The sequence below is a fragment of the Pseudomonas sp. AP19 genome, assembly GCF_001728855.1.
In the GTDB taxonomy this organism is placed as follows: Bacteria; Pseudomonadota; Gammaproteobacteria; order Pseudomonadales; family Pseudomonadaceae; genus Aquipseudomonas; species Aquipseudomonas fluorescens.
In genome coordinates this window covers 1-44,137 of the sequence record NZ_LXJP01000055.1, presented here as the reverse complement: position 1 = coordinate 44,137, position 44,137 = coordinate 1, and the positions used below count along the sequence as shown (strand labels likewise).

The 44,137-nt window shown below is 60.1% G+C and carries 31 protein-coding genes; 19 read left to right on the top strand and 12 right to left on the bottom strand.

The annotated features are described in order from the left end of the window. Positions 1-85: 85 nt before the first annotated feature. Complete coding sequence (locus A7D21_RS27630) at positions 86-2,380, bottom strand: fatty acid cis/trans isomerase (RefSeq protein WP_069553185.1); 2,295 nt, start codon at positions 2,378-2,380, stop codon at positions 86-88. 163 nt (positions 2,381-2,543) lie between these two features. Between A7D21_RS27630 and metH the strand changes: the two genes are divergently transcribed. The 3 genes from metH to A7D21_RS27615 all read left to right on the top strand — a co-directional run bounded on the left by metH (position 2,544) and on the right by A7D21_RS27615 (position 11,564). Next, positions 2,544-6,254: a methionine synthase gene (gene metH / locus A7D21_RS27625; protein WP_053255716.1), complete on the top strand. Its 3,711-nt coding sequence runs from the start codon at positions 2,544-2,546 to the stop codon at positions 6,252-6,254. A gap of 190 nt (positions 6,255-6,444) precedes the next feature. Continuing rightward, positions 6,445-11,292, top strand: a complete 4,848-nt coding sequence (locus tag A7D21_RS27620; RefSeq protein WP_069553184.1) for a hypothetical protein — start codon at positions 6,445-6,447, stop codon at positions 11,290-11,292. A gap of 53 nt (positions 11,293-11,345) precedes the next feature. Continuing rightward, entirely contained in the window at positions 11,346-11,564 is a 219-nt protein-coding gene (locus A7D21_RS27615; protein WP_053255714.1) for a DUF2970 domain-containing protein, read from the top strand. On the opposite strand, the gene A7D21_RS27610 is transcribed toward A7D21_RS27615, so the two are convergent. Then, the gene (locus tag A7D21_RS27610) at positions 11,561-12,628 is read right to left on the bottom strand and encodes an ABC transporter substrate-binding protein (protein ID WP_069553183.1); all 1,068 of its coding nucleotides are present in this window, start codon (positions 12,626-12,628) and stop codon (positions 11,561-11,563) included. The genes A7D21_RS27615 and A7D21_RS27610 overlap by 4 nt on opposite strands. 423 nt (positions 12,629-13,051) lie before the next feature. Between A7D21_RS27610 and A7D21_RS27605 the strand changes: the two genes are divergently transcribed. After that, complete coding sequence (locus A7D21_RS27605) at positions 13,052-14,710, top strand: nitrite/sulfite reductase (protein WP_017136919.1); 1,659 nt, start codon at positions 13,052-13,054, stop codon at positions 14,708-14,710. Then, positions 14,694-15,188 carry a DUF934 domain-containing protein gene (locus A7D21_RS27600; protein WP_053255711.1) on the top strand — a complete coding sequence of 165 codons (495 nt, stop codon included), beginning with the start codon at positions 14,694-14,696 and terminating at the stop codon, positions 15,186-15,188. The genes A7D21_RS27605 and A7D21_RS27600 overlap by 17 nt, the downstream gene beginning before the upstream one ends. A gap of 41 nt (positions 15,189-15,229) precedes the next feature. Here A7D21_RS27600 and A7D21_RS27595 read toward each other — a convergent pair whose 3' ends face one another. Next, positions 15,230-15,634 (bottom strand): MerR family transcriptional regulator, encoded by a 405-nt coding sequence (locus tag A7D21_RS27595; RefSeq protein ID WP_053255710.1) that lies wholly within the window; start codon positions 15,632-15,634, stop codon positions 15,230-15,232. Positions 15,635-15,706: 72 nt separating this feature from the next. Here A7D21_RS27595 and A7D21_RS27590 point away from each other — a divergent pair, with 72 nt between their 5' ends. Both A7D21_RS27590 and poxB read left to right on the top strand, forming a co-directional pair. Continuing rightward, positions 15,707-16,939: an NADH:flavin oxidoreductase/NADH oxidase family protein gene (locus A7D21_RS27590; RefSeq protein ID WP_069553182.1), complete on the top strand. Its 1,233-nt coding sequence runs from the start codon at positions 15,707-15,709 to the stop codon at positions 16,937-16,939. A 77-nt stretch (positions 16,940-17,016) separates the two neighbouring features. After that, positions 17,017-18,741 (top strand): ubiquinone-dependent pyruvate dehydrogenase, encoded by a 1,725-nt coding sequence (gene poxB / locus A7D21_RS27585; protein ID WP_069553181.1) that lies wholly within the window; start codon positions 17,017-17,019, stop codon positions 18,739-18,741. 3 nt (positions 18,742-18,744) lie between these two features. Here the strand turns inward: poxB and A7D21_RS27580 are convergent, their stop codons facing one another. Continuing rightward, on the bottom strand, positions 18,745-19,599 hold the full coding sequence (locus A7D21_RS27580) for a LysR family transcriptional regulator (RefSeq protein ID WP_069553180.1): 855 nt from the start codon (positions 19,597-19,599) through the stop codon (positions 18,745-18,747). Between the two features lie 95 nt (positions 19,600-19,694). On the opposite strand from A7D21_RS27580, the gene A7D21_RS27575 reads away from it, so the two are divergent. Then, the gene (locus A7D21_RS27575) at positions 19,695-20,324 is read left to right on the top strand and encodes an FMN-dependent NADH-azoreductase (RefSeq protein WP_053255706.1); all 630 of its coding nucleotides are present in this window, start codon (positions 19,695-19,697) and stop codon (positions 20,322-20,324) included. A 45-nt stretch (positions 20,325-20,369) separates the two neighbouring features. On the opposite strand, the gene A7D21_RS27570 is transcribed toward A7D21_RS27575, so the two are convergent. Further along, positions 20,370-20,927 carry an NADPH-dependent FMN reductase gene (locus tag A7D21_RS27570; protein WP_053255705.1) on the bottom strand — a complete coding sequence of 186 codons (558 nt, stop codon included), beginning with the start codon at positions 20,925-20,927 and terminating at the stop codon, positions 20,370-20,372. A 228-nt stretch (positions 20,928-21,155) separates the two neighbouring features. Between A7D21_RS27570 and A7D21_RS27565 the strand changes: the two genes are divergently transcribed. Beyond that, a complete protein-coding gene (locus tag A7D21_RS27565; protein ID WP_053255704.1) occupies positions 21,156-21,392 on the top strand; it encodes a hypothetical protein in 237 nt (78 codons plus the stop codon). Positions 21,393-21,452: 60 nt separating this feature from the next. Here the strand turns inward: A7D21_RS27565 and A7D21_RS27560 are convergent, their stop codons facing one another. Beyond that, entirely contained in the window at positions 21,453-21,797 is a 345-nt protein-coding gene (locus A7D21_RS27560; protein WP_053255703.1) for a hypothetical protein, read from the bottom strand. Between the two features lie 103 nt (positions 21,798-21,900). After that, positions 21,901-22,347, bottom strand: a complete 447-nt coding sequence (gspG, locus tag A7D21_RS27555; protein ID WP_069553179.1) for a type II secretion system major pseudopilin GspG — start codon at positions 22,345-22,347, stop codon at positions 21,901-21,903. Positions 22,348-22,501: 154 nt separating this feature from the next. On the opposite strand from gspG, the gene A7D21_RS27550 reads away from it, so the two are divergent. Both A7D21_RS27550 and A7D21_RS27545 read left to right on the top strand, forming a co-directional pair. After that, a complete protein-coding gene (locus A7D21_RS27550; RefSeq protein WP_069553178.1) occupies positions 22,502-23,419 on the top strand; it encodes a LysR substrate-binding domain-containing protein in 918 nt (305 codons plus the stop codon). 145 nt (positions 23,420-23,564) lie between these two features. After that, the gene (locus A7D21_RS27545) at positions 23,565-27,785 is read left to right on the top strand and encodes a glycosyltransferase (RefSeq protein WP_069553177.1); all 4,221 of its coding nucleotides are present in this window, start codon (positions 23,565-23,567) and stop codon (positions 27,783-27,785) included. Between the two features lie 49 nt (positions 27,786-27,834). Here the strand turns inward: A7D21_RS27545 and A7D21_RS27540 are convergent, their stop codons facing one another. From A7D21_RS27540 to dnaQ, 3 genes are all read right to left on the bottom strand, one after another. Beyond that, positions 27,835-28,416: a GNAT family N-acetyltransferase gene (locus tag A7D21_RS27540; protein WP_073638536.1), complete on the bottom strand. Its 582-nt coding sequence runs from the start codon at positions 28,414-28,416 to the stop codon at positions 27,835-27,837. Between the two features lie 8 nt (positions 28,417-28,424). Next, complete coding sequence (locus tag A7D21_RS27535; protein WP_069553176.1) at positions 28,425-30,680, bottom strand: Orn/Lys/Arg decarboxylase N-terminal domain-containing protein; 2,256 nt, start codon at positions 30,678-30,680, stop codon at positions 28,425-28,427. A gap of 202 nt (positions 30,681-30,882) precedes the next feature. After that, positions 30,883-31,623, bottom strand: a complete 741-nt coding sequence (gene dnaQ / locus A7D21_RS27530) for a DNA polymerase III subunit epsilon (RefSeq protein WP_167422778.1) — start codon at positions 31,621-31,623, stop codon at positions 30,883-30,885. Between the two features lie 130 nt (positions 31,624-31,753). On the opposite strand from dnaQ, the gene A7D21_RS27525 reads away from it, so the two are divergent. Further along, the gene (locus tag A7D21_RS27525) at positions 31,754-32,131 is read left to right on the top strand and encodes a DUF2388 domain-containing protein (protein ID WP_371859235.1); all 378 of its coding nucleotides are present in this window, start codon (positions 31,754-31,756) and stop codon (positions 32,129-32,131) included. A 3-nt stretch (positions 32,132-32,134) separates the two neighbouring features. Here A7D21_RS27525 and rnhA read toward each other — a convergent pair whose 3' ends face one another. Both rnhA and A7D21_RS27515 read right to left on the bottom strand, forming a co-directional pair. Beyond that, complete coding sequence (gene rnhA, locus A7D21_RS27520; protein WP_053255695.1) at positions 32,135-32,587, bottom strand: ribonuclease HI; 453 nt, start codon at positions 32,585-32,587, stop codon at positions 32,135-32,137. An 86-nt stretch (positions 32,588-32,673) separates the two neighbouring features. Next, complete coding sequence (locus tag A7D21_RS27515) at positions 32,674-33,432, bottom strand: class I SAM-dependent methyltransferase (protein WP_053255694.1); 759 nt, start codon at positions 33,430-33,432, stop codon at positions 32,674-32,676. Between the two features lie 65 nt (positions 33,433-33,497). Here A7D21_RS27515 and gloB point away from each other — a divergent pair, with 65 nt between their 5' ends. The 7 genes from gloB (at position 33,498) to A7D21_RS27480 (ending at position 43,362) form a co-directional block, all read left to right on the top strand. Then, positions 33,498-34,265: a hydroxyacylglutathione hydrolase gene (gloB, locus tag A7D21_RS27510; protein WP_053255693.1), complete on the top strand. Its 768-nt coding sequence runs from the start codon at positions 33,498-33,500 to the stop codon at positions 34,263-34,265. Positions 34,266-34,363: 98 nt separating this feature from the next. After that, on the top strand, positions 34,364-35,776 hold the full coding sequence (locus tag A7D21_RS27505; protein WP_053255692.1) for a transglycosylase SLT domain-containing protein: 1,413 nt from the start codon (positions 34,364-34,366) through the stop codon (positions 35,774-35,776). Between the two features lie 211 nt (positions 35,777-35,987). Further along, complete coding sequence (locus A7D21_RS27500) at positions 35,988-37,817, top strand: extracellular solute-binding protein (RefSeq protein ID WP_053255691.1); 1,830 nt, start codon at positions 35,988-35,990, stop codon at positions 37,815-37,817. After that, positions 37,814-39,652: an extracellular solute-binding protein gene (locus A7D21_RS27495; RefSeq protein WP_053255690.1), complete on the top strand. Its 1,839-nt coding sequence runs from the start codon at positions 37,814-37,816 to the stop codon at positions 39,650-39,652. Before A7D21_RS27500 ends, A7D21_RS27495 begins: the two co-directional genes overlap by 4 nt. Beyond that, a complete protein-coding gene (locus A7D21_RS27490; RefSeq protein WP_053255689.1) occupies positions 39,653-40,726 on the top strand; it encodes a microcin C ABC transporter permease YejB in 1,074 nt (357 codons plus the stop codon). Between the two features lies 1 nt (position 40,727). Continuing rightward, entirely contained in the window at positions 40,728-41,747 is a 1,020-nt protein-coding gene (locus A7D21_RS27485) for an ABC transporter permease (RefSeq protein WP_053255688.1), read from the top strand. A gap of 1 nt (position 41,748) precedes the next feature. Beyond that, positions 41,749-43,362 (top strand): ABC transporter ATP-binding protein, encoded by a 1,614-nt coding sequence (locus tag A7D21_RS27480; RefSeq protein WP_069553174.1) that lies wholly within the window; start codon positions 41,749-41,751, stop codon positions 43,360-43,362. Positions 43,363-44,137 lie beyond the last annotated feature (775 nt).

Here is a 44,137-nt window from a genome sequence, read left to right as displayed (position 1 = left end):
ATAGCCGCCGTTACCGCACCAACGGATATGTACCCCACCCAAATCACAAATCAAAAATCAAAAATCAAAAATCAAAAATCAAAAATCAAAAATTCTCATACCGATTCATATCCAACACCCCATCCTCAACCGGCGTAGTCTCAAAAACATACCGCGACAAATCATGAAAATACTGCCAAAACAACGGATGACTACGCCTCACCCCCCACCGATCAACAATCCTCTCAAACCGCTGGGCATCCTTGGCATCCTCCATCGCCGAAACAAACTCCGGCACCTCCCCCGCCGGAATGTTGAACATAAAGTTCGGATAACTGCTCAGCACCCCCGGATAGATGGTCACCGTATCCAGCCCCGGCTGATAGCGATAAGCCTCACCCAGCAAAAACGCCACATTACTGTGCGCACGATTACGCAACATGCTGTAAACCACCCGCTTGCCGCTGGTGGTTTCGACCCGCAGCATCGTGGCCTCAGGCAATTGCTCAATCACCTTGAGCCCCGCCGCCGGCCTCGACGTGAGGCGACTGAGCGCCTGCTCCGCATCCTGCAACGCCGGATCAATCCCATCACGCGAGCAATAGGCACCGGTACACCGGTTGATCGGGTCCGGACTGGCATTCAGGTCACCGTAGCGAGTCAGCAACTGATGGGCAAAGTCGCGCTTCGGGTCCTTCTCATCCAGATGCAGCCCACTCGGCGTGTCATCATCAATCGCCTCGTAGTCCAGCCAGAGCTTGAGTTTGCCGCTGTTCTGGTACCAATCGTCCATAAAGTCGTCGCGGCTATCGGCCGGCATCAGGCGCAGGAAGTTCTGCTCGGCGCCATTGCGGATCAGGTCGAAGTACAGCCGGGTCTGGGCCTGGTGCGAGACATTACCGAACACGTCAAAGTTGACCACCAGTTGGTAGTAGGTGCGCTCCAGCAACGGGTAATCGAACAACCACATCGTCTGCGGGACTTCACCGATCAGGCCTTTATTGACCGAGGCACTGTCAAAGTGGCGGAAGATGCTCAACAGCGCATTGTCATTGCCGGCCCACAGGGTTGACCAGCTTGGCGCCGGCAGGTCGGCGTAACTGTCCCGGCGCAGGGCTTCGTACTGGTTGCGCTTGTCGCGGTACTTGAGCCACAGGCTGAGCACGCTGCCCACGTCATCGTTCTGGCCGGGCATCGCCAGCAACGGCGTGGCCTGGCCACGGTAGCGGGCATCGGTGATGTACAGGTCGTGATCGGGTGCCTGGAACAGCGCCCAGAAGTTGTCGCGGATCACGTCCGTGGCAATCTGCCCGCGGCACACCGGGCCACGGATAAACGTGCGTACAAAGTACTCGGCGTTGTCCAGCATGAACTGGTAACGCGCCTGCGCCGGGATCGCTTCGAAGGTCTCGAACGGGTTGGCACGCCGCCCGGGGCCGTAGCCCGGCGACGCGGTCACCTGCCAGTCGCCGCTGTAGAACAAGGATTTGACCCGTGCCAATTTCTGCGCACTGAGCGGATAAGTGATGTGGGTTTTATGCACAATCACCCCTTGTACCGGCCACAGGCGGTAATACACCCGAGTGCCGGGGTCGTCATTCGGGCGACGGGTGTTGATCAGGTCAATCGGCTGCCCGCTGGGGGTGCGTGAGCGTACCCACTGGAAGAAATGCCCGGGTTCGCCGCCTTCAAAATACAGATGCGCAATAAACAGGTGCTCAAACAGCCAGCGCGCCACCAGGCTTTGCCGGGCGCCGGGGGCGTTGAGCAGGTTTTCCCATTGCAGCACCTGGGCCGCTTCCTGGGCACTCGGCGCCACGCCTTGTTGATCAATCGGCGCACCGGAGGCCAGCCAGCGTTGCAGGGTCTGGTATTGCTGGTCGCTCAAGCCGGTGACGGCCAACGGCATGCCTTCATTGGGGTGCGCGCCGGCGTAGGCGTCGAATTCGCCTGGCGACGGGCACACGTTTTCGCGGTTCAGGCCCAGCACGATGTCATCGGGCAGTTTGCCGTTGGGCTGCAAGGGCGCACGGCGGTGGCCCAGCTCCAACATGCGCGCCATCAGCGCGGCCTGGCTGCCCTGGGCATCAAGTACCGAGCTGAAGCCTTCGCGCTGCCAGGCGGCTTTACCGAACGCGTCATAAAACAGCCGGGTCGGCTTGGTGGCCTGGCTGCGCTCACCGTCATAGACCGGCACTTTGGTCGCGCCGCGTGCCGCGCCTTCGCCGCTGCCCAGGTTCAACTGGCAGGCCGAGTCATAGCAGGCATGGCAGGCCACGCACTTCTCAGTAAAAATCGGTTGAATGTCACGGGTATAGGAAATCGCCGGGGCGGGATCTTGGGCCTGTGTGGTAGTGCCAATCAGCAAAAGTGCAAGGCTGATAATGATGCGATACGGCATGAGCCTGGTCCCAAAATGAAGCCAAAATAAAAAACCCGCGAATTCTACCGGCCTGGAACCCACAGCAACATGAACGATATTCATGCAAAACCTTGGCATGCTCCAAATAGGCACAGGTTTGCTATGATTCGCCCCCTCCGAAATGCCTGACCAGAGTAGTCCCATGTCCGATCGTAGCGCTCGTCTGCACGCCCTTCATCAAGCCCTCAAGGAACGTATCCTGATCCTCGATGGCGGTATGGGCACGATGATCCAGAGCTACAAGCTTGAGGAGCAGGATTATCGTGGCAAGCGCTTCGCCGACTGGCCGAGCGACGTCAAGGGCAACAACGACCTGCTGGTCATCACCCGTCCGGACGTGATCGGCGGCATCGAAAAAGCCTACCTGGATGCCGGCGCCGACATCCTGGAAACCAACACCTTCAACGCCACGCGCATTTCCATGGCCGATTACGGCATGGAAGCCCTGGCCTACGAATTAAACGTAGAGGGCGCGCGCCTGGCACGCAAGATCGCCGACGCCAAGACCCTGGAGAACCCGGCCAAGCCGCGTTTCGTCGCGGGCGTGCTCGGCCCTACCAGCCGTACCTGCTCGCTGTCGCCTGACGTGAACAACCCCGGCTACCGCAACGTGACCTTTGATGAGCTGGTGGAAAACTACACCGAGGCGACCAAAGGTCTGATTGAGGGCGGCGCCGATCTGATCCTGATCGAAACCATTTTCGACACACTCAACGCCAAAGCGGCAATCTTCGCTGTGCAAGGGGTGTTCGAAGCGCTGGGCATCGAGTTGCCGATCATGATTTCCGGCACCATCACCGACGCGTCCGGCCGTACCCTGTCGGGCCAGACCACCGAAGCGTTCTGGAACTCCGTCAGCCACGCCAAGCCGATTTCCGTAGGCCTGAACTGCGCCCTTGGGGCAAGTGAACTGCGCCCGTACCTGGAAGAGCTGTCGAACAAGGCCAACACCCATGTGTCGGCGCACCCGAACGCCGGCCTGCCCAACGAATTCGGCGAATACGATGAACTGCCGTCGCAAACCGCCAAGGTCATCGAAGAATTCGCCCAGAGCGGCTTCCTCAACATCGTCGGCGGCTGCTGCGGCACCACGCCCGGCCACATCGAAGCCATCGCCAAGGCCGTGGCCGGCTATGCGCCACGCGCGATTCCGGATATTCCCAAGGCTTGCCGACTGTCGGGCCTGGAGCCGTTCACCATTGACCGCAGCTCGTTGTTCGTCAACGTCGGCGAGCGCACCAACATTACCGGTTCCGCACGCTTTGCCCGTTTGATCCGTGAAGACAACTACACCGAAGCCCTGGAAGTCGCCCTGCAGCAGGTGGAAGCCGGCGCCCAGGTGATCGACATCAACATGGACGAAGGGATGCTCGATTCGAAGAAGGCCATGGTCACCTTCCTCAATCTGATTGCCGGCGAGCCGGACATCTCCCGCGTGCCGATCATGATCGACTCCTCCAAGTGGGAAGTGATCGAAGCCGGCCTCAAGTGCATCCAGGGCAAGGGCATCGTCAACTCCATCAGCATGAAGGAAGGCGTCGAGCAGTTCATTCACCACGCCAAGCTGTGCAAGCGCTACGGCGCCGCCGTGGTGGTGATGGCCTTCGATGAAGCCGGCCAGGCCGACACCGAAGCGCGCAAGAAAGAAATCTGCAAACGCTCCTACGACATCCTGGTCAATGAAGTCGGCTTCCCGCCGGAAGACATCATCTTTGACCCGAACATCTTCGCGGTCGCCACCGGTATCGAAGAGCACAACAACTACGCCGTCGACTTTATCAACGCCTGCGCCTATATCCGTGACGAGCTGCCGTACGCGCTGACCTCGGGCGGCGTCTCCAACGTGTCGTTCTCGTTCCGCGGCAACAACCCGGTGCGTGAGGCGATCCACTCGGTGTTCCTGCTGTATGCGATCCGCAACGGCCTGAGCATGGGTATCGTCAACGCCGGCCAACTGGAGATCTACGACCAGATCCCGGCCGAGCTGCGCGATGCCGTGGAAGATGTAGTGCTCAACCGCACCCCGGAAGGCACCGACGCCCTCCTCGCCATCGCCGACAAGTACAAGGGCGACGGCAGCGTCAAGGAAGCCGAGACCGAGGAATGGCGTGGCTGGCCGGTGAACAAGCGCCTGGAACACGCGCTGGTCAAGGGTATCACCACCCACATCGTCGAAGACACCGAGGAATCCCGGCAGTCGTTTGCGCGCCCGATCGAAGTGATTGAAGGCCCGCTGATGTCCGGCATGAACATCGTCGGCGACCTGTTTGGCGCCGGCAAAATGTTCCTGCCCCAGGTGGTTAAATCCGCCCGGGTAATGAAGCAGGCCGTGGCCCACTTGATCCCGTTCATCGAGCTGGAAAAAGGCGACAAGCCGGAAGCCAAGGGCAAGATCCTCATGGCCACCGTAAAAGGTGACGTGCATGACATCGGCAAGAACATTGTCGGCGTGGTACTGGGTTGCAACGGCTACGACATTGTCGACCTGGGCGTGATGGTCCCGGCCGAGAAGATCCTGCAAGTGGCCAAGGAACAGAAGTGCGACATTATTGGCCTGTCCGGCTTGATCACGCCGTCCCTGGACGAGATGGTGCACGTGGCCCGCGAGATGCAACGCCAAGACTTCCATCTGCCGCTGATGATCGGTGGCGCCACCACCTCCAAGGCGCACACGGCGGTGAAGATCGAGCCCAAGTACAGCAATGATGCGGTGATCTATGTGACCGACGCCTCCCGTGCGGTGGGCGTGGCCACGCAGTTGCTGTCCAAGGAATTGAAACCGGCCTTTGTCGAGAAAACCCGCCTGGAATACATCGACGTGCGTGAACGCACCTCGAACCGCAGCGCACGTACCGAGCGCCTGAGTTACCCGGCGGCGATCGCCAAGAAGCCACAGTTCGACTGGAGCACCTATACCCCGGTGAAACCGAGCTTTACCGGTGCCAGGGTGCTGGACAACATCGACCTCAAGGTCCTGGCCGCGTACATCGACTGGACGCCGTTCTTTATCTCCTGGGACCTGGCCGGCAAGTTCCCGCGCATCCTCGAAGACGAAGTGGTGGGTGAAGCGGCGACCGCGCTCTACGCCGATGCCCAGGAAATGCTGAACAAGCTGATCGACGAAAAACTCATCAGCGCCCGCGCAGTGTTCGGTTTCTGGCCGACCAACCAGGTGCAGGACGATGACCTGGAAGTCTACGGTGACGACGGCCAGCCGATTGCCAAACTGCATCACCTGCGCCAACAGATCATCAAGACCGACGGCAAGCCGAACTTCTCCCTGGCCGACTTCGTTGCGCCCAAAGACAGCGGCGTGACCGACTACATCGGTGGCTTCATCACCACCGCCGGTATCGGCGCCGAAGAAGTGGCCAAGGCCTATCAGGACGCGGGCGACGACTACAACTCGATCATGGTCAAGGCCCTGGCCGACCGTCTGGCCGAGGCCTGCGCCGAGTGGCTGCACCAGCAGGTGCGTAAAGAACACTGGGGTTATGCCAAGGACGAACAGCTGGATAACGAGGCGTTGATCAAAGAGCAATACAGCGGCATCCGCCCTGCCCCGGGCTACCCGGCGTGCCCGGACCACACCGAGAAAGCTCAGCTGTTCCAACTGCTGGACCCCGAGGCCCACGAAATGCACGCCGGCCGCAGCGGTGTGTTCCTCACCGAACACTACGCGATGTTCCCGGCAGCGGCAGTCAGCGGCTGGTACTTCGCCCACCCGCAGGCGCAGTACTTTGCCGTGGGCAAAGTCGACAAGGACCAAGTGCACAGCTACACCGCGCGTAAGCACCAGGACTTGAGCGTCACCGAACGCTGGCTGGCTCCCAACCTGGGTTACGACAACTAAGAAGCGCGGTATTCACCTGCCCGGACCGCTTGCAGCATCGACCGCTGCAGGCGTTCGAAGCAGGCGGGTACCGGGCCTTGACGCGTGCAAGCTCGGTGTTGAAAGCGGTATCCGGATACCTCACCTGACATGAGCAAAATCGATTTCCTGTGCGTACCGATCATTGGATCACACCGCAAAGGATTTCATCATGCCCACCCCGCACTCCCCTGCCCCCCTGAGCCAACTGCCAGCATCGGCGGTGCATCAACGTTTCTCGACACGCCCGGCGTTGTATTCGGTGGTATTCAATGCACTGCGCAGTCGGATACTGGCGTGTTACCCATCGCTGCCCCTGGATCTGCCGACGCTCAAGCTCGCCATCCCGCAGCCAGAAGGTCACTACATCTACCGGTCGCTGATGGAGGTCGCTCTGGCGCACGTACTCGACCCGCAGTTGCTGGACCTGCACACACGCCGCGAGCTGCCGTATTACCTCACGCAACAAATCCCTACGGTGTTGAAACCCACACCGCCTGCGCTGATCGATATGCAGGTGATCGCGCACATCATCGACCAATTGCGCGTGTCGCTACCGCTGCATTTCCAGCAGGAACTGGCGGACTACTGGAGCGCAAGCGATAGCCACGGCCGCAGTCGCTGGCAATGGCTGAGTGAGTTTCTCAATGGCCAGATGACGGCCGCAGCGGCAGGTCAGTCAAGCCTGACCGACAACCAACGGGCCATGCTGACAGCCGTCGCCGCATGGCCGGGGCGGCTTGACCGTCTCTCCCACGCCTCGCCCACCACCTATGCCTATTTCATTGAAAGCACACTCGTTAAAGGCGCAGAAGAAACACGCCTGCTGAGCCCGGACCTGCTGCTGGTACGCGATCAACAGGTGCTGCTTTACAGCATCGGTGGAAGGGTTGAGGCGTTTACCTCCATCGATGATTTCAGTCACGCCTGGGGCGCCAGGATGCAGCGCCAGTTCGAGTTCGACAGCCTCACCTGGAGGCGTAACGAACCCGACGGCAACGTGTTCGAACAACAAGCCGGCCTGCTCCTCGACCAGGCGTTGGAAGACCTCGCGGCGTTGACCTTTGAGGGCCAGGACGAAACCACGCTGCAGCGGCGCCTGGACACGCTCACCGACCCGGCGGTTTTCTTTACCCAGGTTGCGACGCCTGCCGCACCGCACCTGCAGACGATCCGCGACCAGTTGCCCGAGTGGCTCACGCAAGCCAGCGCCGATGACCGCTTTGCGTTGCACCGCCACCAGCAGGAGATGGCGCAAGTATTGCGACGCAACCAGGGTCAATCGTTCAACGACGGCATTGAGAATATCCATGACTTCAGCCGCGCGGCATTACGCAAGCAGATGCGAGCCGATCATGGTGACTACGACCCCGACGAGGTCCTGCTGGACTTTACCGTGGCCGCCGGCTACCCGGGAGGCGCAGGTATCGTCGAGCACGTGCGCCTGTCATTGACGGAGCTGGCAGTGAAGAACCTGGCCGGCAAGCCTTCAGGACGGCTGACGCTTTCAGCCAAGGGAGGCCTGGCACTGCCAGGCTGGCTGGACGAAGACTACCTGATGGGCAGCAGCGGTTTAATTCAGCGCGTCGACATAGGCAGCACGTACCCGCAAAGAATCAGGGATGTGCTGTTATCCGACACCCGTGACGCACGGCGCCGGGAACAGCTGTTTACCCGCGAACTCAAGGTCAAGCTGCCGATGCAGGCGTTGGAATACAAGATTCGCCAACAGCACGGCCTGACCGTCATGGGTTATCGCTATGTGAAGGCGCTGATGGGCTCGATGCCTTCGGACCGATACGTCGACGGCGAGGAGATCCTCCTGCGCCCATTGGCGTTCTGCCGCAAAACCGGCGCCCAGCCCGATGAGGTCAGCAACGCGTTCATTATTGAACCCAGGGATGTGCGTGTCGGCCCACACCTGCTGTATCAACCACTGTATGCCGACTGCCTGCATGAATACCCGACACGCCAGGCACTGCTCGACGCACTGGCCAAACCCGGCGAACTGCAAAACACGGTGCTGACCTGGCTGACCGACCAGGCACGCCCTATCTACGCCAATGGCGGCATCAAAGAACCTCACATCATCCGCTTCCTGGCGGGGGATGAATTCAGCCCTCCCCAACACCCCGCTCCCGCGACCCTGGCGGTCGATGAAGGTGCCGGCGAGTGGCTGCAATCCCAAGTCAACGGCCAACTGCTCAACCATCTATACGGCAGCACTGCGCGGGCACTGGTCGACCTGGCGGATCGCGAGTCGGTGTCCAACAGCGAAAGCCGCTGGGCCGTTGTGATGGAAGGTGCGTGGCTGCTCTTCAATACCTTACTGTTGCCACTGGTACAGGGGCCAGCCATGTTGGCGGGTTGGTTCATGGTACTGGTCGCCAGCCTGGAGCAGGACCTGGCCGGGCTGGACAGCAGCGACCCGACTGCCCGTGAGCTGGCGTTGATTGACCTATTGCTTAACACCGCGATGGTGCTGCTGCACGCTGCCACACCGGCCAACCGGCCTCGCCAGCCGCTGCTGGAGCCCAGCGCAGAAGACCCGGCACGGCGCCTTGCTCGCTGGCGCCGCCCTGCGGGCCTGCCCCATGCGCCCAGTGCCGCAGTGGTCCATCAGGGCGCTGTGGCGCTGCCAGGCGAACCTCCGGCGACCGGCCACACCGCATTGGACTTCACCCGTTCACTGGCCAGCCCCTGGGCAAGTGCAAGGCTGATGCAGGCGTTTCTTGACCTGCATGTGCCGTGGCCTGCGTCCCTGCCGCCGGCGCAGGCAAGCGGCCCTCTCAAAGGCTTGTACCGGATTGACGGCGCCTGGCACGCCAGCGTCGGCGCGCTGCTGTTCCAGGTCAACGTGGTCCAGGGTTTCAACGAGGTTTACCTGGTTCATCCGCAGCATCCGCAACGTCCCGGTTTCAAACTGACCAGTGACCAACAGGGGCGCTGGGGGCTGGACCGACGAGCCAGGCTGGAGGGCGGCATGCCCAGAGAAAGACTCGCGGGGTTGGCGGAGCGTAATAAACAGCGATTGCAGGCGCTAAACCCAGCGTTGGAAAACCTCACTCGGGAAGCGCAGCAACTGGCAAGCCAGGCCCAGCAATTCAACAGCGCCGTCATCACCGCCCGGGTTCGACTGACCGAGCAACAACGCGCACTGAAAGAGGATTGGGAACGGCTCAACAACCCCCAATTGCTGCCCGCCTTGCGCTCCAGAATCGTCGAGCGCCATGAGCAACGGCAACGCTCGACGTTACGCGCCCTGCATGACTGGAACATCGCGGTGGAGAACTACCGGGAAAACACCCGCACGTTTGTCGATGTGCTGCAACAGAGCGAAGCCACGGCTCGCCAATTGATGGAATTGGACAGGACCGAGGTGAAATACAAAGATGCGCGCGATAACGCCACAACCAACCTGTTCCAACACTCGCTGGTGTCCTATGCGAACCTGCATCAGAAAATCTCACACACGCTGCAAACCCGACGCGGCGAAGACCTGGCTGAACTGCTAAGACGCGTCGACAGAGAACTGCCCGATAACATCACAGATGCCTATGAAGTGTTCATCAGCGGCGCGATGCAACGACTGGAAACGCTCAAAGAGATACTCGAACTCACAGAGAACATCGAAGCCACTCTGCAGCAGGCAACCTCAGCGCTGCGCGCGAACCTGCTGGCAGAACTTCCACCTGACCGCATCATCTCCTCGGCCATTATCAAACATCACCTGCTGCTGGCCCTGTTTGAGCTGTTACCGGATCGCACGCCGGGCCCAAGAAAACCGGAGGAAAGCCCTTTCCTCGCTATTCTCATCGACCGTCAAGCCACTGTCGGCATATTTGCACACACGGAAATGCGCACGACCACCGGTTACTCACCCGCCGAACAAATGGCCGTACTCAAAGATTCCCTCAAGCGTTATGAGCAACTGGAAAACGCCGTCATCTCGCTCTCCGAGATGCATTCGAGCCTGTTACGAGACGAATACCGAGGCCCGTTCCTGGAGCAGCTGGGCGAAGCCCGCGCAAGCCTTGAAGCACAACTGGCGAGCTTAATCCTGGTTGAAGAAAAAATTACCCCGCGCCCCGCGCCCGACAGGGCCAAACGCCCCAAAAAACCCACTCGCCGAGTGATCAAAACCGTCGACAAGACCAGCCTGATCGGCGATTTGCGGCCAAGCAGCGCTGATGCATCGGGCAATTTCGTCGATATCAACGACACCTTCACAGGCACCCTCCTCGCCACGTATCACGAGCACCCCGATGAAGGGGTGTGGAAAGTGGTTGAACCCGCAGACACCACCACACAACTGCCCCCACGGGCCATTCGGCCGCTGAAGACGCTAAGAACGCTGGCGCAAACCCTGACAGCCGATCGCGCGGGTATCGACGCAAGCATTCGTTTTCAACAGCGAAAACTTCAAGAGCCCGGCCGTATAGAGGCAGTCGACCCTTATGAATGGGAGGTGATGCTGACCCAGCACGCGGCGAAATTTGAAGCGCTTGCGGCAGAAATAGACCGCGACCACGCCACTGATAGCAGCGCCACCGCCTTGAGGAATCACGTCCTTGAAGAAGCCGCATCCGCCACGCAGAAGGCCCGCGAGGTGTGCAGTGAAGGCTACAAACTGCAACGCCCGAAAGCCGCCAACATTGCCTATTTATGGAAATACGGCTTCGTTGATATCAATCTGGTGCGCAGTCGCATCAAATTGAAGGCCGGCGATTACCTTACTGAATATGCAATACGCGACAAAAGCCTGATCAAAGCCGGCAAAAAGGCTGACGAGACTGTCTTGTGGTATGCCCACTTCCATTATCCCTCTGAGCATGCGCCCGCATCCCAACCCGCTTTCGGCCATTTGAAAACCCGGGCTGAGCGTCTGTTCACCCGCCGAGAGCTGATCGAACAATCGCGCGCTAACAACCGTGCGGTGGTCAATCTGGACAAAGCCGAGATCAAGCCACCACTGGATCAGACGCTGTTTCTTGGGCTGGAGGTGTTAAAACCTGAGTGACGTTTCCATTCGCTTGTCTATGCTTTGCATAACGTCCGGCCGAAGAGGGATATATGGAAGACCCAAGCGATAACAAACCGCCGACCTTCTGGCAGATGCTGCACAGCGTGTTGGCGGCAGCGTTCGGTGTGCAAAGCGGCAAAAACCGCGCTCGCGACTTTACTCACGGCAAGCCCAGCCACTTTGTGGTCCTGGGCATCCTGTTCACAGCGGTGTTTGCGCTGACCTTGTTCGGCATTGTCAAACTGGTGCTGCACCTGGCGGGCGTTTAACGCAACAGCAGTTGCAGGCTGAACGGGTAACGGTAGGACGGTGGCTTGCCCACCGCTGACAGTGCGCGAAAATCCACTGGCGGCATTGGCCCCAATAAGCGTTGTGCCTGCCTGGCGTCGATCAGCTGGAACAACGCTTGCTGGCGGTCACGCCCGCCGTAGGCGGCGATATCGACGCCCTTGGCGTCATCATTGATCAACACCATGGCCCAGCCACCCAACGTGAAGTGCCCGGCGACGAGGGTTGTGAGCCGGCCGTCGAGGCGTGCCTGCAAGATGCCCGGCGAGCTGTTGACTGCACTGAACAGCGCGTCCTTGCCCGGCACGCGCCCGCTGTCTTGCAGGGCCTGCATGGCGCCGAGCGCCATCTCATCGTTGGCAGACCATACCAACGACGTCTGGGGATAGCGCTTGAACAATTGCGTGGCTTGCTCGAATGCGCGCTGGCGGCTCCATTCGCCATACACCAACTGGCGCAGACGCACTTGCGGGTGCTCGGCCAGGGCGCGGCGCAAGCCCTGCTCACGTCGCTGTGCGGCCGGCGTATTTTTAACCCCAGAAAACGCCAGCAGGTCCAGAGACTCACCGGGTGCAACCGGGCCATGGCTGCGCAGCAGGTCGGTGAGCATCAGGTAACCGGCCTGCTCGTCATCGGCCACCAGGCTGCCGATCCACTGCGCGTCTTTGTGCACGTCGAGCATTTGCAGTTGAGCGGCCGTCAACGCATTGTTCACGATCAACAGCTTGACCCCGCGGCCCAAGGCCATGCGCAAGATCTGCGGAGCAATGTATTGTTCGTTGACGAACACCAGGTAGTCCGGGCGGTTTTCCCCTTGCAGGGCTTCGCGCGCATGGGCGACGGTTGTGTCCGGGTTGCGCTCGGAATAACGCACACGCAAATCCAGGCCGAGGTCCTTGGCGGCGGCCTGCATGAATTGCGCGTAGGTGACCCAGAAAGTTTCGGTCGACGTGCCCGGGTTAAGAAACACCACTGACGTCGCATGGGCCATCGCCCCGTACGCCGAACCCAATAACCACACGCACGCAATCAGAACCTTCAACATGGTCGTTTGAGCCTTGGATGTTGACCGCCATGATAATGGCAAATTGGCAGTCAATCGAGGCTCAATCCTGCTTCATTTACTGGTGGCCAACCCAGAAAACGGCGGTTCCGACCACCAGAATGATCAGAAACAGAATGGCCCAGGCATCAACGGTACTGTCAGGTTTACGGGCTTTAGTCGAATTGCTCATCGCATCGCCTCTTGTCGGTTTTATAGGTGATTGCATTAAGACTCGACGACAGTAAAGTTCATGATTGCCCGCATGACAAATGTGGGTATCGCGATAACCGTTCTCATTAGTCAATTTGGTTATTTACATATACTCAAACATCACTTTTGCGCATAAACGCAAACTGGTATCGTGCGCCGGCTCCGTTGGGAGTGCGCGGCCGTGCGCGCAGATTTGCCGAGAACAGGACCTATATGTACGTATACGACGAATACGATCAGCGCATCATCGAGGACCGCGTCAAGCAGTTCCGTGATCAGACCCGACGCTATCTGGCAGGTGAACTGAGCGAAGAAGAGTTCCGCCCTCTGCGCCTGCAAAATGGCCTTTATGTTCAGCGCTTTGCGCCGATGCTGCGGGTGGCCGTGCCCTATGGCCAACTGACCTCGCGCCAGACGCGGATGATGGCCAAGATTGCCCGCGACTTCGACAAAGGCTACGCCCACATCAGTACCCGCCAGAACGTGCAGTTCAACTGGCCGGCGCTGGAGGACGTGCCGGACATCCTGGCTGAACTGGCGACCGTGCAGATGCACGCCATTCAGACCAGCGGTAACTGCCTGCGCAACGTGACCACCGACCAGTTTGCCGGCGTAGCCGCCGACGAGCTGATCGACCCGCGCCCCTGGTGTGAAATCGTCCGTCAGTGGACCACCTTTCACCCGGAATTCGCCTACCTGCCGCGCAAGTTCAAGATCGCCATCAATGGCTCGACCTCGGACCGCGCCGCCATCGAAGTGCATGACATTGGCCTTGAGCCGGTGCACAACGCCGCTGGCGAGCTGGGTTTCCGTGTGCTGGTCGGTGGCGGCCTCGGTCGTACACCGGTGGTCGGTGCGTTCATCAATGAGTTTCTGCCATGGCAGGACCTGTTGAGCTACCTCGATGCCATTTTGCGGGTCTACAACCGCTACGGCCGTCGTGACAACAAGTACAAGGCCCGGATCAAGATCCTGGTCAAAGCGCTGACCCCTGAGGTGTTTGCGCAGAAGGTCGACGCTGAGATGGAACACCTGCGCGGCGGCCAGACCACCCTGACCGAAGCCGAAGTACACCGTGTGGCCAAGCACTTCGTCGACCCTGAGTACAAGGCCCTGAGCAATCAGGACGCCGAACTGGCCGCCCTTGACCAGCAGCACCCAGGTTTCGCCCGCTGGCGTACCCGCAATACCCTGGCGCACAAAAAACCGGGCTATGTAGCGGTGACCCTGTCGCTGAAACCTACCGGCGTTGCGCCAGGTGACATCACCGACAAACAGCTGGACGCCGTCGCCGATCTGGCCGAGCGCTACAGTTTCGGCCAACTGCGCACCTCCCACGAGCAGAACATCATTCTCGCCGACGTTGAGCAAAGCCAACTGTTCACGCTGTGGGGCGAACTGCGCGAAGGCGGTTTCGCCACGCCGAACATCGGCTTGCTGACCGACATCATCTGCTGCCCGGGCGGCGACTTCTGCTCCCTGGCCAACGCCAAATCGATCCCGATCGCCGAATCGATCCAGCGCCGTTTCGACGACCTGGACTACCTGTTCGACATCGGCGAGCTGGACCTGAACATCTCCGGTTGCATGAACGCCTGTGGTCACCACCATGTCGGCCACATCGGCATCCTGGGCGTGGACAAGAAAGGCGAAGAATTCTACCAAGTGTCCCTGGGTGGCAGCGCCAGCCGCGATGCGAGCCTGGGCAAGATCCTCGGCCCGTCCTTCGCCCAGGAAGCCATGCCCGAGGTGATCGGCAAGCTGATCGACGTGTACATCGAACAGCGCACCGAAGATGAGCGTTTCATCGACACCTACCAGCGCATCGGCATCGACTTGTTCAAGGAGCGCGTCTATGCAGCGAATCATTAAGAACAACGAAGTCCTCGACGAAACCTGGCACCTGCTGCCCAAGGACGCGAGCTTCGACGGTATTTCCAACTGCGACGACCTGATCGTACCGTTGGCCTTGTGGCGCGAACACGCCCATGCGCTCAAGGCCCGCGATGGCGGCCTGGGTGTGTGGCTGGACGCCGATGAAGAGGCCGAAGAAATCGGCGACGACGTGGAGCACTTCCAGGTTATCGCCCTGAACTTCCCGGCCTTCACCGACGGGCGCAACTACTCCAACGCCCGCCTGCTGCGTGACCGCTACGGTTTCAAAGGCGAGTTGCGCGCGATTGGTGATGTGCTGCGCGATCAGCTGTTTTATCTGCACCGCTGCGGGTTCGATGCCTTCGCCTTGCGCGCCGACAAAGACCCGTACGAAGCGCTGGAAAGCCTCAAGGATTTCTCGGTGACCTATCAAGCCGCAACGGATGAACCGCTGCCCTTGTTCCGTCGTCGCTAAGCGTTAGCACCTGAAAAAGCCCTGGCATGCCAGGGCTTTTTTTATGGCGTGAGGTTGATCGACGCCAGCACTTGCTTTTGACCCATCGAACACGGCACATCTGCCGGGTGCGCCCGCACCGCCTCGATCACGCCCAGCAACTGCGCTTTGCTGTGGGCCAACTGCGCCTGCATCCCTTCGATCTGCTGCACCTTGCGCTCCAGCGCCTCAATCAACTCGTCGCGCTTGTGTTCGCCTGGAGCCGGCATCAATGCCTTGAGCTCCTGCAAGGTAAACCCGGCCTGCTGCGCGCTCTGAATCAGTTGCAGGGTTTGCAACGCTTGCGCTGAATAGCGTCGATAGCCATTGGCCTGGCGCCCCACCTGGCTGATCAGCCCTTCGGCCTCATAAAAGCGGATACGCGACGCCGCCAGCCCGCTCTGTTTTGCCAGTTCACCAATATTCATTGCCACGCCCTGCTTGACATTAAAGTTAACTTTAAGCTTAGCCTGAGGCCTCCCCCGCTCAGGAGTCAATCCATGTCGCCCTTTGAAGCTTTGCAACTGCCCAACGGCCAAATCCTCACCAACCGCATCGCCAAGGCAGCGATGGAGGAAAACATGGCCGACGCCCACCAAGCGCCGTCGCGCGAATTGAAACAGCTGTACAAAGCCTGGGCGGACGGTGAGCCCGGTCTGTTACTGACCGGCAACGTGATGATCGACCGCCACGCCATGACCGGGCCCGGCGGCGTGGCCCTGGAAGACGAACAGCACCTGCACAGTTTTCGTGAGTGGGCCGATGTTGCCCGCGCCACGGGCGTGCACTTTTGGGTGCAGCTCAGCCATCCGGGTCGCCAGACCATGGCCAATCTGGGCCAGCAAGCCTTGGCGCCCTCTGCCGTTGCGCTCGACCTGGGCGGTTTTTCGAAGATGTTTGCCAAGCCCAAGGCCATGACCGAACACGACATTCAAGACGTAATCAACCGCTTCGCCACCAGCGCGCGCCTGGCCGAACAAGCCGGGTTTACCGGGGTGCAGATCCACGCAGCGCATGGCTATTTGCTCAGCCAGTTTCTCTCGCCGCTGAGCAATCTGCGCACCGATCGCTGGGGCGGCTCGCTGGAAAACCGTGCGCGCCTGCTGCTGGAGGTGATCAACGCAGTGCGCGCCAACGTCAGCCCATCCTTTTGCGTGGCAGTAAAGCTCAACTCGGCGGACTTCCAGCGCGGCGGCTTCGAAGAGGCCGATGCCCGCGCCGTGGTCGAGATGCTCAACCCGCTGCCGATTGACCTGCTCGAATTATCCGGCGGCAGTTATGAGGCCCCGGCGATGCAAGGGGACGCACGGGACGGCCGCACCCTGGCGCGTGAAGCGTACTTCCTGGAATTTGCCAAGGAACTTGCAACCATCGCCACCATGCCACTGATGGTCACCGGTGGTATTCGTCGCCTGCCGATCGTGCAGCAGGTGCTCGGCAGTGGCATTGCCATGGCCGGCATCGCCACCGCCCTGACGCTGGAACCGCAGTTGATCAAGCATTGGCGCGCAGGGCGCGACCTGAACCCGCAACTCAAACCGATCAACTGGCAGCGCAAGCCGCTGGCCGCCCTCGCCACCCTGGCAGTGGTGCGTTACCAGATGCGCCGCCTGAGCCGCGGCCATCAGCCCAAGCCCAAGGTTGCCCCGTGCATGGCGCTGGTCCGTGACCAGTGGTTTATCGCCCGCCGCACCCGCCAATACCGCGCCGCCATGACGCAATCTTCACATTAAGCGCGGAGCATTCGCCGTGATCGAACTGTCCCCTATTGATCAGCAATTTTTTACCTCACTGACGATTGGAGTTCTTCATGGCGAAAATCAACCTGGCCCAGCAATTGGCGACCACCCTTGAACAGGCGGGCATCAAACGCATCTGGGGCCTGACCGGCGACAGCCTCAACGGCCTGACCGACGCCCTGCGCACCATGGAAAGCATCGAGTGGATGCACGTGCGCCACGAAGAAGTCGCCGCGTTCGCCGCCGGTGCCGAAGCCGCCGCCACCGGCGAACTGACGGTGTGCGCCGGCAGTTGCGGGCCGGGCAACCTGCATTTGATCAATGGCCTGTTCGACTGCCACCGCAACCATGTCCCGGTGCTGGCCATTGCCGCACAAATCCCGTCTTCGGAAATCGGCCTGAACTACTTTCAGGAAACTCACCCCCAGGAACTGTTCAAAGAGTGCAGCCACTTTATCGAGTTGGTGAGCAACCCCGCGCAAATGCCCCACGTACTGCACCGCGCCATGCGCTCGGCGATCCTCAATCGCGGTGTAGCAGTGGTCGTGATTCCTGGCGATGTGTCACTGCTCGAGGTGGAAGACTCGCTCAAGCCGTGGCCAGCCCTGCACGCACCGCGCACCTTGCCGGCGGAACAGGACCTGCAACGCCTCACCGAGATCCTGCAGAGCAGCCAGAAAGTCACCCTGCTGTGCGGCAGCGGCTGTGCCGGCGCGCACGACCAGGTGGTGGCCCTGGCCGACGCCTTGGGCGCGCCGGTGGTGCATGCCTTGCGCGGCAAAGAGTATGTGGAGTGGGACAACCCATTTGATGTGGGCATGACCGGCCTGATCGGTTTCAGCTCCGGCTATCACGCCATGCTCGACTGCGACACGCTGATCATGCTCGGCACCGACTTCCCGTACCGTCAGTTCTACCCTACCGACGCGAAGATCATCCAGGTCGACCGCAACCCCCAGGCCCTCGGGCGTCGGGCCACGTTGGACCTGGGTATCGCTGCTGACGTCAGCGAGACCATCGACGCGCTGTTGCCGCGCCTGAGCCGCAAGACCGACCGCAGCTTCCTCGAGACTTCACTCAAGCATTACCAGAAAGCCCGCCAGGGCCTGGACGACCTGGCGCAGCCATCAAAGGCTGGCCGACCGATCCACCCGCAATATGTCGCGCGTATGCTCAGCGAGCTGGCGGACGATGATGCAATTTTCACCGCTGATGTGGGCTCGCCCACCGTGTGGGCGGCGCGTTACCTGAAGATGAACGGTAAACGCCGCCTGATCGGTTCGTTCAACCACGGTTCGATGGCCAATGCCATGCCCCAGGCCATCGGTGCCCAAGCAGCGTTCCCCGGGCGCCAGGTCATTTCGATGTCCGGCGACGGTGGGTTTGCCATGTTGATGGGCGATTTCATCTCGTTGGCGCAGTTGAATTTGCCGGTCAAAGTCATCGTGTTCGATAACTCGTCACTCGGGTTCGTCGCCATGGAAATGAAAGCCGCCGGCTACCTCGACACCGGCACCGAATTGAAAAACCCGGATTTCGCGGCCATGTCCAATGCCATGGGCATTCTGGGCATCCGCGTGGAACACTCCGAAGACCTCGAACCGGCCTTGCGCCGGGCCCTGGCACATGATGGCCCGGTGCTGGTGGATGTCGTCACCGCCACCCAAGAACTGGTGATGCCTCCCAGCATCAAGTTGGAACAGGCCAAAGGTTTCAGCCTGTATATGCTCAAGGCGGTGATGAGCGGGCGCGGCGATGAAGTCATCGAACTGGCGCGCACCAACTGGTTGCGTTGACACTCAGTAACGCCGGGAAGCGCCGTAACGGACCACGACCTGGGTGATCACCTCGACCAGGCGTGAGTCCGCCTCCGGCGCGCTGAACAGGCGGAACTCGGCGTCCGGCAACGCGGGCAAACCCTGTTCGTTGCCGAGTACCGTCAAGCCCGGCTTCACTTGGCTGAGTGCCATCGGGGCAATTGCAAACCCGGACATCGCGGCAGCGTGCAACGCCGCGTAACTGCTGCACTGCAAGGCGGTGCGCTGGGCGATACCGGCCTGGGCAAGACGGGTCAACGCCGCCTCGCGGTAAGGACAGGGCGCCGGAAACAGGGCCAGCGGCAAAGGCGTCGGTAATGCCACCGTCGGTTGCGCGGACCAGGCCCACACCAGCGGCTCTCGCCACAACGCCAGGCCCGGCTCGCTTGACTCGCATAACGACCCCACGACCATATCCAGCTCACCCTGCTTCATCAAACTCAGCAACGAACCGGGAATGCCCACCTGCACGGTGATCTGGATGCCTGGGTATTCGGCGGCAACGTCTTGCAGCTCACGCAACAGGCGTGCGTCGGCGAACTCCTCCGACACACCCACGCGCAGATCTCCTGCAAACGCCGAACGGGTCAGCTCCGCCCAGGCATCCCGATTCAACGCCAGAATACCGCGCGCGTAGGCCATCAACCGTTGGCCGTCCGGCGTCAACTGTTGGGAACGCGTGGTGCGCGTGAGCAACGGCTTGCCGACCTGTTCTTCCAGGCGCCGCAAATGCCCGCTGACGGCCGACTGCGTAAGGTGCAGACGCTCGCCTGCACGACTGAAACCGCCCTCATCCACCACCGCGACGAAGGTTTTAAGCAGCACGCCATCAAACATATTCTGATATCTAATTAATAGGCCGCCAAAACACGATTTATATTTCATCAAGCGCTATGTTGCAATGCTCGGGTCAACTTTCTTCGAGGCCCACTATGACTACGCTTCTGCACATCGAATGCTCACCCCGCAAACAGCGCTCCGCATCCCTGGAAATCGCTCGCCAATTTATCCAGCGTTATCAGCAGAACGCCCCGGACACCCACGTGGTGACCCTGGATGTGTGGGCTCTCGACCTGCCGGAATTCGATGGGCCGGTGATGGACGCCAAGTATGCGGGCCTCAGCGGCGTGGCATTGAGCGACGAGCAACGCGTCGCCTGGACGGCACTGAAAGCCCTGGCGGCCCAGTTGCATCAGGCGGACGTATTGGTGTTCTCGGTACCGCTGTGGAATTTCGCGATCCCTTACAAGCTCAAACACTTTATCGACGTGGTGTCGCAGAAGGATGTCTTGTTTGAGTTCAGCCCGGAACACGGTTTGCGAGGCCTGCTGCACAACAAGACGGCGGTGAATGTGTACGCGCGAGGGATGGATTTTTCCGCACCCGGCGCGCAGGCGATGGACTTTCAGAAACCCTATCTGGACGCCTGGCTCGGATTTATCGGTGTGACGGATGTGCACACGCTGTCGGTGGAAAAAACCCTGCTGGGGCCGGAGGTCGATCAGACCTCCCGCCAGCAATCCACCGCACACGCGCTGGCACTGGCGGATCGCCTGGCCTGACCGCAAAAACAAAACACCCGGCGCTGGCGGCCGGGTGTTGCGTATTCAACCGTGTTGTTTCTCGACCCAGGTGCCATAGGCATTGATAAACGCCTGCAGGAATGGCTTGGTCTTTTCCGACACATTGCCCGCCTCATCGAACGCGCTGCCCGCGCCCCCCAAGTAGGCTTCCGGCTGCTGCATGCACGGCACATCAAGAAACACCAGCGACTGGCGCAGATGGTGGTTGGCGCCGAAGCCGCCAATCGCGCCCGGCGACACACTGATGATCGCGCCGGGCTTGCCGCTCCAGGCACTTTGCCCGTAAGGGCGAGAGCCCACATCAATGGCATTCTTCAGCGGGGCGGGCACGGAACGGTTGTATTCCGGGGTCACGAACAGCACCGCGTCGGATGAACGTACCTGCTGACGGAAAGTACTGTAGGCTGCGGGCGGTGATGCCCCGTCGATGTCCTCGTTGTAGAGCGGCAAGTCGCCAATTTCAACGATGTTCAATGTGAGGTTGGCTGGGGCCAGTTCGGCCAAAGCCAGGGCGACCTTGCGGTTGATCGACTCTTTTCTCAAGCTGCCAACCAGGACGGCAATCGTATAGACCTTACTCATTGAGGTTTTCCCGACGTCTGACTAATGGAGCTTGTAGTTATAGAGTTTTCGCGACAGGTTCACCAGAAGGTTTTGATGAGGCCCAAGACGTTTGACTCGCCGCTGCCAGCGTAGGAAGCGTCTGAAAACATCAACGAATAGTATTTTTTTTCCATAGGTAAACTACCCCGCTCCATGACGGTCTACAGAACCGCAAATCGAGTGTTTATCTCCAGAGGTTCTAAACAGATGGCTGCAGTACTTGTCGGACAGTTCCATGCCAGAGACGCGGAAGGACGCGTGTATTCGGTGCATGAGTTCCAGGAATCCAACCCGGTGCAAGGCGACCTGGCTGGCTCGGCGCCCACCACTACCTACAAGCTGGCCATTGGCGATCGTGTAGAGAAGCTGGAAGGCGATGAATTCAGACTGATCCAGTCGGACAAAATTATCGTCCGCGAATCCCCAACGTTCCTCGCTTCATAAGATCCCGCCTTATCGACCTGCTCAGTCCTGGCCATTGATGGCGTTGACTGGGCTGGGTGATCAGGGTCGGCGTATCTCCGTCACCTCGACGCCCTGCTCACCGTCCATTTGCCTGAGCGTCACCATCAACCGCCCCCGCTCGCCCTCGACGGCAAACAGCGATCGCTTGTAGCCCGAGGTGCCGTAACCGGGATAGGCGACCACCTGCCTGACCAATGCAATCTCCAGCACCGCGCCGACCTGCTCGCCTACCTGTTCCTGGGAACGGATAAACGCCTCCAGGGCGAGATTTTCCGGGGTGTGTTCATCGTGACTATTGAGGAGATAAGCAGCCACGCTACCAAGGGTCACCAGGACCAGTAGTTGCTTGGCCGTTACCCCGAGGAATGTCGAGGGTATAGGCATGTGAGACCGGACCTGTTTTTGTTTTAAGTGCCGAGTAACCGGCATTGGTCGTTGATGATCAGATGCGCCATTCTAATCAGGTCGATGGGTAATGCCAGATGAATCAGTTGTCGCCGTAGGTAATATCCTTGTTCTCGCCGACACCGCCCAGTGTGCGGTCCTTGCCAAACGAGAACAGGTCGAAGGGCGTTTTCGCTTGCGTGGCCGGATAGTGATACTGATAGGCAATGCCCCAAGGGTCGGCCAGCAGGTCTTCGCTCACGTAAGGCCCCTTCCATTTCACCTCGCCAGCCGGTGCCGAGGTCAGCGCTTCCAGGCCTTCTTCATCAGTGGGGTAACGGCCAATGTCTTGATGAAACTGCTCGACAGCCTTGCCCAGTTCGGCCACTTGGGCTTTCGCCGTGGCAATTTCCTTTACGGTGACCTCACCCAGTAAACGTGGCCCCACCGCAAACGCCAGCACGCCAACGATGATCAACGCCACCAGCACCGCCCAACGCGTAAAGCCACGCTGGCCGGGGATCTTTCCGATTGTGGTACGTCCTGGCATGGTAAGGCTCCCCATTGTCCCTCGGTTGATACGTTCTTATATGACCTGATCATTGCAGTTGTATACATGCTAACGCTGCCCGACACCCGACCACGCCCGTGCTGTTTTTTCCCCAGCCATTGAAACCCCACCGCACTGAACATAGACTCCGGCGATGCGTTTACGTCATATCGAAGTGATTCAGGCCATCTTGCAGACCGGACACCTCGGCACGGCCGCCGAATGGTTGCAACTCCCCGTGGGCGATGTGGACGCCACGCTCAAGGATGCCGAGCGCCAATTGGGCTTCATGCTGTTTGCCAGCGTGCGCGGGCGTTTGCAAGCGACGCGCGAGACCCTGGAGCTGCAGGCTGAAATCGCCCAGCTCTACGAAGCGCTGGAACCGGTGCAACGCCTGGCCAGCCGCTTGAAACACCATCATGCGCCCACCCTGCGTGCAGTGTGCACCCCGCCCCTGGCCAATCAACTGCTGCCGCAAAGCATCGCTGCATTGCGTCGACGCTTCCAGGACACGCCGTGCAACCTGTCGAGCCAGCCGACCCGGGAGATCGTCAGGAGCCTGCTGCTGCGCGAAGCCGATGTGGGCCTGAGCCTCTATGACCCGCAGCACCCACACATTCAAAGCACGGTATTGGCGCAGGGCAAACTGCAATTGCTCGCGCCCCACGGCTGGCTCAAGCCCAAGCAAAAGTACATTGCATTACAGGAGCTGGCCGGGCAATCGATGATCGGGCTCGAAGGGCATGACCCGTTAAGCCGTCTGCTCGACGCCAAGTTGCAGGCTCTGCGCCCATTGCCGGAGGTGCAAACGCGGGTGCAGACCTATCAGATGATGCGCAGCCTGGTGGAGGCAGGGGAAGGTTTGGCGATTGTCGACCCGTTCACCGCATCCGGTGCCCGGGAGATCGGGCTGGATGCTTGCCCGTTATCTCCGCCCATCCCGGTAATCCTTTACGGTTTGACGTTGAAAGAAACTGAATCGACGCCAGCGCTGAATGCCCTACTGGAGATCATCATGCACAAGGCCCAAGCCTTGCTGGCCGGCACACCGCCGAGCGCGCCAGTCGCGTAACGCAGACCTTTGCTCCCCTGCCCCCGACACACCTCCTGACAGTCAAGCGGGAACCCCTTCCGACGTTTTCTTCACCTATTCGCTGCACAAAGCCCCACTGGGGCGCTGTGCCGGACGATATACCACCACTACGGAAGGCTCCTCAATGAACGTGACCCATCACGCCACTACTGCGCGTCTGCCTCTGAGCAACGTCGCCAACCACAACCAACCACAGCTCGCCAGCCCCCTGATCAGCCCCCCAACGGCAGCGGATAATGATGCGCCTGAGGTAGCTGACGCGCTCGACAACCCCACCGCCCTCAAAAAAGCCTTCGGTGAACGCTGCAACTGGAGAGAGCTGGCCAACGCACTGCGCGCGCTGCTTGAGGAACTGAGCCAAACATTCCCCGGTCACTTAACCGGCGACCAGCAAATCCGTGTTGCCGCCGAACTGGCCGTGCGCCTGAGCACGCTTTCAATACCGGTCTGTGAAGACTCCGACTACTACCAACAACACCAACTGACCCCAAGCAATCTTTTCGTCAAGCTCCAAGCGTACCTCGCCGGCAGCGGCCTGAACGTACCGACAACCCTCGACGAGGTGCTCGCGCTGTATCAAACCGCGACCAAGCACGTGCAGACCCACCCCCTGGGTAATTTCAGCGGTGCGTTGTCTTGGCCAAGCCCTATGGCAGGCGTGGATAAACAAGCCATCCTCGACCTGCTGAATGCGCCTGACTCAACCCTGCCTGGGCTGCCATTGGCCGATAAACGCAAGGGCGTGCTGGGCTATCTGTTATCGGCAGCCAGCCTGTCGAACGATGACTTGAAAAAACCCGCCGAAGCGACGCAGATGCTGCTGGGCTCAGCCGCAGCCAAAGCACTGGGCGAGGCCATACAAACCCGGCTGGGTGGTGTCGCGACGAACACCAGCCTCAATGATTACTTGCTGGCGGCCATCCACCTCAGCCTGGACCCGGAAGCCGTGCACGCGCCGGTGCGCAACGGTGTCGCCGGCTTTGACCTTGGGCAACGCCAGCAATGGGGTAAACCGGCCGCAGCGGTTATTGAGGGTTTGAGTCACCACCTGGTGAAAGAAGGCCGTGCCTCTACGCAATCAGCCGACCTTGCCGCCCGGGTATTGCTGGCCCGCACCGCACCTGAATGCTTGGTCAAGGACATCCCGCCCAGTGTGAAGTACGGCAGTATTCCCTGGACACAGCTGGCCATTGCCGCAGCCAAACTGGAAGCCCAAGCGCCGGGGCGCGTGCTCACGATGACCTACAGCGAGGTATTGGCTGGCGCCGAAAATATCGAGATCGACGCAAACCTTACCCAATACATCCAGCGCGAAGCGGTGATCAATTGGGGCGTGGTCAATGGCCTGTGGAACGCCGGCCAGGTGCCCTCGGATACCGAAATGCAAGGTTTGCAGCGCGCCTTCAGCACCCAACAGAGCGCTGTGCAGGCGACAGCAACGGCACTCGCGACACCGCTTCCGAACCGTGAAGACATGGGGCTGGCGTTACTCAGAGAAGCATTTCCGGGGGTCGACGACAGCGTCTTCAAGGCCAAAGACATCGTCAAAGTCTCAAAGATCCCAGGGCGGCCGGGCCGTATCCCCGGCGAGCACTCGATGCTCGATATCGTCATGCAGGGCGACAAGACCAATGCGGACCGCAACGAACATTGGGAAACCCACAACCAACGGATCCCCATTCAGGCGTTTTGCGAGCAGTCAACCAGCGGCAAGCTGAGCGTCGCAGAGACCTTTACGCAGCACTACGCATCTGCCATTGAGGCAATGAAAAAAGGCCATTCGGGCATGGCTCACTACCTGATATCGACCTTGCCGCCGGAGGACAAACAGAATTTCGAGTATGGCGAGCTCGAATTTTTCCAGACCAACGAATACACGCTAGGCACCGACTTCTGGACCCAAACCCTGAGTAAAAGAGGCCATACGCTGGATGTAAAGATCACCCGTGACGGGCAGGTCAACATTTATCGCATTGATACTCACGCCGGCACTATTTCCAAAGAAAACTACAAGATCCATACGTATTCGCCGCCCTACGACAAACTCGAGACGAGGGTCGCCAACGCCTTGCATAAAACCGTGCGGTTTAACCCCTTCCCGGCCGAACACAGCCTGCAGGCGGGGGAAAAAGACACCCTCTTGCAAACGCCACAGGTCTTCGACTCCCCGCGCACCCACTACATCTCCCGGGTGTTCACCCAATCGCTTGACCTAGACAATGACGACCTGCTCCAGCATGCCAGAGGGTCCACCTCTTACGATAAAAGCGCAGCTGCCGACGATGCCATCGGCCAGTTCCTGCTCAACCTGATTCCCTTCAGGTCAGCCGTTGTCAATTTTATGAAGGGCAACGTCGGCGATGGCTTGTTTGACCTGGGCACTGATGTTGTGGGCCTGGTGACCCTCGGCCTGGGCAAAGCCGCCCAAGCGGGCAAAGTGCTTGCCAAGGGGTTGACCAGCCTGAAGGCGGCGACGAAAACCGCACGATTCGTAGGCACCGTTGCCATTGAGGCGCTCAACCCCTTGAGTGGCGCCAGCGACCTGCTCAGGGGCGCGGGCTGGCTGATACGCCGCGGCGCACGCCTGGGCAAGGAAGCGGTGAATGTGCTCAAGGGTGCCAGTGGTAGCTACGATGTGCTCAAGGCAGCAGGCCAGCAGCATGGTTTGGCGGCCGTAGGCACCTACACAGTGGCCGAGCACAGCCTGGAAGGCGGCGCCGTGTTCCGCAACGGTCACTGGTATGCCTACGACATCGGCAAGGGGCAACCCTATGGAGCGCCGCTGAAAAAATTCCAGCCGGCAGTCGTGGCGAACGCGGGCCAAGTCAAGACCCTGAACAAATCTGCGCTGCTGGGTTACGAGGCAACAGTGTCCCCCGAACTGCTCCGGGTGAAGGGCCTGCAGGCCAACGTCTACGTGGGCCCGAACAATATTGAATATGTGAAAGTCGACGGTAAGCTTTATCGGTCCACGCTCAAGGATGGCCAGCGAGTCATCCAGCATCCCGACGCACGCCAAGCCGATATTGCCGTCAGGGACCTGGGCGTCGCCGGCTGGGAGCCTTCCGCCTCGGCCAACCGTTTATTCGGCGGTGCCCCCGACAACTCGCCTGCCTGGAAGCTCGACGAAAACACCTACGTAATGCCGATAGATGACGTACGAGTCAACACATACCCGGGTTCGTTCCCTTACTCCATCAACTATGACGGCATGAACTATCTCGCCACCTTCGATACCCGTGTCGGGGCCTGGAGCCCAGATGCCGCAAACGGTATTTATTTCTGGAGAACGGGAAAGAACAAATGGCAGCGAGGCACACTTGATGAAATGAACAAAGCCAAAAAAATCGACGCGCATAATTTCAAGTTCGTTGATGCGACCCCGCCGGCCATCCTGCAAATGCCGGAAAATATCCGCCCCCTACCCAAAGACATTCACTATTTCTGGGCCGGCGGCGAAATATCGGAGAAGTTGGTCAAGAACATCGCGGCCAATACCGAAAAGATGCCGGGGTTCAACGCCATTGTGCATGTTGACGCCGATACCCCAGCGCTGTTCACGGCCATCAAGGCCAATCTGGAAAACAACGCACCGGGTATCACCGTCATGAACTTGCACGAAGAGGCATTTTTCCAGCCCCTGAAAAATTCGGAAATGTATACCTATTTCCGCCAGGGCCAGGGCAAGAATCTCGCCGCCGCCTCTGACGTGGCACGCTACCCGTTAATGAATAAATATGGCGGCATCTATCTCGACACCGATGACACGATCAAAGGTGCTGTCGGCTCGGCAGGCCTGCACGCGGGAGACTCGGATATCCTGATCGGCGCGCCGGTCGCGCACACACTGACCGACTACAGACTGTTCTTTAACACGAGCAACTTCGCCACCCAGGCAGACAACCCGGTCGTCACTGAAATGATTGCCGAAATGAATCGCCGCTTCAGCAATAATAAAGCCTACTTTCAGGCCAATCGCCCGACCACGGGGCGTGACGCCAATGGCGCGGTCAGCTACACGGCGGATTTCCGCACCTACGAGAGCAGGATTTTCGAGACCGTGGGCCCGAATATGTTTGACGACGTGCTGAAAGCCAGGCGACCGGACATTTACGACGCAGGCTTCGATAAAAAAAGTAAAGAAACCAACTTGGTCAATGGCAGACTGAGGCTTGGCAAGCCGTTCAACCTCGACACCGAAACGCGCCAATATTATGCCGACCGAGGTATATCGGCACCGAGCGACCTGCAATCGAGGGTAGATGAGGCCAAGAAGCACTATGGGGCCTTCCGTGATCAATTGCAGGTAGAGGTCGGCGCCGAACACTCCTGGATCGACTCCTAACCTGCCCCGAGGCCTTTGAGGTGGTGTGAAAAGCTGGCAGACGCAACGTTCAGTCCGTGCCCAACTCGGGCTTGAACAGCCGATACCAGAAAATCGCCACCTCACGGGTCTGCGGATCAATCCCGCGATAACGCAGTTGATCGATCCCACCCATCACGTATCCGCAACGCTCATACAGGCGGCAGGCGCCGAGGTTGTTGTTCTGGGTTTCGAGCATCATGCCCGGCAGGTTTTTCTTGCGCGCCCAGAACTGCGCCACGTCCAGCAATGCCTTGGCCACACCATGCCGCCGTGCAGGCAAGGCCACCGCCAGTTCATCAACGTGGGCAAAACCGTTCCAGTTGGTGCTGACCACGACATGCCCTACCGCACGGTCATCCAGGTAAGCCATAAAAATCGCACTGTCGGGTGCGTCACGAAAACTGGCGAACTCTTCCGGGTCGATGCCATAGCACTTGCGGTACGGCAGGATGCGCTCCACGCCCCATTGCTCGACACGCTTGCCCATTTCCGGCACGGCATAGGCGCTGACCTCAAAGCTGAAATCATTGCCCCACACGTAGGCATCAAAACCTTCGTCGGCGACCCGCACACTGAGCCCTGGGTACTTCGGGTTCATTACAGCTTGCATAAACATCCTTAACCCTTGATGCAATCGACGGTGTAACAACGGCCATTGCCGTCATCTTCGTGTTGCAACCCATGAACATCGGCGACAAAACCGGGGAAGCTGCTATCGAACGTGCGGGCGAACGCCAGGTAGTCGATGATCGACCGCGTCGCCTCGGTAAAACGCTCGCCCGGCATGATCAACGGAATGCCCGGCGGATAAGGCACCAGCATCACGGCGGCGATGCGCCCTGACAAGGCATCGATGGACACAGCTTCGACTTCACCCCTGACCAACTGATCGTATGCGTCAGCCGGTTTCATCGCAATTTCCGGTAACACTGTGTACATGCGCTTGAGGTGCCTGGCCGTGGCATTGCTGCGGTAACAACTGTGCAATTGGTCGCACAGGTCGCGCAAACCCAGGCCTTGATAACGCGCCGGCCCCTGTTTGAACACCGAGGGCAAACAACTGGCCAAGCTGACGTTAGCGTCGTAGTTGCGCTTGAACTCCAGCAACTCGGTGAGCAAGGTACTCCATTTGCCTTTGGTGATCCCCATGGAAAACAGCACGAGGAAAGAATACAGGCCAGTCTTCTCCACCACCAACCCACGCTCCCAGAGGAATTTGCTGACGACCGCCGCAGGAATTCCGCACTCGCTCAACGCGCCTCCGGCATTCAGGCCGGGCATCACCAGCGTCACCTTGATCGGGTCCAGCAACACGTAGTCTTCGGCCACATCGCCAAAGCCATGCCAGTCGTCCTGAGGGTGCAACAGCCAATCCGCAGTGGCCACCCGGTCGATACCGGCGACTGAAGGCGGCTGCCAGATCGAAAACCACCAGTCCTCGGCGGCGATATGCTGGCGCAGGTTAGCCAGGGCGCGCCGGAAGCTCAGCGCCTCATCGAACATCTCTTGCAACAGCGAACGCCCGGCCGGGCCTTCCATCATCGCCGACGCGACGTCCAGCGAGGCGATGATGCTGTATTGCGGCGAGGTGGAGATATGCATCATGAACGCTTCATTGAAACGGTCGCGGTCCAGTTGGCGCGCGCCGCCGTCCTGCACATGGATCATCGACGCCTGGCTGAAGGCTGCCAGCAGTTTGTGCGTCGAGTGTGTGGTAAATACCAGCGGGCTGTCCGCAGTACGCGAGGTGCCCATGCCATAACGGCCGGCGAAAAACTCGTGGAACGCCGCGTAGGCGTACCAGGCCTCGTCGAAGTGCAAGACCTCGACACTGTTGCCCAATTGCTGCTTGATCAGCTCGGCGTTGTAGCACAGGCCGTCATAGGTGGAATTGGTGACCACCGCCAGCTTCACTTTCGGCGGCCGGCCACGGGTCAACGGGCTGGCTTCGATTTTGGCCTGGATCGATTCGGGGCTGAATTCGCTCAGCGGGATCGGGCCGATAATCCCCAGTTCGTTGCGTTCCGGGCACAGGTACAACGGGATCGCGCCGGTCATGATGATCGAGTGCAATACCGACTTGTGGCAGTTGCGATCCACCAGCACCAGGTCGTCGCGACCGACCATGGAATGCCAGACGATCTTGTTGGCCGTCGAGGTTCCGTTGATCACAAAGAACGTGTGATCGGCGCCGAAGTTGCGCGCGGCACGCGCTTCGGCTTCCGCCAACGGGCCCGTGTGATCGAGCAGCGAGCCCAATTCGGGCACGGACACAGACAGGTCCGAACGCAGGGTATTTTCCCCAAAGAACTGATGAAACGCCTGCCCAACCGGGCTTTTGCGGTAGGCCACACCCCCGCCATGGCCGGGTGTGTGCCAGGAGTAGTTGGAATCGGCAGTGTGCTGCACCAGTGCCTTGAAGAACGGCGGTAACAAGCCATCCAGGTAGGTGCGTGCGGCGCGCGCGACTTGCCGGGCAAGAAACGGCACGGTGTCTTCGAACAGATAAAGAATCCCGCGCAACTGGTTGAGCTCGCTCATGGCATCAGCCGGCGCATTCTCCAGGGTAACCTGCTCGCCCAGAGCAAAGATCGGCAGGTTAGGCGCCCTTACCCGTGCCAGGCGAATCAACTCGACCATGTTTTGCAGCAAGTGGGTATTTTCCCCGGCCCCTTCGGCGGCGATCAACATGCACGCCAGGCCGTGATGGGTAGAAGCCACCAGCCGGCCTTCGGCGTAGTCGACAGCGGAGAAGATGCTGAAGCCCTCTTGTTCCAGCTCGTGGGCGATGCCTCGAACCCGGTCACCGGCAACGGTGTCGGCCTTTATGTCTCGGTGTACGATAAGAACAGGGAACTTCAGGTCTTTGTACATGAGCGCTTGTAGTCCTGAGGGCTATGCATTCAGGGTAGAAGCTGGGAGCGGATGACGCGAATGAAGATTTTTCCGGCGATGATGTTCAACAGCGGGAGCGAGCTTGCTCGCGGGTGCGGTGCATCAGCCAGCACCTTGATCCATTGACCCAGCGCTATCGCAGCCCACCCGCGCCGACATTTTTCAACCGTGTTGAATCAGGCTATTGCTGGGTCAGTTGCGACCACAGAGCCGGCGCACCGGCCGACTTGGCAATCGCCTCCAGCCGCGTTGCATGCTCAGCCAAATCCTGCTCGCTGGCACGGATGATGGTGGTCGGCTTGCGATCCGCCGGCAAACGGCGAATTTCCGAAGGGCGGTTGCCCGAGCCCTCCGCCGACCCCGTGCCATCGGAGGCGTTACCGGCCAGGGACAGGCTGGTTTGGCCGCCGGTCATGGTCAGGTAAACGTCGGCGAGAATCTCGGAGTCGAGCAAGGCGCCGTGCAGTTCACGGCCGGAGTTGTCGACGCCATAACGTTTGCACAAGGCATCCAGGCTGTTGCGCTGGCCTGGGTGACGCTCACGGGCCATCATCAAGGTGTCGAGGATCGAGCAGTGCTGGGAGATATCCGCACGATCGCTCTGCCCCATCAGGGCAAATTCGTTATTGATGAAACCGACGTCGAACGCCGCGTTATGGATGATCAGCTGGGCGCCGTTGATGAATTCGAAAAACTCGTCGGCCACTTCGGCGAAGCGCGGCTTGCCTTTGAGGAATTCGTCGGTGATGCCGTGAACGCCGATCGCACCCTCGTCACTGTCCCGATCCGGTTGCAGGTAAACGTGAAAGTGACGGCCGGTAAGGCGGCGCCCCATCAGTTCGACACAGCCGATTTCGATGATCCGGTGGCCATCGGTCACCGGCATGCCGGTGGTTTCGGTATCGAGTACAACAGATCGGATGGCCATCAGGGTTCAGCTCTCAACGGTGGTGTATTTCAAGGGGCGCAATATTAGCACGTCACACCTTACGCAGCCCAAGACCGGCCCAAGGCGCTTGATGCACGACAGTTTTTAACACGCTTTAGCAAAGCTGCAGCAGTTCGCCCTGGACGCGCTTGCCAGCCTGCGCACCCCACTCGAACGCGGACCGTACCGCCCGATAAACCGGTCAAAAACCCTGTATGCCCTGGTGCTGATGGGCAGCGCCTGCACGGCGCACGCCACCCGCTTCGTGATGACGACCGACGTTCTGGTCAGCCTGTCCATGAGTGACACCCAGGGCACGAGTTCTTCCTTCAAGCACGACAAGAGTGTGCAGGCCGCCAGGCAGGACGCCGAATCGTTTGTGGCCAGTGATGGCCAGACCCGTGGCGTGCGCCTGACGTTGGCGCTGATGCCTATCCGCGCGCGTTTGCCGGCGCAAACCTTCAGCGACATGCAGCTGGCCCAGGCCATCGCCGCCCTTTAAACCTTAGCTCTGCTTGTAACCGCGCACGTCATCCACGCCACGGTTGGCCAGTTGGTCGGCGCGTTCGTTGCCCGGATGGCCGATGTGCCCGCGCACCCATTTCCAGGTGATGTTGTGACGGTTGCACTGCTCATCGAGCAGTTGCCACAGGTCGGCATTCTTCACCGGTTCCTTGGCCGCGGTTTTCCAGCCGCGCTTCTTCCAGTTGACCATCCACTCGTTGATGCCTTTCATCACGTATTGCGAGTCGGTCACCAGCAGCACGTCACACCGGCGCTTGAGTTCTTCCAGGCCGCGAATGGCGCCCATCAGCTCCATGCGGTTGTTGGTGGTATTGGCTTCGCCGCCCCACAGTTCCTTCTCCACGCCCTTGCACACCAGCAACGCGCCCCAGCCGCCGGGGCCGGGGTTGCCCTTGCAGGCGCCATCGGTGAAGAGTTCTACGGTATCGGTCATCGGTTGCATCCATCAAAACGGGCTGGCGGTAATCGACCGACAGTATCCCGAGGCCGAACGATTCGGCCGGTCATCAAAAAGGGGGGTTACGGTTCACTCTGCTTGCGATTGACCTTGGCCATCGGCATCGGCACCAGCTTGCCCATGGGTTGGCGTTGCACCTGACGCACCGGCCGCAGCCCGACCACGATCTTGCGCGCCACCAGTAAATAGAAGCCGCCACCCGCCAGTTGCCACGCACCCGCTCGGCGCTCCCAGCCGGCCAGACGGCCTTGCCACTTGGCTGACGCAAGCGGCGGACGATAGCACCCGAAGCGGCGTTTCTCCAGCGCAAAACCCAGCAGGTTCAGCCAGTCGCCTACCCGTGATGGCGCGATGCAGCGCGCCTGGCGCAGGCCATCATGGGCGAACACATGGCGCAGGCCCCAACTGCTCCAGGGGTTGATGCCGATAATCAACAAATGGCCACCAGGGCGCACACTGCTCGCCGCTTCACGCAGCAAACCGTGGGGTGACAGACAGAAATCCAGGCCATGCTGCAACACCACCACATCGGCGGCATGCTCGCTCAACGGCCAGGCCTGCTCCTCGCAGACGATCTCCACCCCCGGCAGCGGCGCGCCCAGGCGCACATTGCGCTGGACCTGCGGCGCAGCGGGCGGCGTCTGCGCCGACGGGCCGTAGTGCACCAGGTAACCACCAAAGAACCGGCCCAGCTCGTCTTCGAGCATGCACCGTTCTTCGTCCAGCAAAAATTGCCCGATCGGCCCGGACAGCCATTCACGGGCCGCGCTGATCAGGGCCAGCCATTCAGGATCGGCCTGGGCGAACGCTTTATCAGTCATTGCATTCTCCAACTCGCCTAGACGTTCTAAGATGCACCAATGTGTTCAGCTTGGCGAATCGAAGAATGATACAGATCAGTGCACTCCCCGCGTTCACCGACAACTACATCTGGTTGTTACAAGACCCGCACACCCAACGCTGCGCCGTGGTCGACCCCGGCGATGCCGAGCCGGTGCTGGCCTGGCTCAGGCAGAACCCGCAGTGGGCCCTCAGCGACATCCTGATCACCCACCATCACCATGATCATGTCGGCGGCGTCGAGCAACTGAAAAGTGTGACCGGCGCCAAGGTTTACGGCCCCGCGAGCGAAAACATCCCGGCGCGCGACGTGGCGTTGATGGATAACGACCGCGTCACGGCTCTGGGCTGGGACTTCGACATTTATAGCGTGCCGGGGCATACCCTGGGCCATATCGCCTTTTACCATCAGGGCGTGCTGTTTTGTGGCGACACCCTGTTTGCCGCCGGTTGCGGCCGCCTGTTCGAAGGCACGCCGGAGCAAATGCACACCTCATTGCAACGCCTGGCCGCGCTGCCCGACGACACCCTGGTGTACTGCACCCACGAGTACACACAAAGTAATCTCAAATTTGCCCAGGCCGTGGAACCGGACAATGCCGATATCGCCGCACGCGTGGAAACCGTCAAGCAGTTACGGGCCCGTGGCGAGATGACGCTGCCGTCCAATTTGGCCCTGGAAAAACGTACTAACCCTTTTCTACGTACCGCAGAAACATCCGTTAAACAAAAAGCGGACGAACGGAACGGTCGCGACAACCGCTCTGGGGCCGAGGTGTTTGCTAGCTTGAGGGCATGGAAAGATAAGTTCTAAGAGGATGCAATCTGATACGGAATTTCTGAATGGTTGACCGGAACCAAAGCGCTTTCTAGAATCGCCCGACATTTTTGCCCGGAACTTACTTCCAGCCAATGTCGTCATCTATTCGTAAATCCATCTCTTCAGACGCATTGACCCGCCTGGCTCAAGCCGTGGCGGTGGCTGTGTCCGCGACTCTGGCGGGCTGCCAATCGACAAATTTCGCTGCACAATCCACCGTGCAACCCAAACCCAATCTTGCCGCCAAGATCAAGCAAAAACCTATTTGGCTCTCAGAGAAGCCCAGCCCCGAAGTCCCCCAGGATGTCTGGGAACGCATGCGACGGGGCTTTCAATTGCAGGACGGCCTGGGCGTCAACCCGCGCATCGAGCAACAGCGTTTGTGGTTCGCCAGTAACCCTTCCTTCCTGGAGAACGCCGGAGAACGCGGCAGCCTCTACATTCATTACATCGTCGAACGCCTTGAAGAACGCAACATGCCCCTGGAGCTGGCGCTGCTGCCAGTGATTGAAAGTGCCTACAACCCAATGGCCTATTCGCGCAGCGATGCGGTCGGCCTGTGGCAGTTCATTCCCTCCACCGGGCGCTACTTCAACCTGCGCCAGACCCGTGCCTACGACGGCCGCCGCGATATCACCGCCTCCACCACCGCCGCCCTGGACTATCTGACACGTCTGCATGACATGTTCAACGGCGATTGGTTGCTCGCCCTGGCGGCGTACAACGCCGGTGAGGGCACGGTCAGCCGGGCCATCGAGCGCAACGAAAAGCTCGGCCTGCCGACCGACTACTGGAACCTGCCCCTGCCCCAGGAAACCAAGGACTACGTGCCCAAGTTCCTGGCGCTGTCCCAGGTGGTACTGGCGCCCGAGGCTTACGGCGTCAACCTGAGCCCGATTGCCAACACGCCCTACTTCGAAGTGGTTGAAGTCAAGCAAAGCATGGACCTGTCCCGGGTCGCCGCGCTGGCTGAGATCGACGAAGACGAACTGTTCCAGCTCAACCCGGCGTTGAAACAACGCACCACCCTCGACGGCCCCCAGCATTTGCTCGTACCCAGCTCCAAGGCGCAGCTGCTGACCAGCACACTGTCGACGATGAAGCCGGAAGAATTGCTGGCGATGCGTCCGAAAAAGCAGGTGTTCGACGAAGTTGAGACCACACGGGTTGCCGGGCGCACGCGCAGCTACAAAGTGCGCACGGGCGACAACCTCACGCTGATCGCCAAGGCGAACAAGGTCGATGTGCATGACCTGCAGCGCTGGAACAAGCTCAATGGGCAGGCCCTCAAGGTCGGCCAGACCCTGGTGATGCAAGACACGCGCAAGCTGGTGGCCAAGGCTGACAGCAAGAAGCCGGTGCAATACAAGGTCAAGAAAGGCGACTCGTTGTACATCGTCGCCAAGCGCTTCAACGTTGAGATGCAACATCTCAAGCGCTGGAACCCGCGTACTGGCCAGGCGCTCAAGCCGGGGCAGATGCTGGTGGTTTCCGGGCCGCGCTAAGGCTTCAAGAATACTGGGGCGCTCATGGGGGAGCGGGCTTGCTTGCGAAAGCGGTGGCACATTCAACATCTCTGTTGACTGACACACTGCCTTCGCGAGCAAGCCCGTTCCCCCATTGCATTCCCAGTGTTTCCAGCCACCTTTTTCCAACCGGAACAAGCTGTTACTGTACCGATCATAAAGCCCAAGCCGCCTGGATCGGATCTCTGACTTGAAGCGTCCCCTCCTTCTACTAATAAGTCTGGCCTTGAGCTTTGCTGCGAACGCGACGATTACCGAGAGCCACGGTTATACGCAGTTCGGCGTGCTCAAGTACCCGGCCAAATTCACCCACTTCGATTGGGTAAACCCTGCAGCGCCTAAAGGCGGGACCTTGCGGGTCATGGCATTTGGCACGTTCGACACGCTCAACCCTTACACCTTCAAGGGCTCAAGCCCGGTTTCCACCCCCAATTTCCTGCAATACGGCGTCAATGAGCTGAACGAGCCGTTGATGGTCGGCACTGGCCAATACGCGCCGTCCGGCGACGAACCGACCTCCAGCTACGGGCTGATTGCACAGTCGGTGGAGTACAGCGAGGACCGCAGCTGGGTGGTGTTCAACCTGCGCCCGGAAGCGCGCTTCCACGATGGCAAACCCATCACCGCCTATGACGTGGCATTTTCCTATCGCACGCTGCTGACCGAAGGCCACCCGCAGTACCGCACCAACCTGCAGGAAGTGGCGCGGGTCGACATCCTCAACCGGCATCGCATCCGTTTCGTGTTCAAGCGCGCCGGCAACCCCTTGCTGATCCTGCGCCTGGGCGAGCTGCCGGTATTGCCCCAGCATTACTGGAAGAACCGCGACTTCAAGGCCACCACGTTCGAACCACCGCTGGGCAGCGGGCCGTATCGCATCAGCAAAGTCACCCCTGGCCGGCAACTGGTGTTTGAACGGGTCAAGGATTACTGGGGCAAGGACCTGCCGGTCAACCAGGGGTTCTACAACTACGACAAGGTCGAAGTGGAGTTCTACCGCGACAGCGACGTGGCCTTCGAAGCCTTCAAGGCCGGCGAATTCGACATCTACATCGAACACCAGGCCAAGAACTGGGCCACCGGCTATAACTTCCCGGCGGTCAACCGTGGCGATGTGATCAAGGCGCAAATCGCCCACCAGATCCCGACCCAGAGCCAGGGCCTGTTCATGAACACGCGGCGTCCGACCTTCGCCCAGGCCAAGGTGCGCGAGGCGCTGGGGCTGATGTTCGACTTTGAGTGGACCAACCGCACCCTGTTCAGCAGCGCCTACAAACGCACCGTGAGCTACTACCCCAACAGCGAATTTTCCGCGACCGGCGTGCCGGTGGGACGCGAGTGGCTGATGCTTTCGCCGTACCGTGACCAGTTGCCGGCCAACCTGTTGACGCAAGCCTTCAGCCTGCCGCAGACCGACGGTCGTGGTATCCCGCGCGACACCCTGCGCCGCGCCCTCGCCCTGCTCGGCGAAGCCGGCTGGAAACTGTCCGGGCAGCGCCTGCTGGACAGCAAAGGGCAGCCGCTGCGTTTGGAGATCCTGCTGGTGAACCCGAACCTGGAGCGCATCCTGCAGCCGTATGTCGAGAACCTGAACAGCATCGGCATCGACGCGCGCTTGCGTACCGTGGACCGGGCGCAATACAAGCAGCGCCTCGATCAGTTCGACTTCGACATGATCCTGGTCACCCTCAACCAGACCCTGAGCCCCGGCCTTGAGCAGTGGCAGTACTTCCACTCCAGCCAAGCGGCGATCAAGGGCAGCAAGAACTATGCAGGCATCGCCAACCCGGTGGTCGATCACCTGCTGGAGCAACTGCTCGCGGCGCAGACCCGCGAAGAACAATTGGCCGCCGGCCGCGCCCTGGACCGGGTGCTGCTGTGGCAGCACTACAGCATCCCCAACTGGTACCTCAACTATCATCGCCTGGCGTACCGCAACCGGTTCGCCTTTGTCACCACGCCGCCCTACAGCCTGGGCCTGAGCGCATGGTGGCTGAAAGCTTCGGAGAAAGCCCAATGATGTCTTTGCGCAACGCATTGCTCACCAGTCTGTTGCTGTGCTCTGCGGCCAACGCCGCGCCGCAACATGCGTTGACCCTTTACAACGAACCGCCGAAGTACCCCGCCGACTTTAAGCATTTCGACTACGTAAACCCCGACGCGCCCAAGGGCGGCACTTTTCGCGAGTCGGCCATGGGCGGCTTCGACAGCCTTAACCCCTACATCAGCAAGGGCGTGCCGGCAGACAATCTGCCGCTGATCTACGACACCCTGGCCATGCAAAGCCTGGACGAGCCCATCACTGAATACGGGCTGGTGGCCGGCAAGATCGAAAAGGCGCCGGACAACAGTTGGGTACGCTTTTACCTGCGCCCCGAAGCGCGCTTTAACGATGGTCACCCGATCCGCGCCGAAGACGTGGTGTTCACCTTCCAGGCCCTGATCAAAGATGGCTCACCGCTCTACCGCACCTATTATGCCGACGTCGACGAAGTGGTGGCCGAAGACCCGCTGCGCGTGCTGTTCAAGTTCAAGCGCACCAATAACCGCGAATTGCCGCTGATCCTTGGGCAACTGCCGGTACTCCCCAAACATTGGTGGGCGACCCGCGACTTTGCCAAGGGCAACCTGGAAATACCGCTCGGCAGCGGGCCGTACAAGATCGCCGAGGTCAAGCCCGGGCGCATGGTGCGCTATGAGCGGGTCAAGGACTACTGGGCCAAGGACTTGCCGATGACCCAGGGCTTCTACAACTTCGACAACCGCATCACTGACTATTACCGTGACGGCACCGTCGCCCTGGAAGCCTTGAAGGCCGGGCAGTTCGACTACTGGCTGGAATTCAGCGCGAAGAACTGGGCCAACGCCTACAACATTCCGGCCGTCGCCCAGGGGCGACTGATCAAGGAAGAAATCCCCAACGGCAACCCCACCGGCATGCAGGGTTTTGTGTTCAACACGCGCAAACCAATGTTCCAGGATGTGCGGGTACGCAAGGCCATCAGCCTGTTGCTGGATTTCGAATGGAGCAACAAGCAGCTGTTCAACGGTGCCTACACCCGCACCCGCAGCTACTTCGAGAACTCGGAAATGGCCGCCACCGGCCTGCCCGGCCCGAGTGAATTGGCAATCCTCGAACCGTTTCGCGACAAGCTCCCCGCCGAAGTCTTCACCCAGGCCTTTGAGCCGGCCAAAACCGACGGCAGCGGCATGATCCGCAACCAGCAGCGCGAGGCCTACCAGTTGTTGCAAGAGGCCGGCTGGAAGATCGTCGACGACAAGATGGTCGACACCACCGGCAAACCTGTGAACATCGAGTTTCTGCTGGCCCAGACCGACTTCGAGCGGGTACTGCTGCCCTTCAAGCGCAACCTGGCCGACCTTGGCATCAACCTGGTGATTCGCCGCGTTGACGTTTCGCAGTACATCAACCGCCTGCGTTCGCGGGACTTCGACATGCTGGTGGGCAGCTTCCCGCAATCGACGTCACCGGGTAACGAACAGCGCGAATTCTGGTCCTCGTCCAGCGCCGACAAGCCTGGCAGTCGCAACTACATGGGCCTCAAGGACCCGGTCATCGACCAACTGGTGGAAGCGTTGATCGACGCCAGCTCACGCCAAAGCCTGGTCGACCACGCCAAAGCGCTGGACCGTGTGTTGCAGTTCGGCTACTACGTGATTCCCAACTGGCACATCAAGACCTACCGCGTCGCGTACTGGGACCACCTCGGCCACCCCAAGACCCCGCCACGCTACGACGTCGGCACAGTCACCTGGTGGGCCAAGCCCGCGGCCAAGCCGGCCATCACCCTGGACACTGCACACAGCGCCGATCCGGCGAGCGGAGGCGATTAAATGCTGGCCTATATTGTTCGCCGCCTGTTGCTGATCATCCCCACGCTGTTCGGGATTTTGCTGATCAACTTCATCATCATCCAGGCCGCTCCCGGTGGCCCGGTTGAGCAGATGATCGCCAAGCTCGAAGGCTTTGACGGCGCCACCAGTCGCATTGCCGGTGGCGGCGCCGAGGTCTCGGTGGCCGGCTCCAGCTACCGCGGCGCGCAAGGCCTGGACCCGGCGCTGATCAAGGAAATCGAGAAGATGTACGGCTTCGACAAATCGGCGCCGGAACGTCTGTGGATCATGGTCAAGAACTACGCGCGGCTGGATTTCGGCGACAGCTTCTTTCGCGATGCCAAGGTCATCGACCTGATCAAGGAAAAGATGCCGGTGTCCATCTCCCTCGGGTTATGGAGCACGCTGATCATGTACCTGGTGTCGATCCCGCTGGGGATCGCCAAGGCCACACGGCACGGCAGCCACTTCGACGTGTGGACCAGCTCGGCGATCATCGTCGGCTATGCGATCCCGGCTTTCCTGTTTGCGATCCTGCTGATCGTGGTGTTTGCCGGCGGCAGTTACCTCGACTGGTTCCCCTTGCGCGGGCTCACCTCGAATAATTTTGACGCGCTGAGCTGGGGCGGCAAGATCCTCGATTACTTCTGGCACCTGGCCTTGCCTGTCACGGCCCTGGTGATCGGCAACTTCGCGACCATGACACTGCTGACCAAAAACAGCTTCCTCGATGAAATCAACAAACAGTATGTGGTCACCGCCAAAGCCAAGGGCCTGACCAACCACCGCGTGCTGTACGGCCATGTGTTTCGCAACGCCATGCTGCTGGTCATTGCCGGGTTCCCTTCGGCGTTTATCGGGATTTTCTTCACCGGCTCGTTGTTGGTGGAAGTGATCTTCTCGCTCGACGGCCTGGGCCTGATGAGTTTTGAAGCGGCGATCAACCGTGACTACCCGGTGGTGTTCGGCACGCTGTTTATCTTCACCCTGCTGGGGCTGGTGGTGAAACTGATCGGTGACCTCACCTACACCCTGGTCGATCCGCGTATCGACTTTGCCAGCCGGGAGCATTGAGATGAACCTGTCCCCCCTCAATCGCCGCCGATTCGAACGTTTCAAAGCCAACAAACGTGGCTGGTGGTCGCTGTGGCTGTTCCTGATTCTGTTCGTGCTGAGCCTGGGCGCGGAATTGATCGCCAACGACAAGCCGTTGGCCGTGCACTTCGACGGCGACTGGTACTTCCCGGCGCTCAAGCGCTACCCGGAAACCACCTTCGGCGGCGAGTTCCCGTTGGAGGCCAACTACAAGAGCCCGTATATCCAGGAATTGCTCAAGGCTAAGGACGCCTGGACGCTGTGGGCGCCGATCCCGTTCAGCTACCAGAGCATCAACTACGACCTGAAGGTGCCGGCGCCCGCGCCGCCCTCGTCGGTCAACCTGCTGGGCACCGACGATCAGGGCCGTGATGTGCTGGCGCGGGTGATCTATGGGTTCCGCGTGTCAGTGCTGTTTGCCCTGACGCTGACGGTGCTCAGCTCGATCATCGGCGTGGTCGCCGGGGCCTTGCAGGGTTTCTATGGCGGCTGGGTCGACCTGGCCGGGCAGCGTTTCCTGGAGATCTGGTCGGGCTTGCCGGTGCTGTACCTGCTGATCATTCTCGCCAGTTTTGTGCAGCCCAATTTCTGGTGGCTGCTGGGGATCATGCTGCTGTTTTCCTGGATGAGCCTGGTCGACGTGGTGCGCGCCGAGTTCCTGCGCGGGCGCAACCTCGAATACGTACGCGCGGCCCGCGCCCTGGGCATGCAGAACGGCGCCATCATGTTCCGGCATATCCTGCCCAATGCCATGGTCTCGACCATGACCTTTATGCCGTTCATCCTCACTGGCGCCATTGGCACCCTCACCGCCCTGGACTTTCTCGGCTTCGGCCTGCCGGCTGGGTCACCGTCGTTGGGTGAACTGGTGGCCCAGGGTAAATCCAACCTGCAAGCGCCGTGGCTGGGCATGAGTGCATTTGCCGTGCTGGCGATCATGCTGAGTTTGCTGGTGTTTATCGGCGAGTCCGCGCGCGATGCCTTCGACCCGAGGAAATGAGATGAATCAGGACAATCTGATCGAAGTCCGCGACCTCTGCGTCGAGTTCGTTACCGGCGACCATCACCACCGTGTGGTCAACAATGTCAGCTTCGATATCAAGCGCGGCGAAACCCTGGCCCTGGTCGGCGAAAGCGGCTCGGGCAAATCGGTGACCGCCCACTCGATCCTGCGGCTGCTGCCTTACCCGCTGGCCCGGCACCCGGCCGGCACCATCAACTATTCCGGGCAAGACCTGCTGACGCTCAAAGAAAAAACCATCCGGCATATCCGCGGCAACCGCATTGCGATGATTTTCCAGGAACCGATGACCTCGTTGAACCCGCTGCATTCCATCGAGAAGCAGATCAACGAAGTGCTCGGCCTGCACAAGGGGCTCACGGGCAAAATCGCGACCCGTCGCACCCTGGAATTGCTCGAACTGGTGGGCATTCCCGAACCGCACAAACGCCTGAAGGCTCTGCCCCACGAACTGTCAGGCGGCCAGCGCCAACGGGTGATGATCGCCATGGCGCTGGCCAACGAGCCTGAGTTGCTGATCGCCGACGAGCCGACCACGGCCCTCGACGTGACGGTGCAGTTGAAGATTCTCGAACTGCTCAAAGCATTGCAGGCGCGGCTGGGCATGGCGTTGCTGCTGATCAGCCACGACCTGAACCTGGTGCGACGCATCGCCCACCGCGTCTGCGTGATGCAACAGGGCTGCATCGTTGAACAGGCCGAGTGCGAGACGCTGTTCCAGTCGCCGGAGCATCCTTACACCCAGGAACTGTTGGCGGCGGAACCCAGCGGCGGGCCGGCCACCAATGCGGTGGGGCCGCCGTTGCTGGAAGTCGCTGACCTGAAGGTGTGGTTTGCGATCAAGAAAGGCTTTTTGCGAAACACTGTCGATTACGTCAAGGCGGTGGACGGCATCAACTTCAGCCTGGCCCAGGGCCAGACCCTGGGCATAGTCGGCGAAAGCGGCTCGGGCAAATCGACCCTCGGCCTGGCGATTTTGCGCCTGATCGCAAGCAAAGGCGGGATCCGCTTTGAGGGCCAGCAACTGGACCGACTGACCCAACAGCAAGTGCGCCCGTTGCGGCGGGAAATGCAGGTGGTGTTTCAGGACCCCTTCGGCAGTTTGAGCCCGCGCATGAGCGTCAGCGAAATTGTTGGCGAAGGCTTGCGCATTCACAAGATGGGGACGCCGGCGGAGCAGGAAACGGCGATTATTGCAGCGCTCAAGGAGGTCGGCCTGGACCCCGACGCGCGGCACCGCTACCCGCACGAATTCTCCGGCGGCCAACGGCAGCGCATCGCCATCGCCCGCGCGCTGGTACTCAAGCCACGCCTGATTTTACTGGATGAGCCAACGTCAGCACTGGACCGCACGGTACAGCGCCAAGTGGTGGAATTGCTGCGCAACTTGCAGGCCAAGTACAACTTGACCTATCTGTTCATCAGCCATGACCTGGCAGTGGTGAAGGCCCTGAGCCACCAACTGATGGTCGTAAAGCATGGGCAAGTGGTGGAACAGGGAGAAGCGTCGGCGATCTTTACTGCCCCACAGCATGCCTACACACGGCAGTTGTTGGAGGCAGCGTTCTTGGTGCCCGCGGGTGTCCGCGGTTGACCTTGGGCATATCCATTATTTGGGTGATGGCTGATAGCAGTTCCACCCTCACGGCGCGGGCCGCCTAGAACCAAAAACACATCAAAAACCGAGCACCGCGGCCTAACAACCGCCCTGGCGATGAAAGCAGATCTCGGTCAAATTGTGGGAGCGGGCTTGCTCGCGAACGCGCTGGGTCAGTTACAAATGAGCTGACTGACCCACCGCATTCGCGAGCAAGCCCGCTCCCACATTTGGAACTGGGTACATCAGGCAGAGGGTGGGCTGCTCTTCAGACTGTATTGGGTCAATCTGGGAGCTGGTATGGGGTCTGCGGCTGGGCATGCCTGATGTATCGAAGCGTCTGCATCGCAGGCAAGCCAGCTCCCACAGAAAAGCAGTGCACTGCGGTGCTGGTAGCTAAACTCGGTCAACATTGTGGGAGCGGGCTTGCTCGGGAATGCGGTGGGGCAGTTACAAATAAGCCGACTGGCACACCGCTTTCGCGAGCAAGCCCGCTCCCACATTTTGAACTGGGTACATCAGGCAGAGGGTGGGCAGTTCTTTAGACTGTATTGGGTCAATCTGGGAGCTGGTATGGGGTCTGCGGCTGGGCATGCCTGATGTATCGAAGTGTCTGTATGGCAGGCAAGCCAGCTCCCACAGAAAAGCAGAGCACTACGGTGCTGGCAGCTGAACTCGGTCAACATTGTGGGAGCGGGCTTGCTCGCGAATGCGCTGGGTCAGTTACAAATGAGCTGACTGACCCACCGCATTCGCGAGCAAGCCCGCCCCC

Coding starts and splice junctions, on each gene's coding strand:
- A7D21_RS27630 (WP_069553185.1), bottom strand. CDS start 2,380: ATGCCGTATCGCATCATTATCAGCCTTGCACTTTTGCTGATTGGCACT.
- metH (WP_053255716.1), top strand. CDS start 2,544: ATGTCCGATCGTAGCGCTCGTCTGCACGCCCTTCATCAAGCCCTCAAG.
- A7D21_RS27620 (WP_069553184.1), top strand. CDS start 6,445: ATGCCCACCCCGCACTCCCCTGCCCCCCTGAGCCAACTGCCAGCATCG.
- A7D21_RS27615 (WP_053255714.1), top strand. CDS start 11,346: ATGGAAGACCCAAGCGATAACAAACCGCCGACCTTCTGGCAGATGCTG.
- A7D21_RS27610 (WP_069553183.1), bottom strand. CDS start 12,628: ATGTTGAAGGTTCTGATTGCGTGCGTGTGGTTATTGGGTTCGGCGTAC.
- A7D21_RS27605 (WP_017136919.1), top strand. CDS start 13,052: ATGTACGTATACGACGAATACGATCAGCGCATCATCGAGGACCGCGTC.
- A7D21_RS27600 (WP_053255711.1), top strand. CDS start 14,694: ATGCAGCGAATCATTAAGAACAACGAAGTCCTCGACGAAACCTGGCAC.
- A7D21_RS27595 (WP_053255710.1), bottom strand. CDS start 15,634: ATGAATATTGGTGAACTGGCAAAACAGAGCGGGCTGGCGGCGTCGCGT.
- A7D21_RS27590 (WP_069553182.1), top strand. CDS start 15,707: ATGTCGCCCTTTGAAGCTTTGCAACTGCCCAACGGCCAAATCCTCACC.
- poxB (WP_069553181.1), top strand. CDS start 17,017: ATGGCGAAAATCAACCTGGCCCAGCAATTGGCGACCACCCTTGAACAG.
- A7D21_RS27580 (WP_069553180.1), bottom strand. CDS start 19,599: ATGTTTGATGGCGTGCTGCTTAAAACCTTCGTCGCGGTGGTGGATGAG.
- A7D21_RS27575 (WP_053255706.1), top strand. CDS start 19,695: ATGACTACGCTTCTGCACATCGAATGCTCACCCCGCAAACAGCGCTCC.
- A7D21_RS27570 (WP_053255705.1), bottom strand. CDS start 20,927: ATGAGTAAGGTCTATACGATTGCCGTCCTGGTTGGCAGCTTGAGAAAA.
- A7D21_RS27565 (WP_053255704.1), top strand. CDS start 21,156: ATGGCTGCAGTACTTGTCGGACAGTTCCATGCCAGAGACGCGGAAGGA.
- A7D21_RS27560 (WP_053255703.1), bottom strand. CDS start 21,797: ATGCCTATACCCTCGACATTCCTCGGGGTAACGGCCAAGCAACTACTG.
- gspG (WP_069553179.1), bottom strand. CDS start 22,347: ATGCCAGGACGTACCACAATCGGAAAGATCCCCGGCCAGCGTGGCTTT.
- A7D21_RS27550 (WP_069553178.1), top strand. CDS start 22,502: ATGCGTTTACGTCATATCGAAGTGATTCAGGCCATCTTGCAGACCGGA.
- A7D21_RS27545 (WP_069553177.1), top strand. CDS start 23,565: ATGAACGTGACCCATCACGCCACTACTGCGCGTCTGCCTCTGAGCAAC.
- A7D21_RS27540 (WP_073638536.1), bottom strand. CDS start 28,416: ATGCAAGCTGTAATGAACCCGAAGTACCCAGGGCTCAGTGTGCGGGTC.
- A7D21_RS27535 (WP_069553176.1), bottom strand. CDS start 30,680: ATGTACAAAGACCTGAAGTTCCCTGTTCTTATCGTACACCGAGACATA.
- rnhA (WP_053255695.1), bottom strand. CDS start 32,587: ATGACCGATACCGTAGAACTCTTCACCGATGGCGCCTGCAAGGGCAAC.
- A7D21_RS27515 (WP_053255694.1), bottom strand. CDS start 33,432: ATGACTGATAAAGCGTTCGCCCAGGCCGATCCTGAATGGCTGGCCCTG.
- gloB (WP_053255693.1), top strand. CDS start 33,498: ATGATACAGATCAGTGCACTCCCCGCGTTCACCGACAACTACATCTGG.
- A7D21_RS27505 (WP_053255692.1), top strand. CDS start 34,364: ATGTCGTCATCTATTCGTAAATCCATCTCTTCAGACGCATTGACCCGC.
- A7D21_RS27495 (WP_053255690.1), top strand. CDS start 37,814: ATGATGTCTTTGCGCAACGCATTGCTCACCAGTCTGTTGCTGTGCTCT.
- A7D21_RS27490 (WP_053255689.1), top strand. CDS start 39,653: ATGCTGGCCTATATTGTTCGCCGCCTGTTGCTGATCATCCCCACGCTG.
- A7D21_RS27485 (WP_053255688.1), top strand. CDS start 40,728: ATGAACCTGTCCCCCCTCAATCGCCGCCGATTCGAACGTTTCAAAGCC.
- A7D21_RS27480 (WP_069553174.1), top strand. CDS start 41,749: ATGAATCAGGACAATCTGATCGAAGTCCGCGACCTCTGCGTCGAGTTC.